Below are 57671 nucleotides of genomic sequence, written 5' to 3' on the forward strand. Positions count from 1 at the left end.
ATGGCCAGAAAATTGATATGGGCTATCAGGAATTTCAGCAAAAATATGGAGTCCCCCTCTCCTTTTCCCTCTTCCAAAACCTGTTATTTGCCAATATCCCCCACGAATTCACCTACAGGGACCGGCTAATTCGGGTGGGAAAAACCTTTGAGCTGAGGCAAGAACGGGAAAACATCCTGTACAAAACACTCGTGGACGCCGGTCATGGAAAAGTAACCCAACTGGAAAGTGAGGCCTCAAAAACTCGATCGGGGAGCCTTTCCGCGTCTTACATGGACTTCCGGGACCTTCAGGGGCAACCGTTTCCCTATCAAGCCATTATTAAAATGGTGCTCAGCTTACCTCAGAAGCCCAAATCGAATTTTTTTGTGAATGCAGAAATGGTAAAAGTAGAACTAACGGATGACCCACTCAGCTTCCCATACAATTTTTAATTTCTTTCCCCGTAGTTTCGTATTTCTACTACTCTGCCTGCTTCTGTGGGTCCTGCCCACACCCAATTCCCAGGCACAGGTCACCGCAAGCAGGGCCGAACTGGAAGAAGAAAAGGCCAGAATCCAAAAAAGGCTGCGGGAATTCGATACGGTCTTGAAACGAACCACGGACGAAAAACGGGTATCCCTGAGCGAACTCCGCGCCGTCAACCAAAAGCTGGAAGCCAGAGAAAGCTACATTGCCACCCTAAACCGGGAGCTGCGCCTGGTAAAAACGGAAATCCGCCAAACCTCCAACCAAATCAATCGGCTCAGCAGCGAGTTGGAAAACCTCAGGGAAGAATATGCGCAAATGATCTACACCTCCTACAAACTAAATCAGGGGGTAAACCTGATTACGTTCATTTTTACATCCGCTACGTTTAAGCAGTTTTACATGCGGTTGAAATACCTGAAACAATACAGCGATGCACGAAAAAAACAGGTGGAACAAATGGAAAAAGTCAGCCGGGAACTGACCGAAAAGCAGGCTCAGCTAGAGAAACAAGAAGCCGGGCAACTGGCCGTGTTGGCCCAGGAAGAAGCCCAACGGAAGGAATTGAGCGCATTGAAACAAGAGCAGCAACAACTGGTCAATTCCCTCAGTCAAAAGGAAGAGGCATTGAAACAAGAAATCGCCGCTACCCGAAAACAGCAAGAAGAACTCAATCGGGTGATCAAGCGGGTAATCGAGGAAGAAATGCGCCTGGCCAAAGCCCGGGAGGAGAAGGAAAGCGGGAAAAGCAGCGAAGCTCCTGCCGCCCGCAACCTTCCGGCCACGCCGAGTACAAGTGCTTCGGCACTTTCCGCTTCCTTTGCCAGCAACCGGGGCAACATACCCTGGCCGGTAGAAACCGGATTTATATCCAAAAAATACGGGACCTTCCCCCACCCCACCCTAAAAGGAATCACCGAGACCAACGATGGCGTGGACATTCAAACAAATAACAATGCACCCGTAAAGGCCGTGTTTGCGGGAATCGTCACAAAAATCACTACGGTACCAGGCATGGGGGGGACCATCATCATCAAACATGGGGAGTTTTATACCATGTATAGCCGCTTAAAGACCATTGCTGTAAAATCAGGCCAGGAAGTGTCGACTTCCACCGTTATTGGCACCGTGTATACCGACAGCGATGGCCTGTCCGAGTTGCATTTTCAAACCTGGAAAGGCCTGCAAGTAATGGACCCAAGTATTTGGCTTTCTAGCAAATAATGCGTAAATTTTACCATAATTAGAAAAAATAATTACAACATGCTTTATTTCCTTTGCGTTAGAAAAGCACAGTGATATATTTGTAACAATTTCATAATTAAAATAAGCGAAACATGAGTACATTGGGTTTTATACAAAATATCGGAGGGGGATCACTGGTGATCATCGTTCTGGTAGTCATTCTTCTTTTTGGTGCAAAAAGAATTCCCGAATTGGCTAGAGGTCTTGGCAGAGGAATACGTGAATTCAAAGATGCCACCAAAGAGATTCAGGATGATTTGGAGGAAGGACTGAAGGATGACAACAAAAAAGCAAAAAAATAACACGTTGGAAAAATTTCTTTCATTCGATGAGATAAAAAAATCGCTGGAAAAAAAGGAAACGGATTGCAAAGCGATTGTAACTTATTACCTAAACAACATTGAGACGAAGGCGCATTTAAACGCCTTCGTTGAAGTTTATGGCTCTTCGGCTTTGGAGCAGGCCGCGGCCATTGATGAAAAAATTGCTGCCGGGAAGGCCGGAAAACTGGCCGGTATGGTGGTGGGAATCAAAGATGTGCTCTGCTATCAGGGACATACTGCCAATGCCTCCAGCAAAATCCTGGAGGGCTTCGAATCCCAATTTACCGCCACCGCCATTCAACGATTGATTGAGCAGGACGCCATCATCATTGGCAGATTGAATTGCGACGAATTCGGAATGGGTTCCTCCAATGAAAATTCCGTGCATGGCCCGGTGAAAAATGCACTGGACGAAAGCCGGGTACCCGGGGGGTCTTCCGGTGGCTCGGCAGTGGCCGTTCAGGCCAATCTGTGTACCGTATCACTCGGAACCGATACCGGAGGCTCGGTACGCCAACCCGCAGCATTCACGGGAGTTATTGGCATCAAGCCCACTTATTCCCGGGTATCCCGCTATGGATTGATTGCCTATGCCTCTTCTTTTGACACCATTGGGGTCTTTTCGAAAAACATAAAAGACAATGCCCTGGTACTGGAAACCATGGCTGGTTCGGACGATTACGACAGTACTTCTTCCAGAAAAGCCGTGCCGGAATACAGCAACCTGCTTCATTTCAACAAGCCCGCAAAAATTGCCTACCTGAAGGAAACGGTCCATTCCGATGCGCTGCAACCGGAAATAAAAGAGCACACCCTGCAAATCCTAAAAAAACTTGCGGAGGAAGGACATCAGGTAGAAGAAGTGGCTTTCCCTTTGCTGGATTATGTGCTACCCACCTATTACATCCTGACCACCGCAGAAGCCAGTTCGAACCTTTCCAGGTTCGACGGTGTTAAATACGGATACCGAACGCCAAATGCCCACAATCTGGAAAGCATGTACAAGCTGACCCGATCCGAAGGTTTTGGCGAAGAAGTGAAACGGAGAATCATGCTGGGGACCTTTGTGCTAAGCGCCAGCTATTACGATGCCTACTTCACCAAGGCACAAAAGGTGAGGCGGTTAATCAAGGAATTTACCGAAGATTTATTGACCAAATTCGATTACATCGTGCTCCCGACTACGCCGAGCACCGCATTTAAGTTTGGGGAACATTCCAACGATCCGGTGGCCATGTACCTGGAAGACCTGTTTACCGTACAGGCCTCCGTATCCGGTGTACCGGCGGTGTCCATTCCCAACGGAACGGACAAGAAGGGATTGCCTATAGGCTTGCAAATCATGGCCAATTCATTTAAGGAGGCGGAATTGTATGCATTCGCCAATTACCTGACGGAAGCGGCACCAAACAATTAACTATACGAAGGATATGAGGGAAGGATTTTTCAAAAACGTGTTGACGAGCTTGCTGGCAGGGAGCCTGTTTTTTCCCGCAGCTATCGCCCAGGATCAAATCAATCAATTGGCTAGCGAAACAAGGATGACAGAAACCGTAGCCCCGTTTTACGACTACGAACACATTCCGGACTTTACCTACGATGAGGTAGAGAAACGCGTGGCGGCCATGGAAACGGACATGCCCTTCGAGTTAAACGAAACGATTTTTGCCTTCATCAACTATTTTACGGTACGAAACAGGGATTATACCCGCATGGTATTGGCCAGACAGGACATGTTTTTTCCGCTTTTTGACGAGGCGTTGGAAAAACACGACATGCCTGCCGACATCAAGTACCTGGCCATCATCGAATCGGGATTGAATCCGAAAGCCAGGTCGCGCGTGGGAGCTATGGGGCTCTGGCAATTCATGCCGGCTACCGGCAAGGAATACCAATTGTATGTCAACAGCCACGTAGATGATCGACTGGACCCCGAAAAATCCACCGATGCAGCACTTCGATACCTCAAGGTCTTGAACCGCAGGTACAACAATTGGGAATTGGCTTTGGCGGCGTACAACTGCGGCCCTGGAAACGTAAACAAGGCCATCCGCAGGTCGGGAGGAAAAAGAACCTTCTGGGGGATCTACCGCTACTTACCCAGAGAGACACGTAGCTACATTCCTCAATTTCAGGCAATCATGTACGTACTTCGGCATGCTGAAGCGCATAACCTGATACTGGAAGAACCTGCCTATGCCATGGACTTTGATAAAGTAAGTCTGGGAGCGGGATTTACGCTGGAAAACCTGGCCAAATTCACGGACCTTTGCCTGGAAGACCTGGAATACCTAAACCCTTCCCTGCTGCGATCCGAAGTACCCGACTTCAACAAAGACCGAACCATCAACGTACCCCTACACAAAGTTGCCTTCATTACCGAAAACCAGCCCTGGTTGGTTGATTCCCTGCAGCTAGAAAAGGAACGGTACCTGGCATCCCTTCCGGAAGAGCCCGAGAAACCGTTGCACAACCTCACCTATCGGGTTCGCAGCGGAGACGTTTTGGGAAAAATAGCGCAACAGTACGGCGTATCCGTGAGTCAATTAAAATCCTGGAACAACCTGTATTCCAATACCATTCGCATCGGTCAGGTACTGCACATCTACCAGGACAACGACTCCTTTGACAAAACCATTGCGTCGTCCCAACAGCCCCCTGCCGTTACGGAAACAAGCGCTGGAAAAATGTACACCGTACAACCCGGCGATTCCTTGTGGCTGATTTCGCGAAAACTCGAGGGGGTGAGCATCGATCAGCTCAAAAAGCTCAATAACCTGAACTCCAATCAAATCAAGCCCGGACAAAAATTAATTATCGGATAGTTTTAAAACTATATTTTTAATTTTATTTTTTCCATTAGGTAAATTTTCCTAATTTAGGCTTAGGTAAAACAACAACCAATGGATAATCGTATCAAAACGCTTGTGATTTTCTTGTTTGCTATCGCTGTCCTTGTCGGATGCGAGAACAACGGGGAAAGTGGCTCTTCCAGCAACAAACCAAAGGCCAGGGGTTCCCTTGGTGAAATTTTATTAGTGATTGATTCAGCAAAGTATGCCGGACCCGTTGGGGAGGAATTGCGGGATATTTTTGAGGCAAACATTCCCGGTATCATCCGCGAGGAATCCCTTTTTTATGTACGTAAAGTAGATCCCCGCAAACTTACGCGCATACTAAAAATGGCGAATAACATGGTATACGTGACGACCTTTGACGATACCAAGCCCGGAAGTCGCACCATAAACAGCCAATTCACCCCCGAATCCAAAGAAATGGCCATGGAGGATCCCTCCCTGTTTATGCTGCGAAACAAGGACGAATTTGCCGTTGGTCAGGAAGTATTGTATCTTTTTGGTGAGAACGAAAAAGAACTGATCCAAAACCTGCGGGCAAATAAATCTCAATTGCAAAACCTGTTTATCGGAAGAGAGCGAGACCGACTGGCGAAAGCCTTATTTAACCGAAAAAACAGCGAAGCCGCCGTCAAATCCGCCGAAAAATTTGGAATGACGCTGAATTTGCCTGCTTCCTACCAGTTTGTTTTGGAAGCGGATGATTTTCTCTGGTACCGACAGCCCACACCTCGAACCGATAAGCCGGACATCAGTTTGTTTTTTTACCAAACAGCCTACACCGACGAGGAGCAGGTTTTTCCGGAAAACATCATCAAACTCAGGGATACGATTGCCAAAGAGCATATTTTCGGCGACCCGAGGAAAAAAGAATCCTTTTTGGTGACGGAACGCCTGGAACCACCGGTGTTTAAAAACGTGCAGATCGACGGAAAATACAGCGTTGAAATGCGCGGGGCCTGGAAAACCAACAATTTGTCAATGGGAGGATCGTTCTTGTCCTACACGGTTGTCGACGAGGTACAGGGTAAAATCTTCTACATGGAGGGTTTTGTGTATTACCCGAACGAAGCGCACCGGGCTTCCCTTCGGGAGATCGAGACCATTTTGAACGCCACGTCGTTTCCAGCCAAAGCAGAAGAAAAGTAAGGACGGACTACATCATTTTTCCCAGCCCACTCATGAAGATCAGAAACGAGGATGCCTTAAATTACCACCAATTCAAGAAACCGGGCAAAATAGAAGTGGTTCCCACCAAACCCCTTTCCAGCCAACTTGATTTGGCACTTGCCTATTCTCCCGGGGTAGCAGAACCCTGCAAAGCCATACAGACGGACCCGGATTCCATCTATAAATACACCGCCAAGGGCAACCTGGTGGCGGTGATATCGAATGGCACTGCCGTACTGGGATTGGGCAACATCGGCCCGGAGGCCTCCAAGCCCGTAATGGAAGGAAAGGGCGTGCTCTTCAAAAAGTTTGCCGGGATCGACGTGTTTGATCTGGAAATCGACGAAACGGATCCCGACCGCCTGATTGGCATCATCCGTTCCCTGGAACCCACTTTTGGAGGCATTAACCTGGAGGACATCAAAGCTCCGGAATGCTTTATTATCGAAAAACGGTTGAAAGAATTGATGAAAATTCCCGTGATGCACGACGATCAGCACGGGACGGCGATTATTTCCGGTGCGGCGCTGCTCAATGCGCTGGAAATGATCGGAAAACGAATCGAGGATATCCGGCTGGTGGTGAGTGGAGCGGGCGCGGCTGCCGTGTCCTGTGCCCGGTTTTACGTGGGTCTGGGTGTGAAGCTCGAAAACCTCGTCATGTGCGATATCGACGGAGTTATCCGAAGGGACCGACCCGGGCTGAATGACATCCACCAAATGTTTGCCACCGATCGGGACCTGTACCACATTACCGAGGCCATGCAGGGAGCAGATGTCTTCCTGGGGTTATCCGCGGGGAATATCATCAGTAAGGAGCAAATTAAGTCCATGGCAGAGAACCCCATTGTCTTTGCATTGGCAAATCCTACCCCTGAAATCAGCTATGAAGACGCCATGGCCGCCCGAAAGGACATCATCATGGCCACTGGCCGGTCCGATTACCCCAATCAGGTCAACAACGTGATTGGCTTCCCCTATATCTTTAGAGGGGCGCTGGATGTGCGGGCCACGGGAATCAACGAAGAAATGAAACTGGCAGCTGCCTATGCCATAGCGAACCTGGCAAAAGAGCCGGTTCCGGATATTGTAAACAAAGCCTATGGGGAAAGCAAGCTGGCTTTTGGTAAAACCTACCTCATTCCCAAACCACTCGACCCCCGACTCATCACCACCATTGCACCTGCGGTAGCGAAGGCGGCCATGGCTTCAGGTGTGGCAAAAACGCACATAGCCGATTGGGAGGCCTATGAATTAGACCTGCAGGAGCGCATAGGCATCGACCAACGTCTGATGTCCCGGGTCATTTCCCGAGCCAAGAAAGACCCAAAACGGGTGGTATTTGCCGAGGCGGACAACCCCAAGATCCTCAAAGCCGCCCAACTCATTCGGGACGAGGGCATCGGAGAGCCCATACTTTTGGGTAACCGGCAAAAAATCAAGAAGCTATTGAAAGCCAACTCGCTGGACCTGGACACGGTACTGGTGATTGACCCAAATGAGGAAAAGGCAAAACTCAAGCATTTTGGCTCCATCCTGTACGACAAGCGAAAACGGAAAGGGCTTACCCTCCACGAATCCACGAAATTCATGAAAGACCGGAATTATTTCGGGGCCATGATGGTGGAAGTAGGCGAAGCGGATGCGCTGATTTCCGGCCTAACCAAAGACTATCCGCGAACCATCTTGCCCTCCCTGCACATCATCGGCGTGAAAAAAGGCGTGGACAAAGTTGCCGGGATGTACATCATCAACTCCGACAAGGGACCGTTTTTCTTTGCCGATACCACGGTCAATGAAAATCCCAGCGCAGAAGAATTGGTAGAAATCATCGGACTGACGGCCAATGGGGTGCGGTTTTTTGATATCGATCCGAAAATCGCCATTCTCTCCTATTCCAATTTTGGATCGGCAAAAGGCAATGTACCTTCCAAAACCGCCCAGGCGACCCAATTGGCAAAAAACCGCTTTCCGGAATTGGTGATCGAAGGTGAAATGCAAGCCAATGTAGCACTCGATGAAAGCATTCAAAAAGAGAATTACCCCTTCAGTGCGTTGATCAACAATAAGGCCAATACGCTAATTTTCCCGGACCTCGCATCTGGAAACATTGCCTACAAACTGGTATCCGAAATAGGAAATGCCGAGGCCATTGGTCCCATTCTGCTTGGGATGAATAAGTCCGTTCACGTACTGCAACTGGGTAGTTCGGTTCGGGAAATTGTTAACATGGTAGCCATTGCCGTAGTGGATGCCCAAAGCATTTCTTCCCCATGATTGCCTACCTGAAAGGAAAACTGGCCCACAAAGATCCAACCTATGTGATCATCGATATTCAAGGCGTTGGCTACGAAGTAAAAATTTCGCTGACGACTTTTGGGAAGGTGAAGGAGGAAGAGCAAATTCTCCTGCACACGTACCAACACATCAAAGAAGACGGCCATACCTTGTACGGCTTTAAGGATCCTGCCGAGAAAAAGGCATTTTTAGAATTAATTTCGATCAATGGAGTCGGACCCAATACCGGCTTAATGATTTTGTCTTCCCTCAGTGTGGAAGAGTTGGAGCAAGCCATTTTGCAAAACGACCACGCCACCATTCAACGGGTGAAGGGGATCGGGGCAAAGACCGCCCAACGAATCGTTTTGGAACTCAAAGACAAAATCAAAAAAGAGGGCATCGCCGCGGGCGACGGGACGTTGCCGGGCTTTATTCAAAACAGCAATAAATTAAAACAGGAAGCGTTACAAGCCTTGATCACTCTTGGATTTACCAAAGCACAGGCAGAGAAAAATATCCTTACCGTTTTGAAAAAAAGTGGTCCCGATGTTTCATTGGAAGCATTAATTAAAGCATCTTTAAAGTCGTCATCATAACCAAGCACCATTGGCCTTTACTTTCTCACATATTTTTTGGAGAAAAAAGTCATTTCATCGGTACAGCATTCTACTTCGCGGAGTGTTTTGTCTGATGTGCTGTATGTACGTATCCAGCGCTCAGGCCTTTCAGGAGCCGGCTCAGGACAGCATCCCGACGAAAATGGACACACTCAATAAGCGAAAGGAATTGCCTTCTTTTCTACTTTGGGACGACCTCAATACCCGGCCGCTGTACCCCTACCAAAATCCTTTTTTGCGAAACAAATCCCCCTTTATTTTCTCTCCCAACCAGGAGCAGCGCATTGAAGTGGAAGTGGATACAGCCGTCAATTACCGCATTTATCAAAACCTGGATTCCGGAGCGCTGGATCCGGGATATTCCCTGGACTTCGAAGACTATTCGCGCATGCAGGAATTGCGCATTCGCCAGGAGTATTGGCGCAACCGCTCCCGTGGGCTGGATGGGGAGAGTGCCGTGGGAGGCCGGGGGCTCATTCCTCCCATCACTATGAGCCCTACCTTCGACCGAATATTTGGGGGAAACGAAATCACCATTGTCCCTACCGGAAACGTAAACCTGGATTTTGGGGGGATTTTCCGACGTATTGACAACCCCTCCATTCCCATCCGCCAGCAACGAAACGGCGGATTCAACTTCAACCAGCAAATCCAGATGAGCGTCAATGGGATGCTGGGGGAAAAAGTGCGCATCGGGGCCAATTTTGACAGCAACAATTCCTTCGATTTTGAAAACCAGCTGAAGGTAGAATACGCCGGCTTTGAAGAGGATATCCTGAAAACCATCGAAATCGGTAACGTCAGCATGCCCGTGCAAAACAGCCTGATCCAAGGAGCACAAAACCTTTTCGGCGTCAAAACCCAAATGCAATTTGGCAAGCTTTTTATGACCACCGTGGCCTCCACCCAGCGGGGCCGACGGGATGAAATCATTATAGAAGGCGGAAATCAGGGCCGACCCTTTGAAATTCGTGCATCGGAATACGACGAAAACCGGCACTTTTTTCTCAGTCACTTTTTCCGAAACAACTACGAAAACTGGCTGCGAGGACTTCCGCAGGTGCTTTCCGGCGTGCAAATCACCCGATTGGAGGTGTATATCATGAACCGGGCAAACAACACCCAAACCCTGCGAAACTTTGCCGCATTCATGGACCTGGGAGAAGGACAGCGCATCTACAACCCGGAAAATCCCGGGATCGGCAGCGGTAACCCCCAATTCCCGGCATCCAACAACGCCAACGAACTCTACAATACCCTGCGTAACAATCCCGCTTACCGGGATTTTGAGACTTCCGCGACGGCCATCAGCTCGGATTTGGGTCTGGAACGAGGCGTGGAATTTGAGCAGATCAACGGGGCCCGAAAACTGGCTGAAAACGAATACACCTTTAACCGGCAGCTGGGGTACTTCAGTTTGTCCCGAAAACTGCAAAACGACGAAGTCATTGCGGTATCCTACGAATACACCTACAACGGGCAAAGTTACAAGGTGGGAGAGCTATCCGAAGATTACCAAAACCGACCGGAAGACAACGTGATCTTTATGAAAATGCTGCGCCCGGCTCGGATCAATACCCGCATCCCGACGTGGGACCTGATGATGAAAAACATCTACAACCTGAACGCCAACCAAATTCAGAAAGAGGGCTTTCAATTGCAGGTAATCTACCGGGACGACCGTACCGGCCTGGACAACCCCAGCTTGCTCGAGGGGCAAAACGTGAAGGATATCCCACTGATACGCCTGCTCAAACTGGATAACCTCAACCCCCAAAACGACCCCCAACCCGATGGCAACTTTGACTTTGTACAGGGGCTGACCATTCGGCCCGAACAGGGCCTGGTCATCTTCCCGGTACTGGAGCCCTTCGGTGAGACCCTGGAAGACTATTTTCTTCCCTCGGAAGTCAACCTGGTGGATAAATTCGTCTACGACACCCTGTACCGAACCACGCTGGCGGATGCCGAACTGGTTACCCGGCTCAACAAGTACTTTCTAAAAGGCAGCTTCACCTCCGGTTCCGCTTCGGAAATCATGCTTCCCGGCCTGAACATCAGCGAAGGGTCTGTTTTGGTGACCGCAGGCAATATCCCCCTGACCGAGGGAGTGGATTATACCGTGGATTACAATATAGGCCGGGTGGTCATCATCAACGAAGGAATTTTACAATCCGGCAAACGCATCAGTGTTAGCTTTGAAAAAGCCGATTTGGTCTCCTTTCAGACCCGGAGCCTACTGGGAACCCGACTGGACTACCTGGTTAACGAAAGTTTCAACATTGGCGGTACCTTTCTCTACCTCAACGAACGGCCAAATATCTCCCGAATTGCCACCGGCAACGAAACCTTGCGGAACTCGCTTTGGGGCCTGGATGTAAATTACGACGAAGAATCCCTGTTCCTGACCAAACTGGCCGATGCCCTGCCCTTTACCGAAACCAAAGAGCCCTCGTTGATTCAGTTCAGTGGCGAATTTGCCCATCTTATCCCAGGCACCTCCAACCAGGTAGACGGAGAGGGCGCCTCCTACATCGATGACTTCGAGACGGCCATCATCCCATTCAACCTGGGATCCTCTCCTCAAAACTGGAAATTGGCCGCCACGCCACTTACCGAGGACAACCAATTTGACGAAACTCCCAGGGCGGAAGATAGGTTGGGAAACGCCTACAAACGAGCCAGGCTGGCCTGGTACTCCATCGACAACGTGTTTTACCGACCGGCCGGAAGGGGCGTGCCGCCAAACATCACCAACGACGACCGAAGAAATCACTACGTAAGAAGGGTGCTGCCTCAGGAGATTTTTCGGGGTCGAAACCGGGACGTGTTGATCACACCGGAACCCTTGTTCGAGATGGCCTACTTTCCGCACGAGCGGGGCATGTATAACTTTAACCCTTCGTTGGACGCTTCGGGCCTCTTACCGAATCCCCGGGAAAACTACGGAGGCGTCACCCGTGCCATTACCTCGGAAGTGGATTTTGACCGGACCAATATCGAATACATTGAATTCTGGCTGATGGACCCTTTCATTGCGGGGCCAAATGGTCGGGTGTTGGACGGCGTTTTTAATGAAAACAACACCACCGGTGGTAAATTGGTCTTTAATCTCGGAGAAATTTCGGAGGACGTCATCGTGGACGGCAGGCATGCCTTCGAAAACGGCCTTCCGGCAGACGGCTCGGAAGCAGGGACCGCCGTCAACGAGTGGGGCCGGGTGACCAACCAACAGTTTCTGACCCCCGCCTTTGATAATTCGCCGGAGGCCCGGGAAAACCAAGACGTGGGGTTAAACGGATTGAGCAGCGAGCAGGAAGTCGAATTTTATCTGGACCGGTTCCTAAACCGGCTAAACGTGACCCCTCAGAGCCTGGAGCAGATTAGCCAGGATCCTGCGGCCGACGATTTTCAGTACTACCTGGATTCCGAATTTGACCAAAACGACGTAAAGATCCTGGAACGGTACAAAAAGTTCAACGGACTGGAAGGGAACACCCCCATTACCGCCAATACCAACCTGCCCTACACCCCCTCCGGTTCCAACGTTCCCGACAACGAAGACCTTAACAACGACAATACCCTAAACGAGGTCGAGAGCTATTACGAATACGAAGTGGACCTGCGCCCCGGCGGATTGGAAGTGGGTGAAAACAACATCGTCGATCAGGTTACCCATATAGAAAATGGGGAAGAGGTGAACTGGTACCTCTTCCGGATCCCGGTGCGGCAACCCGATGCCACGGTGGGAAACATCTCTGGTTTTAAGTCCATCCGCTTCATGCGTACCTACCTGACGGACTTTCAACAACCCGTGGTCATGCGGATGGGGCATTTCCGGCTGGTGGGTAGTCAATGGCGAATATTTCAGGAATCCCTCTTCGAAAAAGGATTTTCGGAAATACCGGAGCCCGACAATTCCAACTTTACGGTGGGTGTGGTAAACATCGAGGAAAACGGACAGGGAGGCGAAAACCAAAGCCCTTATGTATTGCCTCCGGGTATCTTCCGGGACCGGGACAATACCTCGACAATCGAGCGCCAACTCAACGAACAGTCGTTGCGCCTCTGTGTGGAAAACCTTCAGAGCCGGGACTCCCGGGCCGTGTTCAAAAACGTAAGTCAGGACCTGGTTCAATACGGCCGCCTGAAAATGTTTTTGCATGCCGATAGCCAGGATGCTGTCGACGGGGAATTGACTGCCTTCCTGCGCATTGGAACGGACTACACGGACAACTACTACGAAATTGAGGTTCCCTTGCAGATAACGCCACCCGGCACCCGGGATCCCCGGCAAATCTGGCCCCTGGAAAACGAAATCGATGTAGCCATCGACGAAATCGTCGGGGTGAAAGCAGAGCGGGACAACAACCAGCGTCCCCAAAATATCCCCTATTCCGTACAGGTGCGGCAATACCGGGTAACGGTGGTAGGGCGTCCGGAGCTGAATTTTATTCAGGGCATGATGATCGGCATCCGCAACCCGGGCATCACCGGGGGAGCCAGTAAATCGGTATGCATCTGGGCCAACGAATTGCGGGCCACGGACTTCAATAAGTCCTCCGGATGGGCAGCCAACGCCCGACTCAACGCACAGATTGCCGATGTGGCCACCGTTTCCTCCTCCATCCGACACAATACCTTTGGCTTTGGCGGTTTGGAAACCAGGCTTTCCGAAAGGGCCCGGGAATCCACCACCCAATACGATATTTCCGCCAATGTCAACGTGGACAAAATTCTACCCAAAGGACTGGGTGTAAGCATACCGCTGTATGTCAGTGTGGAAAATTCCACCACCAAACCGGAATTTGACCCGCTCAACCCGGATGTGCCTTTCGAGATCGCCCTGCAAAAATTCAGCAGCGATGGCGAGCGGGAAGCCTACCAAAACCTGGTGTTGGACCAATCCAAACGAAACAATTTTAGTCTCAACAATGTCCGCAAAATCCGCAATCCGGAAAAGGAAACCAACCGGCTGTATGACCTGGAAAATTTCTCGTTTTCCTATGCCTACGGCTCGGTCCGCCAAAGCAATATACAGCTGGAAAGCTACAATTTTGAGACCTACCGGGGTAGCATTGCCTACAACTTCCAGCCGGACCCCCTGATCGTCACCCCTTTTCAAAAAATGGGGTTCCTGCAAAGCGACCACTTGCAATTGATCCGGGATTTTAACATCAATTTTGCCCCCAGCCAGGTGTCCGCAAGGCTGGATGTGGACCGGCGGTTTATGCGTACCCAAAACCGAAACGACCAGCTCAGCACCGCTGGTGTGGATCCCCTGTTTCAGAAGAGCTTCTACATCAACCGGTTTTATAGCCTGAATTGGGACCTGACAGAAAGCCTTTCCGTGGACCTAAGTTCCAGCATCAATGCCGTGGTAGACGAGCCGGCGGGAGACCTGGACACGGAAGGAAAACTGGATTCGCTGCGCGCCAATATCCGCAGACTGGGAAGAGTCACCAACCACAGCCAACAGGCGGTGGTCAATTACAGCGTACCGTTAGAAAAATCCCCCATCACCGACTGGATCAGTGCCGATGTACGGTATGAAGCCACCTACAGTTGGCTTACAGGAGCTATCGGCCAGCGAGACAGCCTTGGTAACGTGATCCAAAACTCCCGCGACCGATCGGTATCCGGTAAGCTAGACCTGGTACAACTGTACAACAAAAACAAGCGGCTGAATGCCTTGAATGCGCCCAAGCGGCCCACCATTCCGGGCAGGCCACCCACGCCAGCCGCCGAAGGGGACGAGGAGGAGAAAGACGAACCCTCCACGGAGGGGCTGACAGCCGCGGCGCTGAAATTTCTGATGATGGTAAAAGATATCAACTTCCGCTATCAAATCACGGAAGGCACCTTCCTGCCGGGCTACCTGCCAAATACTGGGCTATTTGGTATGGACCGCAGTTTCATGAACCCCGGGTTGGGCTTCGTTTTGGGTAGCCAAAATAGCGACATTCGCTTTGAACTGGCCAATCGCGGGGTACTGGCTGCTAGCACCGCATTGACACAAGCATTTCGGCAGAACCAGTCCAAAAACCTGCAAGTGAGTTCGCTGATCGAACCCTTAGCCGATTTCCGCATCACCGTAGATTTCCGAAAGCGGGAAAACGGCGACTACAGTGAGATTTTCCGCAGGTCCGGGCCCGGTGCCGAGGACTTTACCTCCATCAACCCCAACCGTCTGGGCTCCTACAGCATCACCTATAACGCGCTCAGAACGCTTTTCCGAAGACAGGACTCCCAAAATGTCTCCCCGCTCTTTACGGACTTTGAAAATTACCGCTCCATTATTCAGTCCAGGCTGGAAACCGAAAACCCCGGCGGTGCGTACAACATAAACGGGCAGAACGTGCTGATACCGGCCTTTCTGGCGGCTTATTCCGGGCAGGAAGCGGGAACGGTCTCGCTAAACCCCTTCCCAAAACTACCCCTGCCCAACTGGCGCGTGGATTACGGGGGGCTGGCACGCTTACCTGCCTTGAGCGAATACTTCTCCTCCATCAACCTAACCCATAATTATGCTTCCCTGTACGAGGTGAGCAATTTTTCCAATGCGCTGATTTATCAGGAAGGTCTGGAACTGTACAACACCCTTCAACAGCTACCCCTACCCAGCATGACCGATGAATTTGGCGCATACATTCCGATCCTGATCCTAAATCAGGTGGTTATTTCCGAACGCTTCGCTCCGCTGATTGGAGTGGACCTGTTGACCAAGGACCGCATGAACATCAGTTTCGAGTACAACACGGAACGAAACATTGGCTTGAATTTTTCGAATGCGCAGGTCACCGAACAAAATAGCCAGGATTTCCGGTTTGACCTGGGCTATACCAAAGCCGGTGTAAAGGTGCCCTTCAAAATTCAGGGAAGGCAAGAAGTGCTCAATAACGACCTAACCATTCGCATCTCCACGCGAATCGTAGACACAAATACCATTCAACGCAAGATCGAAGGGGAAAACACGCTCACGAACGGAAACCTAAATGTTCAATTACGGCCCAGTGTCGGCTACGTAGTCAACCAAAAACTCAACATACAGTTTTATTTTGACCGCACCATCAATGACCCCAAAGTATCCACAGCATTCCGAAGAAGTTCTACTTCTTTCGGAGGACAATTGACATTTAATTTAAGTCAATAATTTTGTCCTGTGAAGAAACATCGTAATTTTGAACTGTTAACGACTAGCCAATGAATTTTCCAAAAGAGTTAAAGTACACCCAGGACCACGAATGGGTAAAAATCGATGGCAACACGGCCACCGTAGGCATCACGGATTTCGCACAAAAGGAACTTGGTGACATCGTTTTTGTCGAGGTGGATGCCGTAGGGGAAAGCCTGGAAGCCGGAGCGATCTTTGGTTCGGTAGAAGCAGTAAAGACCGTTTCTGACCTTTTTATGCCCCTGAGCGGAAAAATTCTCGAATTGAACGAGTCCCTGGAGGAATCGCCGGAATTGGTGAATGACGATCCGTACGGAGCAGGATGGATGATCAAGATCGAAATGGACGGAAAAAGCGATTCCTCGCTCCTGTCACCCGAAGAATACGAAACGTTGATTGGACAACAATAATCGAGAGAACGTTGCGCGCAAACCTGGCACTTGCCATCGGCTGGTCACTGGGCATGGCTTACGCTTTATTTAGCCCCGAAAGCGGTGTCCCGGATTTACCCCGGTTTTTTGGATCGGACAAGGTAATCCATTTTGGCATGTTTTTCGGAATGGCCTTTCTGTGGAGCCGGGTCATTCGCCAAAAGCTAAACGATGCGCAAAAGAAAAATTCAAAAAATTTTACTAATTATTTAGTTTTATGGATTTTTCTTGCTATCTTTACAGAGTACGTACAACAGCTGGTTCCTGGCCGGTCCTTTGATTACCTGGATATTGCGGTGAACATACTGGGCGGAACTATTGGTACAGTTATTTTTGTTTACATGAATAAGCAGGGTAGCATTCTTGTATAAATAAAAATAATTTGTTATGATTGTTACTTGGAATGAAATAAACGAATCAACAAAATAAAAAAAGGAGTTATACCATGGAAGCCAAAAAAACACCAAAAGCTGATCTAAGCAAGAAGACGGGAATGTTCCTGAATCTTGGGCTCATGGTCAGTGTTGGTCTGGTCCTGTTCGCCTTTGAGTACAAGTCTTACGACGATGGCCTGCTCAAGGATTTGGGATCGATCGATGATGACTTTGAGGAATTGTTAGACATTCCCATCACCGAGCAGCCACCACCACCCCCACCACCAATTGAGCAGCCTGAAATCAAGGAAATTCCCGATGAAGTAGAAATCGAGGAGAAAATTGAAGTAAACTTCGACGTAGACGTTCAGGAAGAGACCGTGATCAAAGAAGTGGTAATCGAAGAAGCGCCTGTGGAAGAAAAAGCAGACGAGATCTTTGACGTGGTAGAAAACATGCCCACACCTCCGGGAGGAATGGAAGGTTGGAACAAATACCTGTCCAAAAACCTAAAATATCCCACCCAGGCCCGTAGAATGGGTATCGAGGGAACGGTTTACGTGGTCTTTGTTGTAAATACGGACGGATCGATTCAGGATGTGGACATTCTGAGGGGTATCGGCGGCGGTTGCGACGGAGAGGCCATGCGCGTAGTTAGAAACGCTCCTGCATGGGAACCCGGAAGACAACGAGGTAGACCCGTTCGGGTAAAAATGAGACTTCCAATCCGCTTCAAACTGAGCTAAGCGATACATGTAATTGAACCCCATCGTTAAAAACCATAGGTGTGTACACATCTATGGTTTTTTCATGTAACCCTACCCTCCATGGCAACGAATGTATTTGGACAGCCACTTCTGCCCTGTTGTTTCAATCCCCTAACCGGCTTTTACCGGGACGGATATTGCCGTACAGGAACCGACGACACGGGCACCCACACCGTCTGCGCCATCATGACTGCAGAATTTTTACAGTTTAGCTTATCCGTGGGCAACGATCTGACCACCCCGCGACCGGAGTACGGTTTTCCCGGACTGAAGCCCGGAGACAAATGGTGCCTTTGCCTGACACGTTGGCTTCAAGCCTATCATGCCGACGTGGCACCCAGCGTAATACTCGAGGCCACCCATGAAAAAACCCTGGATTTAATACCGCTCGATGAACTGATCGCCTTTGCCGCGAAATAAAAAGCGAATTCTTTTTCCGGTAGTTGGTAAAAATCACACCTAATGGAGTGGCCATAAGCGCGCAAGTAAACCCGCGGCGATAAACCTGCCCTATTGCCGATACCCAGGCACCCACTCTTTTTCCGGAACCGGTACTGACAGGCTGTAACAAGATTTCCGTTACAAAATATTCAAAGCTTGTTCTTTGATCTTTTCCAACTCGTCCTTCATGTCGATCACCTGGTGCTGAATAGTGGCATCGTTTGCCTTGGACCCGATGGTGTTGATCTCCCTGCCCAGTTCCTGGCTCACAAAGCCCATTTTCTTACCCTCCGATTTGTTGGATCCCAGCACCTCCGCAAACAACTTGAGATGCGCCTCCAAGCGAACGATTTCTTCGGATATGTCCAGCTTTTCGAAATAATAGATCAACTCCTGTTCGAAGCGATTGGCGTCAAAATCCTGTTCTTTTACCCATTCCGAAAAATTGTTTTTAATTTTTTCCTTTAACCGTTCTTTGCGAACAGGAACCAGTTCTTTTATGCGGTCCAGACATTCCCGGATAGTCGTCAGGTTTTCGGTAAACTTTTCCATCAATACCCGTCCCTCACGTATTCTGCTCTGGTCGCAATCTTCCAGTGCCTGTACCAACACCTCCATAACTTTTTCCCAGGCTTCTTTGGTGCCCGATTTTTCCGTATTGGAGAGCACCACATTGGGCGACTGCAGGGCAAGTTTAAATAAATCGGGGGATTGCGTGCCTACTACGGCCGCCATTTCCGAATACTTTTGAAAATAGCGTTCAAAAAGATCCTCCTGAATGACTATCGGTAACTCCTCTTCCTTTTTGGAGACAAATTCAACCGAAATGTTCACCTTTCCCCGTTCCAGCAGGGATGCAACCAAGGTTTTGACCTCCGTTTCTTTGTCTGAAAACTGTTTGGGCGACCGGAAACTAAGGTCAAGGAACTTTGAATTGAGGGTTTTTATCTCGATCTGAATGGAGTAATGCTGGTCTTCAAACGCTGCCAGGCCAAAGCCTGTCATGGACTTTATCATTCGATGGGGGTTTTAATTAAAAATTATAACCCAAAGTTACATAAAACCTGGTTTTCTCTATGGAATAATTTCGAACAGGTCGCGCTGCGTCCAGCTTTACGTAGTAGTTCAACAGCACCGTTCGTATGCCAGCCCCGTAACTTTGCAGCCAGGGGTTGTTGAAATTGTTCAGCGTGATGACAAAGGGAGAGCCCTCCGTATTAATAATCTCCGTATTTTGATCGTTTACGCGCTCCCAGGGAGCAGCATTGGTCCAGGCGGACCCGGCGTCGTAAAACCCTACCAGCTGGAAATTACGAATAAAGTTTGACGTAATGTTTCCGCGGGAAAGGTACGAAAATAAGGGAATCCGCAACTCAGAGGTAAAGGTAATCACGTTGTTGCCGCGGATTTCATCGTAGTCAAAGCCTCTTAGGTCCACAAATTCCGCAAAGAGCAGGTTGGAGTTCTCCACGCCGGCTTCGTTTCGAATGGGAGATACTTCCGGACGATTGGTGGGGGGTTGGTGAAATTGGTTAAACAGCCAGTTATCCATACCTCCCACCAGGTATTTTTGCGGGTTGTTGCCAAAGAAACTCCCCGCGTAAATCCGGGTAGCAAGGGTAATGTTTTTATGGATTTTCTGGTAATTTCTAATATCCAGGAACACGTTGCTAAACGACCGCTGCTCGTTATTAAGTCCCTGGTAGTGTACCATTCCGATCTTCCCTTTCAAGCCCTGCTCCATGTACAGGCCCAACTGCCGGGTTTTATCCACCACCAATTCGGCCCTTCCACCGGCATAATTGACATCCAACCGGTTTTGCGGTCCATCGTTGCCCCTCAATACCGAATCCGGATTCAAATTGAAATACTGGGTTTTGGCCACGAAAGGCGTAATGCTCACCCGTGTGCTGACCGAAAGTGGATAGGATACGCCGATTTCCGATTTGGTGAGTACGTATTTTTGGAAAGTCAGATCGCCTTCGTCCCGGAGGATGGCCCTCCTGTCAAACCTGCCCCGGAAATCCAGTCGGTATTTCAGGTACTCGTACTCAAAGTACACGTCACTCCCGGACCGAAAATCCATGGCGGCCATGATTCCTCCACGAATGGAATGGTTATCGAGTAAATCGGTCATCCTGCCGTTGAGATTGATGCCAAAGCCTCTTAGGGGATCAACCACAAAGGAGGTGTTGAGACTGGTGGTAATGAATTGTGGAATGTAATTTCGCGGTCCCTGCACCCGCTTTACCATGTTTTGCTGCCGGAATGCATCCAAAATATTGCTGCGCCTTTCGGCGGGGCTGGGCTGCGCTTCCAATGCCTGTGCCGATTCCTGTCCGTAGAGATTGGGGATGGTATCAAATACGTAATTGTCCGTATCCAGTCCCCCTTCGCGCTCAAATCGGAGTCGGTCTACGTTGATTGCAGCGGTTTGGGGTTCGGTGACCTGCGGTAGGGTATCGCTGCTGACCGGTTCGCTAGCCTCGGGCGCTGCGGTATTTTCGACCGGCCCGCCTAGCATCAAGGATTCCAGGTCGACACCGACTGCGGTAGAATCCGCCTCTGCCAGTTCCGGCGTGGCAATTTCCGGAGCAAGGGTTTCGTTTTCCGGTAGGGTCTCCTCTACCTCTGTTTCAGCCGGATCCGGCTCGTTTTCCCGTTGGATTCTCCGGTTGGATATCCGTTCGTTCAGCATCTTCGCCTGTTCCAGTTGAATCCGGGGCGTACTGGGGGTGAATTGGTCCATGTTTGGAAAGGTCTCCACCACCAACTTACTTTGGCTTCCATCCCGCACAGCGTAGGCCCACTTGTTGTTTTCTAAGTCGTAATCAAAAGCCTCGAGGCTTTTATTAAACGCGGAAACCTGACTTGAAATCGAATTGCCCAAACCCAGGCGCATCACATTGGTAATACCGCTCTGCTCACTCAGGTGAAGGATAGTCGCGTTATTCAGCTTCTTGGGCAGCAGGTTGATGTGATTCAGGTTGGTGAGACGTTTTTCCGAGATGGTATCTCCCAGATTCAATTGAAACAGGTTGTAATAATCCGGCAAGTTGCGCACATCCATCACGCCGGTCAGTAGGCTATCCGGCAGATCGGTTTTATTGGAGGCATAGATAATGGTTGAATCATTCAGGTAAATCGGCGTCCGGTTGTCAAATACGTCGTTGGTAAGCCTTCTTCCCTGTCCCCGCATATTCAGGGTATAGATATCGGTTTTTCCATTATTGATGGCAGACAAAACCATTGTCCGCCCATCGGGAGAAAAATCCAGGCTAAGAATTTGAGTAATGTTTCTCAAAAAAAGCTTATCCTGATTGCTTCCATCAATGGCCCGCATGCGCAGCGTGGTGACGCCTCGTTTAAAGGTCCCAATTACCAGGTTCAGTGTATCTCTCCAGGCAAGCGCCGGCGTGGTATAATCGGCATCTTGCTGGTAGGAGGCATATCCGCCCCGGAGAATTACCCGTTCCCTCCCGCTGCTTAGTTCCCTGATTTTGACTCTGTACTTCCCTTCCACGTTCTGCACATAAGCCAGGTGTGTTCCATCGGGACTAAAGTTGAGACTGGAAATGGCCCCGTATTTGTTTTTTGGCGTGGATACCAGAACCTTGTCTTCGTCCAAATCTTTAAAGTTCTGGAAAACGTCCTTGTTGATGCCCGTGTAGAAATTGGCCCATTCGGTGGTAAAATCACGAAACCTTCTCCCCAGCGTATTGGCGATGCTGTTCTCCTCGTTTCGGTTGATTCTACTCAGGTTAAGAATGCTGGAAATGTACCGTCTTCCATATTTTTCTACGATATAGTTCCAAATAGACTGTCCGACCAAAGCCGCATCTTCGTTCCGAAGTTTGAAGAGTTTGGGGTTCTCATTTTCCCACAAATAATGCCTGACAAAATCATCCATTTCCCTGCTCCATCCGTGGGCGAGGTACATGGCGGCACCATCGATGAACCAATCCGGAAAATTATTTATCAGGTTTGCCTGGAAAGCATCCGAAATACTGGAGCCGTACAACATCTCTTCAATGATTATTTTGGAGGTCTCGTAAAGTAGCTCCCGCTTGAACGATTCCCAGGACCCGGAATAAGCCACCTCTGCAAGTAACTTGCTAAAAAAGGTCTGTCCGTCTACGGTAAAGGAGTTGTTATTTAGGTTCAGGTTGCTCTCCAGCATCTCCTGATTGGAATTGTAAATAAAAATCTTTGGTTTGGTGTAGGCAACGTAACCGATGGATTGGGTCAACTTATCAAATTCCTCTTCCAGAAAATCGACCGCCATGCGGGCATTGGCCTGTCCCCCATCGTAGTAATATACCTCGAAATTATTGGAAGCGAAAAAATACCAGTCCTTGTCCGTATGTTGTATCCTATTGTTACCGAACCGTTCCTGATCGAATTGTGCCATGAGCAGACCGCTGTTGGCACAAAAAACCAGTACCCAAATAAGTGCTAGATTTTTAAGTCTCATTTACTTGCTTTCCTATTAGTTGCCAATATCTTAAATATACTTAAAAAAACGATTTATGTTCACTTCTTTTTGAGGTTCCTTGCCTGAAATTAAAAAATCACGCATCTGCAGACTGAAAAAAGGCGCCAGCGAAACGCCCTTTGCCCCCAGCCCACCGAACAGGTAAACGTTTTTTTCGGAAGGGTGTTGTCCCAACACAGGCCTTCTGTCCCGAATAGCCGGGCGGATCCCTACCTGATGGTCAGTAATTTCCTGCACCCCTGCCGGTATAAGCTGGCTTAACTTGTCCAGAAGTTCCTTTTTTCCCGCCAGCGAAGGATTCAAATCCAGCTCCCGGTTGTTGTACGTAGAACCCACCTTACCCAGCCCCTCGCCCATATCAATCCGAAAAACACCCCGGTTGATAATCTCCCTGGCACAAAAGTCCTGCCTGACGGTCAGGATTTCCCCCTTAACCGGGGTAAAGGGCACCCAGTCAAAAAAAGGGGAGGTTCCGGCGGCTACGCCATTGCAGAAAACCAGGTTTCGGGCACAGATGTGCGCAAACTTCCAATACCCCCGGTGGTCCCGACTGCGTGTATCTACCGAAAACCGGCGCAGCATCAGGATTTCCCGGTCCAGTGCCCAGGTTTTGAAGGCCTGCAGTAGTGGTTTTATCGCCACGTATCCGGAGGATTTCAGTAACAACCCACCGTAGGAATCGTTGACACCGGGGAATGTGGGGTTGGAAAGTACTTTATCGATGTAGTGGTCGTATTGCGTATCGGCGCTTTTTGCGATCCACTCGTTTTGCTCCTCGTAGGACACAAACGGTCGATAAATCCCCGTGGGGTACAAAAACCGTTGATTCAATGCACGCTCCAATTCTTCGTAAAACGGCTCAATATTGGCAAACAAGGCATCCGCCAACCATGTTTTTACCATTTTTCTACCCGTTATGGGATTGTAGAGTCCGGCAGCAACTTTGCTACTACTGTTGGGGTTGGCGTCGTCCACCAGGTAGACCTTCGCCCCGGCGCAGTGCAGGCGATATGCCAGAATACTGCCCGCCAGTCCCTGGCCGATGAGTAAAAAATCTACATCCATACGCTAAATTAACTCAATCTTTGTTATTTTGAACCTGGAATCCAAATCATTTTGCCATGTTGACAATTAAATCATTTACATTCAATCCGTTCGCTGAAAACACGTACCTTCTCTACGACGAGACGAAAGAGGCCTTGGTGATCGATCCGGGCTGCTACGAAAAACAGGAAAAAGGCGAGCTGCTTGATTTCATTACAAAAAATGATTTGCACCCCGTAAAATTGATCAATACCCACTGCCACATAGACCATGTGCTGGGAAATGCCTTCGTAAAAAGTACCTTCGATATCCCGCTTTGGTACCACGAGGAAGAAGAAGCGGTACTACAGGCCGTTAGCAGCTATTCGGCCAATTACGGATTTGCCCAGTATCAGCCCAGCAAAGCCGACCACTACATTCGCGAAGGGGAATGGATCAAATTTGGCAATACCCAATTGCTTTCCATCTGGGTGCCGGGCCATTCTCCCGGACACCTGGTATTTTACCACGAAGGATCGGCAAGCTGTATCGGCGGCGATGCGCTGTTTCGGGGAAGCATCGGACGCACCGATCTTCCGGGTGGCCACCACGAAACATTGATCCAATCCATCCGCGAAAAACTCTTCGCTCTGCCGGACAACGTGGTGGTCTACCCCGGGCACGGGCCCAGTACCCGCATTGGGGAAGAAAAAGAAACCAATCCATTCGTAGGTAAATCCGCCTTCTCTTGAGTATCCTCCGACACATCCCAAACCTCCTCACCTGTCTGAACCTACTTTCCGGGATGATAGGCATCCACATTGTGATGGAAGAAGGTCCCGTGTTCGGCTACTATTTTATCTTGGCGGCAGCAGTTTTTGATTTTTTTGACGGCTTTGCCGCACGGCTGCTCGGGGTGCAAAGCGATATTGGCCAGCAACTGGACTCCCTGGCAGACCTGGTAACCTTTGGCGTATTGCCCTCTTTTATTGTGTTTTACCTGATTCAGGCATCGGGTGTACCCGCATACCTTCCCTATATCGGCTTTCTCATAGGTATCCAATCTGCCATCCGTCTGGCAAAATTCAATGTAGACGAGCGACAAACGGAGCGTTTTATCGGATTGCCAACTCCTGCAAATGCGCTGTTTTTTTCCACCCTCCCGCTGCTGGGCCAAAAAGTGGCCTTTCTATCGGAAATCTGGAACAATCCCTGGGTTCTTTCGGCCCTGACCTTGATTTTTTCGTACTTATTGACAGCAGAACTACCCTTGCTGGCACTGAAGTTCAAGCATTTTGGGTGGAAACAAAACGAATTCCGGTACCTCATGCTGCTGGTTTCACTGGCCGGAATCGCTATCTGGGGCTGGGCAGGCATTCCCATAGCGGTGATTTCGTACATCTTCCTGTCCATGATCAGCAACCGACTGGAAAAACATGAAGGGAAAACGTAACGTTTCCATATACACGGGTATCTTGCTTGGAGGCTTTCTATGCCTTTTTGCCGGCCCCTTGTTTTCCCAGGATTATTTTGTATTTCCAGTCACCGACGAAGGCGTTTACCGTCTTTCCCAGGAACAAGCTACCGCCTGGGGACTGGGCAGCCTGGAGGAAATTAGCTTTTACGGAGAACCGGGTGCCTTGCCTCAACAGGTAGATAGCAGCCTGTTTCGGTTAAAGGAACTACCCCAAAAACGAATCGACGACCAGCTGTATGTCTTCCTGGGGCAACCCGACCAAATACTGGTGGAAGATGGCAAGGCCCGGCTCGAACCGCATCCCTACACGGATAGCCTGTATTACCTGATCCAAACCGGAACACCCCCAAAAAACCGGGTGCAGGATGCCGAGGAAACTGCCGCCACGCCTACTTCCTCAGCCAATGGACTGCTGTACCGATTTCAGCCCTTCAAAGAAGAAACCTACAACCTGTTGACCTCGGGCCGCTCCTGGTATGGACTCCGGACCTTTGCCAACGGTGGTCAAACCATTGCCTTCCCCTTACCCGATGTGCCTCCCCAAGGCAGGGTATCCGTTCATGCCCGTATGATGGCCCAGTCCTTCGAAGACAGCCGGTTTCAATTTCGTCTCAATGGGGAACCGATCGGCGAACTCCCGATTCCCTCGGTACCCAACAGCCGGTATGCCGTAAAAGGCAGGGAGGCCCGCTTCGATGCCGAGGCGACGCTGCCAGAAGATGCCGAGGGCATTTCGCTGCAGTTCACGTTCACTACCTCCAACCCGAACGGAGCCGGCTATTTGAAGCACCTGCTACTGGGTTTCCCCTATGCGGCGGCAACCATCGGCCCGGGTATCTATTACCGCTTGTCGTCAGCGCCCCTACAGCCGATTAACGGCAACTATCAGCTTTGGAATGTGAGCGATTTTCACCAAATACAATCCGGGCAGGCAGCGGCCATCGATGCGCGGAAACTAGCCGTATTTGATCCGGATGAGGTGCCGGAAATCCCCCGCCCAACAGCCGTAGCCCCACCCGACCAACTCCTTTCCGGGTTTCCGGAACTGATCATCGTGACGGCACCTCCCCTTGCCGCTCAGGCAGAGCGGCTTTCCCGGTTTAAAAACTCCCAGGGAATACCGACCGAGGTGGTACAAACCCAGGCCATCTACGAGGCATTTGGCTACGGAAATCCCGATATCAGCAGTATCCGGAATTTTTTGGCCTACCAGTGGCATGCGGGCAAATCGCTCAAACACGTACTTTTTTTCGGGAAAGGCAGTTTCGACTACAAAAAAAAACTGGGTGGCCGACCCAACTTGGTGCCGACTTACAGTTCTCGGTCCAGCCTTAACCCATTGACCACCTATGGGTCGGACGACTTTTACGGATTTTTAGACATGGGCAAAGGGGAATGGGAGGAATCCGAGAACGGCGATCTGGAACTGGATATCGGTGTGGGGAGAATTCCTGCCATCACTCCGACGGAGGCAGCCGAAGCCGTGGACAAGATCATCCGATACCAGACCGAAAGTACCGGATCGTGGACGAGAAAGCTTCTGTTTATCGCGGACGATGGGGATCAGAACATTCACCTCCGCGATGCGGAACAGCATGCAGCCTTTCTGTACAACCGCTACCCGGAAGTAGACATCCGAAAACTATACCTCGACCAATTCGAGCAGCGTCCTTCCGAACCTACGCTACCCGCGGCGAAACGGGAACTGGCGGAAGAACTGGCGGAGGGGCTTCTTCTGGTAAATTATACGGGGCACGGCAACGAACTGACCTGGGCGGCGGAGGAGCTTTTTACTGTGCCCGACATTGACGACTGGCCGGAAAGCGAAGGTTTCCCCGTATTCGTGACCGCTACTTGTGAGTTCGGAAGGCACGACAGCCCCTTTTTGCGTTCCGGTGCGGAGGAATTGCTTTTTGCGCACAACAAAGGAGCCATTGCCGTGCTGGCAACCGGTAGACCCGTATTCAGCAGCGTTAATTTCCGCTTAAACAAGGCCTTTGTGGCGGCCCTTTTTGAAGCCGGGGGAACCCTGACATTGGGTGAAATTTTCAAACGGACCAAAAACGAAAGCCTGGCTGGCGCCCTGAACCGGAATTTTTCCCTGCTGGGCGACCCTTCGCTTCGGTTGGCCCTGCCCGATTTACGCGCCCATACCCTCTCTCTGGTTAAGAGCCAGACCCGCATTGAAACCGATACCCTCTTTGGCAATCAAAAGCTGATTTACCAGGGGGAAATCCAGGATCCGCTTACAGGCGCTCAAATCAACAATTTTGATGGAACCTACGAGCTTCGCGTAGAAAATGAACCAAAAGCCGTAGAAACCCTGGGTGATGAAAGTCCCCCCACCACCTTTCTCGACTACCAGCAACCCCTGTTTCGGGGACTGGGCCGGGTCGAAAAGGGTCGGTTTGAAGGGGAATTGCTGCTGGGAAATGCCTCGCTGGAGGAAATGGCCATTGGGAAAATCATGCTTTACGCATGGGAAGAAAGCGGCCCCTGGGAAGCCATCGGTGGAGCAACTATCCCTTTGAAAGCAGGTACCGACGAATGGGAAGAAGATACCGCCGGACCGGAAATGGAACTGTTTGTTTTTGACAGCCTGGAAAACCGGGAACGCATTTCCAGTACACAGAGCCCGATTTGGATTTACCTGCGTGACCCTTCCGGAATTCAAACCGGAATCCCGGAGGGAATTACCCTGTCAATCAACGATAACCCGCCTGTTTCGGTAACTGATTTTTACACGGCGACCGACGGAACCTACCAGCAGGGCTACGTGAAATTTCTGCTGGAGGGCCTAAAGGAAGGAGAAAACACGATCCGCGTCAGTAGCAGCGATATCCAGGGAAATGTTTCCACGGGCAGTCGGTCCGTTCGGGTGGAAGGGAGCCGAAAACTTCAGGTGGAAACGGTCCTTGCTTATCCCAATCCCGCATCGGAGCAGGTATCCTTCCTGGTTTCCCACAACCGTCCGGGAGAAAATCTACGTTTAAAGTTGAGCCTACATTCTTCTGCAGGCCATGAAATATTTTCGTTGCAGCGGCGTTTTCCTAAAGCCGAGCGGTTTTTAACAGACATTCAATGGATATTTTTACAAAGCAAAACCAAATATCCGGCAAAAGGAACTTATCTTTACCAAATAGAACTCGTTTCTGAAGGAGACGGCACTTCGGGAAGTACGGGAGGAAAAATTATTATTCGATGAAAGTGAGCAAAAACATTCTTCAAACGTTAACTTTTTTTGGGGCTTTCGCCGCCTTTCACGTGGAAAGTCAGGCACAGATCACGATCCCGCAGCTATCCGGACAGGATGTCGACCGGCGGGTAATTATCACGGCGGTACCTTTTCTCAACTTTGCACCGGACAGCAGGCATTCCGCCATGGGAGATGCCGGTGTGGCTACCAGTCCGGACGCGAATTCGGCCCATTGGAATGCGGGCAAACTCGCATTTATTGAAGACGATATGGGCTTCTCCCTGTCCTACTCCCCCTGGCTGGGACGGTTGGTACCGGATATGTCGCTAAACTACCTGACCGGCTACAAGCGCATCGACGATGTATCGGCTTTTGGGCTGGACCTCCGGTATTTCAACATGGGGGACATTCAGCTGACCGACTCCAGGGGGAATGCCCTGGGAGACTTTAGCCCCCGGGACATTGCCATCGGCGGTACCTATTCCAGAAAGCTTTCCGATAACCTGGCTCTAGGGATCAGTGCCCGCTTTATTCACTCCAATCTTTCCGGAAACCTGAGTTCGGCCGGAGGCAATGAAAGCCGGCCGGGCGTAAGTGTGGGTACGGATGTGGGCCTGTACCATACCTCAGAAATCATCCTTTCGGATAAAGAAGCGAACCTTTCCTGGGGAATCAACCTCTCCAACATCGGGCCAAAGATCACCTACAACAGCGCAGAAGACCTGGACTACCTCCCCACCAATCTCCGCATTGGGTCTGCCTTGCAGATTCCCCTGGACGGGCTAAATAGCATTACCTTCGCATTGGATCTGAACAAAATGCTGGTGCCTACGCCGCCGCTTTACCAGGTGGACGAAAACGGACAATTGGTGCTGGACCCCTCCACCAACCAACCCATTATTGCCGCAGGTAAAGACCCTGCCCGACCCTTGATAAGCGGCATGTTTGGCTCGCCCTTTGATGCGCCGGATGGGTTTCGGGAAGAAATGCAGGAGGTGATGATCTCCTTTGGGACCGAGTATTCCTACGACGATAAATTTGCGGTGCGTGCGGGCTATTTTTACGAAAATCCCAAAAAGGGAGGTCGCCGGTATTTTACCATGGGCGTTGGATTTAAGTTCAACCGACTCGGTTTCGACTTCTCCTACCTGGTCCCTCAGGTTCAGAATCATCCGCTTGCAGAGACCTTGCGGTTTTCGCTGTTATTCAACGTACCCCGATGAGCATAGACCGCAGTCAGGCGCCACCCTTTCTACTACCCGATCAAATTGACTTGAATCCGCCCGCATGCCGCCTATTACCAGGAGGCATGCGGCTGTATTACAACCCCTCGCCCACCATCGCGGCCGTAAAGTTGGAAGTGATCTTTCCGGTTCATTTCCGAACGAATAAAACCTATAACCCCTTGGTTTCCTTCTTTACCCTGCACATGTTGCCGGAGGGAACCCAGACTTTGCCCTCGGAGGAATTGGACGATTTCTTTGATTTTCACGGCTCGGAAGTAGAAATCCTATCGGGATTTGAACGGCATGGGCTGGGCCTGGTAACCACCAAAAAGCACCTAAAAGACGTATTACCAGTATTTCGGTCCTTGTTTACCGATGCCCTATTTCCGGAAAAGCATTTTTTGAAACGAAAATCACAGAAGAAATTAAGCCTTAGCATTCAGCAAGAGCAGACGGCTGCGCGGGCCAATCAGCTCATTCGGGCCGGGCTTTTCGGTAAAGATCATCCCTTTGGACAGTATCCCTCGGAAGCAGACGTGGATGCGGTTTCCCGCGAGGAACTGATCGCGTATTACCGCAACGAGTTTCTTACAGTCCCCCAACTATTTGTCACCGGTGATCTTTCCGAAGCAGAGTTGCTTCTTTTGGAAGAGCAGTTTGCCAACTTGCCCTGCCTAAACGGGACGATTCTGGGCCCACCTGCGTTTGAATCCGATTCCGGCAACCGGCAGAGAGAAGAAAAGCCAAAAGCCGTGCAGTCCAGCATTCGGATGGGCAAGTGGATGATCCCTATGGCACATCCGGACTATCAGGCCCTTTCGTTTTTCAATACCGTCCTGGGTGGCTATTTTGGCAGCCGACTTATCCGAAACATACGAGAGGAAAAGGGCTACACCTATGGAATCAATAGCTTTTTGGGAAATGTAAACGGAGATGGCTACTGGATGGTATCCGCAGACGTGAAGGGAGGATACGGAGACGAGGTGATCCGGGAGGTGTACAAGGAGATCCAACGCCTGATATCCGAACCGATTCCGCCGGAGGAGCTGGAAATCGTAAAAAACTACCTGGCCGGCAGCCTGTTATCTAGCTTTAGCAATCCCTTTGACTTGATGAGCCACTTTCAGCGGGTGCATTTTGAAGGGTTGGATTTTTCGATATTCACCGAACAATTGGCCTTTATCAAGGATTTTGACGGGGCGCGCTTGCAGGAAATCGGGGCCACCTATTTTTCTCCAGAGGCCATGCAGGAAGTCATTGTGGGGCAATTATAAAGTCTTTCGCTTCCTCCACCAGTCGTACAGGCCGGAAAGATCCCATCGGCACGCCAGCCAGGCTCGGTAACTATAATACCGCCAATCCGTAGAACCGCCTTTCGGGTACCGTTCCAAAAACCGGGCGGCAATGGTAAAATTACCCGAGGCCAGGGCGTGTTTGGTCTCGTGCAAAATCCGAAATTTCAAAGCCTGCGCTTCCTCCGCAGTACGAAGCAGCGCGGCAATCTTGTCACAGACCTGGAGGGTGGTGGACAAAAACCGGGCATCGCCCACCCGGTACTGCTGGCTCGAAAAGGAATCCGGGAGGATCCGTTTGGTGACGCCCAACAAGTCTCCGTAAACAAAGGCATGGTCACGAGCCATCCGGATCAACAAATCAAAATCTTCGTAAACCAAGCGCTCGTCATAACCGCCGGCTGCTTTGAGCACCGGTGCGTTTAGCACCAGTGAGGCGGAGCTGATCTGGTATTTTTCTACCACGGCGGCAAACACATCGCCTTCGGGGATAGGGCCGATCGCTTTACCGGCAGCATCTACCGGGTAAAAGGCACGGGTTTGCCCATTCGTATACAAATGGCGCACGTTGGAAAAATACACCGATGCGTTCGTTACACTGAGTCGGTTCACCGCCTCCGCAAGATGCCGGGGATGAAGAAAATCGTCGGCCGCCAGATCCACTACCAGATCGCCCCGAGTTTGAGCCAGGGCGCGGTTGAAGGATTGGCAGTAATTGATGGGACGATCCCGAAAATGACAGCGAATGGGGAGCTTATGGGCGTTTTTCTGTTGCCATGCCAGGATGGCCTTCCGGGAAAAATCGGTACTCCCGTTATCGACGATGTGGAGTTCAATCGCCGGGTACACCTGCTGCAACACGCTGTCCAGCGCTGCCTGCAGGTAGGGCGCCTGATTGTAGCAGGTACAGATCACGGAGACAAGCGGTTCGTTTGGTGTTTTTTGCCGATCCATTTGGGAAAGCAGACTTTATTGGCTCCTTCCGACATTGCTACCCATTCACTGGGCTACTTGCTTCCTGCTCTTTTACACCTGCGAGCAATGACGTGTTTTGCCACTATAGGAAAGACTGCTTTTGAATGTCGGACGAACGATTCGTAATATTTGGCTAAATTAGCGATTCTAAACCAACCGGCAGCATTCGTATCCATGGAAGACAGCTACCTAACCCTAAAAGCCACGTCAACGGGCAGTTATAAAGAAAAAGGAAGTAAATTTCTATCCTTTGCCTACCCGGTAACCGACGAATCGGAGGTGCAACAAATCCTGGACCAGCTTCGGAAATCCTACCACGATGCCCGGCATCATTGCTATGCGTATATTCTGGGAAAAGACCGGGACATATACCGGGCCAATGACGACGGAGAGCCGCATCACAGCGCGGGAGACCCCCTATTGGGACAACTTCGCTCCCGGGAACTGACCGACGCGCTGGTGGTTGTGGTGCGGTACTTTGGCGGGGTAAAACTAGGGGTAGGCGGACTGGTAAAAGCCTACAAAACGGCCGCCGCATCCGCGCTTGACGCGGGTGAGGTGATCGAACAAACCTTACACACCCGCATCGACATTCACTTTGCGTACCCATCCATGGATGAGGTCATGCACCTTATCCAGCGTCACAACCTGAAAATCGCCGAGCAGCATTTTGACACGGACTGTCGACTATCACTCGAATGCCGGGAGTCAAAATCCGCCGAAGTCAGGGAACTAATGCAATCGATTTCTTCCCTGACTATTCTTACATAGAAAAGATGTCGTCCAGGTAGCCCTGTTTGTACAATTTGAGGAATATTTCCAGACAAGCCCAGGCATCCGTAGCTGCATACAGCAGTTGCTTTTCGGTTAGTGCAGGTGCTTCCCAGTTGGACACCTGCTCGGACTTGGAGATGCGGATTCCAAGCACCATGGCACTCAGATTGCGCACCCCTACGTTAAGAAAGCCCACGCGGCGCAATTCTTCGTTGAGATCAAAGAAAGCATCCGGATTAAAGCCGGGAGACAGTTTTTTGAGTGCTTTGATATCGTCCCTAACCGCCGCTCCTACCTTGACCGTATGAGGGTCTTCCAGCACGGATTTGGCCTGAATGGGGAAGCCCAGCTCGTTTAGCCGAATCAGGTAGGCCGTATCCCGGGTAGACAACTGCAGCAGCGACACGTCGTAGGAAACGCCTCGCCGAAAAGCCGGTCTGGTTTCGGTATCGAAACCAATGAACTGCTGGCTGGACAAATCCCGCTCCATTCGGCGCAGATCGGCCTGGTCCCGCACCAGCAATATCTCGCCAGGAAAAGCCCCAATATCCAATCCATTCACTTCCTCTTTGGTGATCTTTAAGGGTATCATGCCAGCACCTCCTCTTCCTTGATCTGTTTCATTTCTTCCTTCGAGTAATAATAGATGCCCCAGTTAAAATACCCAAACAAAATCGTCATAAAAGGGCTGATGATATTAAAGAAACAATAAGGGGCATAGGTCAGCGTTGCCACGCCCAATACCGAGGCCTGCGTGGCCCCACAGGTGTTCCAGGGAATCAACACGGAAGTCACGGTGGCACTGTCTTCCAGCGTACGGCTCAGGTTTTCCCCCTTCAGCCCTTTTTTTCGGTAAATATCGGCATACATTCTTCCAGGAACAAGGATGGCCAAGTACTGGTCGGAGGTCGTGATGTTGAAAAAGAAACCGGTGCCAGCGGTGGCAGCAATGAGCGAGCCTACCGAATTCACTTTTCCGATTACCGCCTCCGCAATGACTTTGAGCATGCCACTTACCTCCATGATACCGCCAAAAACCATGGCACAAAGAATCAGCCAAACTGTGTACAACATGCCTGCCATGCCGCCGGTGACCAGCAAGTCGTTTACAACGGCATTGGAGGTCACGATCGCCGTATCACCAAATAGTGCCTGCATGACCACCCGGAAGGAACGCAGGAGGGCACCTCCTTCCATTTCGGTGGAAAGGCTTCGAATCACTTCTCCCTGAAAAATTACCGCAAATATCCCCCCCAAAAGCGCGCCTGCCAGCAAGGTGGGAATGGCCGGTACTTTTTTAATGATGAGAACCAAAACCAAAACGGGCACGATAAACAACCAGCCGTTGACCACGAAGGTGTCCGAAATCACGGAGGAAATGGCCTTTACCTGCCCCACGGTTCCTTCCGGCTGCCCCCACACACCGATAATCCCAAAAATCAACAGGGTGATGGAAATCGAGGGCACGGTGGTCTTCACCATGTGCCGAATATGGGTAAACAAGTCCGTACCGGCCATGGCTGGAGCCAGGTTGGTGGTATCTGACAGGGGGGACATTTTGTCGCCAAAATAGGCACCCGAAATAATGGCTCCGCCGATAATCCCTTCGCCAAATCCAAGGGCTTTGCCGATTCCTAAGAGGGCAACCCCTACCGTTGCCACTGTGGTCCAACTACTTCCCGTGGCAATCGACACCACGCCGCATACCACACAGGCCGCCAGCAAAAAGATGGTCGGATTCAAAACCTGAAGGCCGTAATAAATCATGGCAGGGACAATCCCACTCAGCATCCAGGTACCAGCGAGCGAACCGATCAGCAGCAAAATCAAAATGGAAGACATGGCGGAGGAAATACTCTTGATCATGCCGTCCTGTATCGTGCCCCAGTTGATGCCCAGCCGGAAGACCGCCACCAGTCCCGCAACTCCGGAAGAAATGACCAATACCAACTGATTGGAGCCCAGCAGTCCGTCCGTGCCAAAAACACTGATGTTGATCACCAAAAGGACAATTAGAAAAAATAGTGGAAACAATGCTTCCCAAATAGTCGGACGTTTTGCTAGTGTACCCATTGCGATCGGTGGATGAAAAGATAAACCTTAAAGTTAAAAAAAAATATGAATTTCCAGCCGGTACCACCGAAACTCTTTGTTATTTTAATCTATAGACGCAAATTCAATATAAAATTCTGATTTTACCCCCTCCTCCATGTATTTCAAATATTTTTCTTAACTTACTATGAGTTAATTTGGCGCTAACTTCCGGACTCATGAGAAAGATAGACGGCCTGCTTCAGGAATACGACATCAGCCACCGGCATCCTACCAACAAAACCATCCATTGGCTTTGCGTGCCTGCGATTTTTTTTAGCGCGGTAGGCTTGTTGTATAGCATACCCCCGGGACCCATGCAGGAAATGGAATACCTACTCAGCCATTTTGCCAATTGGGCCACTCCGGTATTGTTGCTGGTGCTGGTGTATTACCTGATGCTTTCGCCTCCGCTGGCACTGGGAATGCTGCTGTTTGTTGCCCTTTGCCTGGCAATGGCCAGTCTGCTATCCCTGCTCCTCCCCTTCCCTTTTTGGATCTTTTGCGTTGTCTTGTTTCTGCTTGCCTGGCTGGTACAGTTTTATGGGCATAAAATCGAAGGGAAAAAACCCTCTTTCTTTAAGGACCTTCAATTTCTCCTCATTGGTCCCGCCTGGTTGATGCACTTCATTTACAAGCGTTTAGGCTTCGCTTATTAATCTTGACTGGCCCCAAATCTCCCTTTCGGCGACTTGTTTAGGAATATTCCGGTTAGATATCGGCCAGATTTTCACTATATTCTGGTAAATTTGACTAATGGCTCTTTTTTAACCGAACTACCAATGCTATCCTTTATACTTGCAGCAACCGAAATCCCCCTTCTTTCAGACATTGTCGTCATATTTGGACTTGCGACACTGGTGATCCTGCTTTTCATGCGGCTCAAACTACCCACCATCATAGGGTACTTGCTGACCGGGGCCATTGCCGGACCCTACGGTCTTTCCCTGGTGGACGCCTCCACCGCAGTGGACGTGTTGTCCGAAATCGGAGTAATCTTGTTGCTGTTTGTCATCGGAATGGAATTTTCCCTAAAAAGCCTGATGGCCATCAAAAAGGCTGTTTTTATCGGAGGCAGCCTGCAAGTAATCCTTACCATTGCTGTTACCAGTCTGATCACCTATGCTTTCGGCTATGAATGGAACAAAGCGGTATTTTTCGGGTTCCTATTTGCCCTGAGTAGTACGGCCATTGTCTTGAAACTACTCCAGGAAACCGGACAGATCAATAGCCTGTCGGGCCGAACCACGCTGGCCATCTTAATCTTTCAGGACATCATCATTGTGCCGCTGGTGCTGTTTACACCCATGCTTGCCGGGGAGTCGGACAATATCCTGCTTTCCCTCACCTTCATGGCACTTAAAGCAGGGCTGGTCATTGTTTTGACCATCCTCAGCGCCAAATACCTGATTCCAGAGTTGCTTTATCGGGTGGCCAAGTCGAAAAACGAGGAACTGTTTCTTTTAAGCATCATCGTTATTTGTTTTGCCGTAGCCTATGTGACTTCCCTGCTCGGCCTTTCTCTGGGCTTGGGAGCCTTTTTGGCCGGGCTGATTATCAGCGAATCGGAATACAGCCACCATGCCACCGGCAAAATTTTACCTTTCCGGGAGATCTTCCTCAGTTTCTTTTTTGTGTCGGTAGGCATGCTTTTCGATCTCAGTTTTCTGATCGACCACCTCCTGGTAATTTTGTTTCTGGTGGTCCTTACCGTGGTGATCAAGTTTTTGGTCGCTGCCATTGCCGTCAAATCCATCGGCAGTAACTTCAAGGATGCCTTTGTCGTCGGATTCTCCATTTTCCAGGTGGGTGAATTTTCCTTGTTGCTGGCGAAGGAAGGGCTTGAATACGAGCTATTGGACCCCATCACCTATCAGTATTTCCTGGCGATTTCGATTTTCACCATGATTATCACGCCCTTTGTGCTGAAGCAGAAAGAAAACCTCGCATGCAGGGTCTTAAACATTCCCGTACCCAAGAAAATAAGGGCCCGTTTTGGCGAGAAAATTAATGTGCCAACCGGTCAAATCGAAACCGATCGCCTGAGCGACCACCTGGTCATCATCGGCTTTGGGCTAAATGGCAGAAACCTGGCAAGAGCCGCAAAACGGGCTGAAATACCCTACGCCATCATCGAAATGAACCCCGAGACCGTGCGGGTAGAGGCAGCAAAAGGAGAGCCGATCATGTACGGCGATGCCGCAAATCAGGTTGTGCTGGAACACGTGAATATCCACAAAGCCCGGGTGGCGGTCATTGCAATATCCAACCACGAATCGACCCGGAGCATCATCACCAACATCCGTACCGACAGTCAGAACGTGTTTATTATCGTGCGAACAAGGTATGTGAACGAAATCGAGGCCATGCTAAAACTCGGTGCAGATGAGGTGATACCGGAGGAATTTGAAACTTCCATCGAAATCTTTACCCGGGTATTGAACAAATACCTGGTGCCGAAAGGCGAAATCGACGATTTCACCCACGATGTGCGCTTCCACAATTACGAAGTGTTTCGCTCCCTGCAAGGTGACAGCGGCTCCACCATTGCCCTGGATATCCCCGAAATCAATTTTGCCGGCATCAAAATTGAAAAAGATCACGGCGCCTTTATCGGCAAATCCATCAAGGACATCAACTTACGGGAAAAGGCAGGCATCAATCTGGTTGCGATCAAAAGGGATGGTAAAACCAATACCGATATTCACGGGGATACCAAAATCAAATTGGGAGACATTGTCTACGTGGTAGCCCGTCCGGAGGCGCTGGAAAAATTCGAGGACGATGTCAGCATTTCCTGAGTCGCTGCCGCCTCCCGCTGAGGAGAAATTTAGCGGAATAGTTCACCTACTACCAGGCTGGGATGCTTTCTGATGAAAAAACCCTGTTCGGACAGGCCGAACAGGGTTTTTTGTTACTTCCAGGCCGCACCTGATTAGAGAATCAACATGGCATCGCCATAGCTGAAAAATTTGTAGTTTTCTTTGATGCCTTCCTGATAGGCTTTCATGATCAAATCGTATCCACCAAAGGCAGATGCCGTCATCAACAGCGTCGATTCGGGCAGGTGGAAGTTGGTGATCAGCGCATTGGCGATTTTAAATTCGTAGGGGGGAATGATAAATTTATCCGTCCATCCGCTGCTGGACTTAAGCCGGCCATTGGCCGTCACCGAGGATTCAATGGTTTTAAGAGAGGTGGTGCCCACGGCTACTACCCGCTTTTTGGCATCCAGGGCTTTGTTGACAAGATTGACGGTTTCCTGCGGAATATCGTAGTTTTCCGAATCCATTTTATGCTTGGTCAGATCCTCTACGTCTACCTGCCGAAAGGTTCCCAATCCGATGTGTAGGGTGATCGGGCTGACTTCCACGCCCTTGATCTCCAATCGTTTTAGCAGGTGCGGGGTAAAGTGCAAACCGGCAGTGGGTGCAGCCACTGCCCCAACGTGTTTGGCAAAGATGGTCTGATACCGCTCCCGGTCCGAGTCCACCACATCCCGCTCAATAAATTCTTTCAAAATAGGCGTCTCCCCAAGGGTATCGATGGTCTTGTAAAATTCCTCATCGGTACCGTCAAACAAAAACCGGATGGTTCTCCCCCGGGAAGTAGTATTGTCAATTACCTCAGCTACCAGGTCGCTGTCACCAAAATACAACTTGTTTCCAACCCGTATCTTCCGCGCCGGATCTACCAACACGTCCCACAGGCGAAGTTCCTGATTGAGTTCCCGCAGCAGGAACACTTCAATTTTTGCTCCCGTTTTTTCCTTGTTCCCATAGAGTCTGGCAGGAAATACTTTCGTATTGTTGGTGACGAATACATCGCCCTCACCAAAATACTCAATGATATCCTTAAACACCCGATGCTCTATTTTTCCAGTATCCCGGTGGATCACCATCAACCGGGACTCGTCCCGGTTTTCCGGTGGATACAAGGAAATAAGCTTTTTAGGAATTTCAAATTTGAAATCAGATAACTTCATGTGTATTTATTTTGGAAATAACGAGTGAACGTAATTATCGTAAAAAATGCAAAGATAGTAAGAATTTAGCCTTATTCTACTTATCTTGTCAAATTGTTTTAAATATTCGAGACATTGAACATTCTTCGCCTTATCTGGGAAAGTTTTCGCTTTGCGATGCAAGCCTTAAAATCGAACCTAACCCGGACCATTCTTTCCTTGCTCGGGGTGACCGTAGGTATTTTTGCCATCATCGCGGTGTTTACATTAGTGGATTCACTGGAACGCAACATTAAGGACAGCCTCACCTTTTTGGGTAGCAATGTGATTCGGGTAGATCGGTTCCCCTTTTCCTCGGGCCCATCCCAATACCCCTGGTGGCGCTATTTTCGGCGACCGCCGGCAAATTATTCCGAATATGTCTTTTTGAACGAACGCCTGAAAAGTGCTTCCTCGGTGACCGTATTTGCCTCCACCCGCACCACGGTAAAAGCCGGTAGCAATGCCTACGAACAGGCGAATCTGGACGGAGTGGTACAAAACCACAAGGAAGTATACGATGTTCCCATTCAGGAAGGACGCTTTTTTACCCAAATGGAAATCAATGCCTCCCGAAACGTTTCCATCATCGGCGTAAAGATCGCCAACGCCTTGTTTCCCAACCAAAATCCCCTGGGAAAGGAATTTAAGATTAAAGGGTTGAAATTCATCGTCATCGGGATCTTGCAAGAGGAAGGAGAGGGATTGTTTGACACTCCGTCAAAAGACGAAGCGCTCCTGGTGCCCTATGGAGCCTTTAACAAACTGTTCTACGTCGGGAAAAACGGCATTGAACCTACCATTGCGGTCAAAGGTCGGGACGACGATCCGGGCTTGATCGCTTTGGAGAATGAAATGGCCGGTCTCTTGCGCGCGAAACGCGGGCTGCGACCTACGGAAGAAAACAACTTTGCGCTAAACAAATCGGAGTTTATTCAAGATGCAATCGGGTCCATTTTTGCGGTCATCTCCATTGCCGGCTGGGTGATCGGAGGATTTTCGATTTTGATCGGAGGATTCGGCATTGCAAATATTATGTTTGTTTCGGTTAAGGAACGAACCGGCATCATTGGCATACAAAAATCGCTGGGTGCCAAAAACTATTTTATCCTGCTGCAATTTCTCTTTGAGGCCACCTTTCTGAGTTTGATTGGAGGGATGGCCGGGCTGTTGATTGTATTTGGAACTACCTTTGTCTCACTGGGTAATCTGGAGATCATCCTCAGCTTTAAAAACATCCTGTTGGGAGTGGGCTTGTCTTCGGCGATTGGCATTGCCTCCGGCATCATTCCTGCTTCCCTGGCGGCTAAAATGGATCCGGTAGATGCCATCCGCATGGCCTAGCAGCTACCGGATTCCTTGCCTTCTGTTAATCTTCTTTTTTGGATTCTTCTTTCTTGGATTTGCCGTTTGATTTCGCTTTTTCCTTATTGTCTTTAAGGATACCGGCCTTTTCCTTGATTTTCAGCTCCAGTTCTTCCATGAGTTCCGGATTGTCCAGCAGGAGTGTCTTCACCGCATCTCTGCCCTGCCCCAGTTTGTTTCCCTCGTAGGAAAACCAGGAACCTGCTTTCTTGACGATGTCAAATTCCACACCCAGATCGATGATTTCACCTACCTTCGAAATGCCTTCTCCGTACATGATGTCGAATTCCACGACCTTGAACGGCGGCGACACCTTGTTTTTCACCACCTTTACCTTGGTTCGGTTACCCAGGATGTTATCCGGCCCTTCTTTGATCTGCCCGATTCTGCGGATGTCCAGCCTGACCGAGGCATAGAATTTCAGCGCGTTACCACCGGTGGTCGTTTCGGGATTGCCAAACATCACGCCAATCTTTTCCCGAAGCTGATTGATAAAGATACAGGCACAGCCCGTTTTATTGATGGCTCCGGTCAACTTCCGTAGGGCCTGGGACATCAGCCTGGCCTGGAGGCCCATCTTGGACTCTCCCATCTCGCCCTCGAGTTCTCCTTTGGGCACGAGTGCTGCCACCGAATCGATCACAATGATATCGATGGCTCCCGAGCGGATGAGGTGTTCGGCGATTTCCAGGGCCTGCTCTCCATTGTCCGGCTGGGAGATCAGCAAATTTTCGATGTCAATACCGAGCTTTTCTGCATAGGATTTGTCAAAGGCGTGCTCTGCATCGATAAACGCCGCCAGACCTCCCGCCTTCTGCGCCTCCGCAATGCAGTGCATGGAAAGGGTGGTCTTACCGGAGGATTCCGGTCCGTAAATTTCAATAACCCGGCCTCGGGGCACGCCGCCGATCCCCAGCGCCATGTCCAAACCCAGGGAACCGGTAGAGATGGCGGGTACGTCCAGAACCACGTTATCGCTTAGTTTCATTACCGTACCTTTGCCGTAGGCTTTTTCCAGCTTGTCCAGGGTCAGCTGCAGGGCTTTTAATTTTTCCGCGTTCGCACTCATACGATGTATCTTCAGATGTTTAACTCGATCAATTGATACTGTGAAAGTAACCATTCGTGGGATCATTCACAACTCCGGATAACCATTGTTTTTCGATTTCGTTAGTATAAATTTAATGAACCCGACCCCGTCCATTGACTGTCAAAATGGTACGGACTTTGAAGATACCTTTAAAAAAACACATGGTCTTACAGCTGCAAACCATCTTCTTGATGCTTTTTTTCCTGGGAAATGCCCAGGCACCCGAACCGGAACCCGTCCGGAAAAACCAGGCTTTTGGCAAAGGAGAAACCCTGACCTTCAATGTCAGCTATTTTTTCATCAATGCGGCGGAAGCCAAAATGGTCATATCGGATGAAATCCACCAGGTAGACGACCGGCCGGCATACAAAATTGATGTATACGGAAGAACGCTAAGCATATTCAAACTCTTTTACGTGAAGGACAACTGGGGTACCTACATTGATACAGCCCGTATCGTCCCCTACCGGGCTTACCGGCACATCGAAGAAGGAAATTACCGAAAGCACGAAGTCATCGATTTTGACCAGCAGAATCAATCGGCGACCGTAAAACTATACGATCGGGAAAACAAGGAATTGGTAAAAACCGAGTCGTTTGATGTTCCCTATCAGGTGCAGGATATCGTGAGCGGGTATTACCTGCTGCGCACCATGGATTTCAAGGGCTTAAAAAAAGGCGATGAAATCGGGATCAAGGGGTTTTTTGACATGAAAAATTATAACCTAAAATTAATATACGAGGGTAAGGACCGGGTGTCTACCTCTATTGGCGACTTTGATACCCATGTGTTCAGTCCGGTGATGCCCAGCAACAAACTATTCCGGGGCAAAAAACCCATCAAAATGTGGATTACCGCCGATGACAACCGCATTCCTGTAAAAATAAAAGCCAGCATGGTGGTGGGCTCCATCAACATGGACATTGTATCTGCAGAAGGATTGCGTAACAATTGAGCAACAAATCGATAATAATTCGCTAACCCATGGAAGAATCCAGATAAATAAATCCCCGTACCGCCATCAAACCTTGTCTGAGAGCAACCTGTTTTTTATATTTTACCTACCTTTGTACGGTGATTTTAATTTACTGTTGTTTTTAATCCATGAGTGACAAACCAAAGTTAAAGGTCCTGGTGGTGGACGACGAAGAAGATATCATCGAAATCGTCACCTATAATCTGGAAAAAGAAGGCTACGAAGTAAGCGCCGCCACGGATGGCATGCAGGCCGTAAAAAAGGCCCGAACCTTCCAGCCCGACCTCATCCTGCTGGACATAATGATGCCGAATCAGGATGGCGTGGAAACCTGCCGGCAAATCCGGGATATCCCCGAGCTGAAAAATACGTTCATCGTCTTTCTGACGGCGCGGTCTGAGGAATATTCCGAGGTAGCCGCTTTTGACGTGGGCGCCGACGATTACATTCACAAGCCCATCAAACCCCGCGCATTGGTAAGCCGTATCGGCGCCCTGTTTCGTCGTGACAATAAAAAAGAGCCGGATAGCACCAAAATTGAAATCCGGGATCTGGTGATCGACCGGAACAGTTACACCATTTCCAAGGCAGGCAAGACCATTATCCTTCCGAAAAAGGAATTTGAGCTGCTTTACTTCCTGGCCAAAAACCCCAACATGGTGTTTAGCCGTGACGAATTGCTCAAGAATATCTGGGGAGCAGACGTCTTTGTCCTGGCACGTACGGTGGACGTACACATCCGAAAGGTTCGGGAAAAAATTGGCGACGACTACATTTTCACCGTAAAAGGCGTCGGCTACAAATTCAACCTAATTTAAGAACGGATATGTTCAGTACTTCCAGGGGAATTGCTTTTGTACTGGCCGTATCCATCGCCTTGCTTTTGGTGGCTTTTTTGTCCCTGATTGATGAAGTGGGGTCCATGGTCCTGCTAGCCACTGCCGCCCTTTCCTTCTCCATTTCCTACCTGCTCATCCACCTAAGCCTGGAGTTTCTGGTATTTAAGGAAATCAGCAATATTTACAACGTACTGGAAAAAATCCAGCGTAAGGATGTATCCTTCAAAGGTGTAAAAAAAATCAAAGCCTCCCTGCCCCCCTTAAAGAGTATCCAAACCAATATCAACGAATATGCAGCGGCGAAAAACCGGGAAATCGAAACCCTGCAAAAAAACGAAACCTTTCGGAAAGAATTCATTGCCGACATTTCCCATGAACTAAAGACACCAATTTTTGCCGCACAGGGCTACATCCATACCCTGCTGGACGGGGCGGTGGAAGACCACAGCGTGCGGGATAAATTTTTGAAGCGGGCCGCCAAAAGCCTGAACAACCTGGATAATCTGGTACAGGACCTGATCACCATCAACCAGATCGAAAGTGGCTTTATCCGCTTTCTTCCAGTACATTTTGACCTACGAGAAACGATACTGGAAGTCATCGAACAGCTGGAGGGCAAGGCCCACAAGCGGGGGATACGGATTCATTTTCAGCATGCCCCTGAAGAAAGGTATTACACGTATGCAGACCGGGAAAAAATATTCCGGGTGCTCCAAAACCTGGTCTCCAATGCGATCAAATACAACAAAGACGAGGGAGAGGTGTCGATCCAGTTAAAAAGCCACAAAAACCACCTGTCGGTCAAAATCAAAGATCAGGGGATGGGCATTCATCCCGAAGACCTGAAGCGGATTTTCGAACGCTTTTATCGGGTAGAAAAGAGCCGTTCCCGGGAGAAAGGCGGAACAGGCCTGGGGCTGGCCATCGTCAAGCACATTCTGGAAGGGCACAAAAGTACCATTTCGGTAAGCTCCATTCTGGGCAAGGGTTCGATTTTTAGCTTTGACCTTCCGGTAGGAAACAGCCCGGCAACCTTGGAAAAAAAGGGTTGAAGCAGTAGGGACAGCTCCTGATGGCCAACTTCCAGGGAATTCAACTAGCCAACGTATATCTCGGAGGCCCGGTTAGTTTAGCTGGTTTACGACTTTTCATAAACCGCCTTCCCTACCCGTCCGATAGGTTCCTGAAGCGCCTTTTTTTCGATTGCATGTCGAATGGACAGGTCCGTTTGATAGGGCAGCAACAGGTCATCAATTTCTGTGTCCATTCTATGGAGCAGGGTAAGCGTAAGCAAGTTACCTTCCAGTGTCAAATCTATATCAGAACCTCTACCCTAAGTGCCTTTAGCCCGTGAACCGTAACGTATGGCTTTATCAATCTCTGGATACCGAGCAAAAACAGCGCATATGGCTTTAATGGTTTTTGCTGGTAAGCCCGTGTCGGTACGTGTCTGGATAATCATGACAAATCCGCCTCTACTTGTTCCATTTTTATCTTAAACGCAAAAAATGCTTCGAAGTACTGTGTAATGATTTTCTGGGCGATTTCAGCAGCAATTGCTTCGTTATAGGTATGGCTGCTGCTATTACGGCTTTTTATCATATCCATCCATTTTTTCAACATCATACCTTTCCAGAAACCTGTTTCCTTTGGTTTTAACAGCTAAACGCATGCAGTCGAAAATTAATTTTCTATTGGATACTACTGTCTATTGGTAACCAATGACCTACCGATGACGTAATTTTACCACCCTCTGTCTCTTGTGTTTTTTGCGTGTACGATGCACAATGAATCAAGCCGCCGCATGCGTAGCGAACCCGTTGCGGCCGCTGCGAAAAATACGAGGCGACAGGTGATACCCTGCCCCTTTCTTTTCTTTTGGTTTTTTTATACCGGCTAATTTCGGAACTTTGGGCCGAAATAGGGAGGCATGAAAAAAATAGACTTTACATCACTGATACTGCTGGAAACGGAGGATTACATCATCGTCAACAAACCTCCCTACTTCGCTACGCTGGAAGACCGGCATGAAGCGCAAAACATGCTTGCCATCGGGAAGGAGTATTGGGAAGACTTGCAGGTCTGTCACCGGCTGGATAAGGAAACCTCCGGCTGCCTGGTCTTTGCCAAAAACCCCGAAGCCTACCGGCACATCGCCCTGCAATTCGAAAACCGTACCGTTGAAAAAGTATACCATGCCGTAGCCGAGGGCATCCACGATTTAGACGGAGTTTTGGTAGATCGCAACCTGACGGCCAGCAACAAGGGGATCGCCCGCATTGCAGCACAGGGAAAACCAGCGCAAACCCTTTTCAAAACCCAGAAAACCTATTTTTCCCACAGCCTGATCGCCTGCAAGCCGATCACCGGCCGGCTGCATCAGATCAGGGTACACCTGGCCTATCTGGGTGCCCCCATTTGCGGGGATACGCTGTATGGCGGCAAGCCCCTCTACCTGTCCCAGCTTAAGCGAAAGTTTAACCTAAAAAAAGACACCGAGGAACGGCCGATCATGCAGCGGGTGTCCTTACATGCCCGTTCCATTAGTTTTCAAAACCTGGCCGATGAGCCCATTACCGCAGAAGCCCCTTATCCCAAGGATTTCGCGGTATTGATCAAGCAATTGGAGAAGACGAGTTAGCAGCAGCGGGATTAACGGAAGAGCGGGGTCCAGGATACCGCTGGAAAGCCAATTCCAGGAACACCCGGTTACAAATACTCCGGGCTGCCCCTCCTGCTTAGCCATGGCTACGGTATTGCACCGATAAAGGGAGCGAATTCAGTCTCCAAAAAACCGGATTTTCTATTCCGCAGCTTGCAATTGGGCTCGCAGATTCAGGTGTGTCAAAAGCTATCCACCCCGGGCTGTGCCCCGAAAGAAAGACTTGCACAGAGTAGAGCTATCCCATTCATTTCTCCAAATCAAATTGCACCACCATGTACCTTAAATGATCTTCATCATATTCAGGACTGTTTTCATTGTTAAGGGAGAGGTATAAACCTTCTTCTCCTACAAATACATTAGAAGAAGCATGCACTTGAAATCTATCAAAAACATGCTCTCCTATTACATTCAAACCCTTGTCCAAGACCATCACCCCAGTGAAAGGCCTGGAACGGTTAAAATTTGAAAGCTTTTCAATTGAAAGGTCTTCATCATCGGTATAACCCGGATAAAAAAAACGGTAAAAACAATCCCTGTACTTATCGTAAAGAATTATTCCGTATAGGTCATGACTTAACCTATTAATCAGTGACTCCTCCCTGGATCCAGGAATTTTATCCACGTATGAAAAGTCACTGATATAATCTGATTTGGCCGCAACCCGATTATCCAACTGCTCTTTTTGCATGTCAAAAACCTGAATCACATGATCATACCAAGGCGCTATATAGAGCTTATTTTCTCTTCTTGCCCATGAAAACTCAGATGGTTTTTTTCCATCATCCCAATAGTCCTCAGCATAATAAACATCGTACCACTTGGTCTGATCTGTGCCCATATTATAACTATAGATCAGGGAATGTTTTTGGATACTAGCTTTTTCCATAAAATGATGGTTCATAAAAAGCGGCTGCATACCAAAAACTTTATCATTATACTTATGCAATTCCTTGTGAAAATCAGAACCAACATACGTAATATCAACTTCTCCCGGAGTTATGTTTTTTTTAAAATGGATTTCGCCTTCAAAGTTGAGGTAACCGACGGAATGTGGGGAAAAGGTAGCCCAGATTTTATCATTTTCTAATCCAGCAATACCGGTACAATTACTCATACTATTTGGGCCATCATATTGCAATTCAATCTCTCTGACCAGTTTGCCACTCTTGAGGCTGATAAATTGTAAATTCTTAGAAATATGATTTAACAAAAATAGAAATTGACCGGAGTCTGATTCAACCAAACGAACATAAGCTATGTTGGGTGCCATAAAAACTTCCGGCTTTATTTTAAACTCTTTAACTACCTTCATATCCATGAATTTACTTTCCTGCTTTTTCTGGCAAGACCACAACAGAAAGCAAATAAATATTGTTTTCAAATTCATAAATAAATCATGTTAAGAGTAAATTAAAAGGCCATTAGCTATTTAAATCAGCGAATGACCTTTTAATTCAAAAGATTTATAAAAAAAATTGAAACTCTTAATTGTATAATTTTTTTTAATGGACTTAACACTGATCTTCGCACATGCATGGTTCCCATAACATCGGTTCTTTACAGCCATCCCAAGGATATCCAGGAATTGAATCAATCCAATCGCACCACTTTATATCAGATTGAGCTTTTGCATCTTTATTTCTGACATCTGTAAAACTTAATCCCACAACAGATATTAGTGTCCCAACTAATAACAACGGTTTTTTTAATAAATTTTTCATAAATAAATAACTTAAAATGAACAAACTATTTTATTAAAAGTAAAAAATAAAAACATAAAAACAAAATTAACCATCAAATTTATTAATATATTTAAATATTCAATTGGTTTAAATAAAAGGTTTGTATGGTATGTAGCCCGTCATATTGCAATTCAATCTCTCTCAGCTGGTAATTATTTCCCAGGTTAAGAAATTGCAAATTTTGGAAATATGATTTAAAAAAAATTGAATAGGACTCAACTAAATGAGTATTTGAATTAGGCCCATATTCAATAATGCAATTAACCTTCTAATGGTGTCAATATAAACTTATAATATTCAGAAAGTTCCTCCACCAATTTTCGGTTGTCAAACCTTTCCAAAACCAAATCCCTACCTTTTTTACCCATTTCTGTTCTCAATTGTTCATTTGCTAAAAGAGTACCAATTTTCTCGGACAAGGCATCAATATCTCTTTCAGGAACTAGAAAACCTGTCTCATCTTCAACTACACCTTCAGGTATTCCATTATGGAAAGTGGATACTATAGGAAGTTCCATAAGCTGAGCCTCCTGAAGTACCAGTCCTTGTCCTTCTGTATTTCCATCAGATGCTGTTATACTTGGCAATACAAATACATCAGCATCCCTATAAAATTGAAATATCTCTTCTTTATTTTTTGCTCCATGGAGAAAAACGCATTCTCCTAAACCCAATTCTTCAATAAGTTCTTTAAGTCTATCGGACAAAAGGCCATCTCCTACAATGTGGTATTCCAACTCCTTGTTTTTATTTTTGAGTTGTGAGAACGCCATGATTCCATAATAGACACCCTTTTTCTCGACAAGCCTGGCAACGGTCAATAACTTGTGCCCAGTCTTTTTGTTTTTCACTTTTAAAATATTGTAATCACTAACATCTACACCCAAGGGAATAGTCTTAATTCTTTCTTCAGGAAAGCCCAGCTTTATAATTTTTCCTTTCAAATAATTGGAAATCACAATAAATGCGTCAAATTGTTGGACGATGCCTGCATAGTACCTTACATCAAGATTATATCTGGTGGCATCATATCCATAAAAGCTTAAAACCATTTTCCCACTGAGAATCCCCAGTGATCTTGCTTGCACTGCTACGTTACCTAATGGCCCGAAGTGGCAATGAATAATATCAAACTTTTCTTTTCCTATTAAAGGCAGTATCCTGAAAAACAAACTGATTTTAGAATCAATTGGATAAGGCAATGATAATATCCGATTGATTATTTCAATATTTGAAAAATTCTTCACGACCAGCCAGGCACATTTCAATTTTTGCAATATCGGTAAATCCGGTACAATCGGCGGGTAAAAGGTCTTTTTCAAAAGACCATATTTGCCTACTTTTGGATGTGTTTTAACTTCATCGATATTCCTTGATGGAAATATTTCGACATCATGACCAAGATTAAGCAATGCGGTCACCTGATTCAAAATGAATGTCTCTGAAAGTTTCGGAAAAGCTTCGACGATAAAGGCAATCCTCATTTAATCAATTTTTAGAAATTAAAAATTCTGTGTAATCCTCTTTAAACAAGTTATGTCCGAAACCGTTAATTGATGTTTTTCACGATGCAGGCAGAGACAATCATTTTTAAAACGAATAATTTCGTACACCCCTGATAGGTGTTTTAAAGCGTATTGGTATTCATCAATTTTTAAATGCTTGTGCTCATACAGAATTACTATTGGCTGGTACCTATCCAAGTCCAGCTGCGAAAGAATTAGCCAGTCATATCCTTCGGTATCCAGATGAAACAGATCAATCCGATCTATGTTGAAATTACCTATCAACTCGGAAAGTGTAGTGCCCTTTATCATCATCGTTTGGATGAAGGGCTCAAACTTGCCTTCCATGTGCCTTAGGATATGGTTTTTGTTAAAAGATCCTATCTGATCATACCATTCTGGCAGATTTGGAATAACGTATTTAGCATGTTTATCCACATAGTAAAAGTCTTCTTCTAATCCATGGTTGACAGCCTGATTGGAAAACTGAAACCTTTGCGGATCTGCAAGCTTTAGGTAATTTTCTTTCAAACGCCCGAATAAATAGGGAACCGGTTCTACAAAAAAGCCTTTCCATTGTCTTTTGTCTTTCATAATCCTAAATATGGGATCTCTGGTTTTCCCATCATTTGAGCCTATTTGAAGCACATTTGCTTGTTCTTTGTTGATGGCTTTCGTAATCCACCCGTTAGGGATTTTTAATAAAGGTTCTATTTTTCTATTACCAAATGACAATATTCTGTCTAATAACTTAAGCTTTCTCATTGATACTTGCATGACATTGCATATAGGACTCAATAAATTCCATACCCTTTTCAAAATCCCCCGAAATGAGCATTTGCCGTTTCAGGTGTTTTATATTGTCAACAAAAGAATCCTTTTTATCAAAAAGCATATCAATTTTTTCTTCAATGACCTTTGGCTTGTCTCTTTTAAGATTTCCACTCAGACCGATTTTATGATAGACGACCCGAGCCGCATTCCCAGGCTGATCCAGCTTCTTATTAAGGGGGAATACCAACATAGGGGTTTCCAGTAGAATACATTCCGTAACCGTCTGCATGCCCCCATGACAGATAACCAAATCTGCCTGCTTGATCACATGTAATTGGGGTACAGTCTGAAAAAGAAATACATTATCTGGCACAGAAGTAAATCCCGATGGATGTAAATTTTTTCCTAAGGAAAGCACCAGTCGCCAGGATTTATGCAGTAGAAAAATATTGATTAATTTTACAAAGAATTTTGCCCGATCTAGCCGATGTCGGATATCATACGACCCCATCGCACAATAAACCGTTTTATCAGTATCGGACAAGATTTTACCTATTTGGGCTATTTCATTTGGGTCTTCTTTTCTGTATACATCCACAATCGGCCCCATATACATTTGGTTTTTAGGAATTGGTCGGGGAAAATCAAAATGCCTTGGTGAAAGAATAAGCTCTGGGATGTCTTTTAATCCAAAATGACTGCTTCTCTTCACATTTATCTTTATATCAATTTTGGGGTCTGTTTGCCTCAAATACCTCTTTACCAAATAAAACCAGCTTATTTGTACAGGACTGGAATTGTCCCTATAATTTCTCCATTGTTTTCTCAACAAATGAATGGCCCAGATGCACTCTACTTTCAACCATGTTAGTAAATTCCGTTTAAGGGGAACATAGCCGGACTGGAAGGGTGGTATAAATTCAGTTTTGTCCTGACACACCTTGGTCGATACGGTGATAATTGGGATATTGCGATGTAGCAAATGAAGGGTATAATAAATCAAAGAAGTATCCAAAAGCACCAATCCAGGATTAATCAGGGATATGGCTTCATCAAAAAGATTCATTTTAAGAAAATTATCTTCCATCCTTCCTATTACCTGTTCCGTATATTTCACCTTTCTTAACAATACCTCTTGCTGGAATTCCTCGGGACGAGCCTGAAAATCAAAGCCCTGTACCCTGATCATTTTTTCACTTGAAGGTTTGGCTAAATATGTAATCTGATGCCCCCGCGATTGGAGGGCATGCGCTATTTTAAAAGAAGCATTCAAGTGGCTGGCCGTATCCAATATGGCAAAGAGAACTGTACCCATTAATTTTCACCTTCTATTTGGGTTGATTCCAGGGCTCCGATCAGTGCCTCGTATTCCAGAAATGTAAAAGTCTTCACTTTTCCGTTTTCCCATAGTGCCAATTCAGTATTTTTGTCCGTGATTCCCATTTCAAAGGAGATATCAAGCGAATCGATAAATACAAATTTTTTGCTAAACAGTCCTTGATAATTTACAAGTGTAGCCGCATCAGGTTCGCGCTTAAAAATCAAAGCACATTTTTCAGGGTATGCTTCAAGCACATATTTATAAAATTGGTCTTTACAATTGTGGCAACCATAGTCCAGAGCAATCACGAAGGAGGTGAATTTTTTACCTTCCATTCCCATTCGCTCCATATACGCCCCACCGCGATCGTCCTCGCAGCTCGATAAAAAAGCCATTATAATCACGGAAATGAATATAAAATAAAATTTACCTTTTATCATTTCTCCAAATCAAATTGTACGACCTTATACCTCAATTGACTTTCATCAAAATCCGAATGAAATTCATTGTTAATCGAGACATACAATCCTTCCTTTCCTACAAAATGATTGGCATGTCCATATACCTCATAAGAATCAAAAAGGTGATGCCCAAGGACATTCAGTTCATTATCAATTACCGTGATCCCCGTATAGGGTCTGGACCAGTTAAGGTTGCTGATGTCCTCAGCGGATAAATCCTCTCCCGGCTCGAATCCAGGAAAGAAAAAGCGGTAAAAAACATCCCTGTAGGGATCGTAAAGCAAGGTACCGTAGCGATCGTGAATTAACCGGGCCATATCCGCTTCTGCAGCACTGGAAGGAAGGGAATTAATAACCTGAAAGCTACTGATTCCCGGAGAGGGGACCGGTTTCCGCATGACTATTTCTCCTGAATGCATATCAAAAACCTGAATTTCATCGTGGTAAATAGGTGCCAGATATAGTTTATCCTTTCGCTTCCCCCATGAAAAGTCCGCCTTTCTTTTCCCGCTTTGCCAATAATCAGGAGGATAATAAACCTCGTACCAGCGAAAGGAATCGGCATCCATATCATAGCTGTAAATAAGGGGGTGGTCAAAAATAGCTTCAGCATTCATTTTGTGGTGATCCGTAAAATGGGGCTGAGCACCAAAAATCGAGTTCTGATGCTGAAAAAGAGGTCTTTTTTGATTCGCTTCCAGCAGAGGAATACTCAGTCGTTCGTCCTTAATTTCCTTTTTGAACAAAAGTTTACCATCGAAATTCATCAGGCCTATTGCCGGAGGAGAAAAGGTAAAGAAGATGGAATCTTTGGCAAGAAGCGTCCCACCCGTGGAGCCGCGCAGATTATCGGGCCCTTCCAGAGGTACAGGGATTTCATGGAGCAGCTTACCATCCGGAAATTCAAGAAATTGCAGGCTCTTTTTGATGCCATTAAATAAGAATAATACCTTCCCTGAATCTGTTTCTACTAGCTGAACCTTTCCAGGATTAGTGAAAATAGAATCAGATATTTCAATCGATATTTTTTCGACAGATCTAAGCTCAATGGATTCATTCTGGCTTGAAGATTTACAACCAAAAGAGGTTATGATAAAAAACACCCAAAATATATTTTTTTTTGAAAAACCAAAATTTATTTTTCTATCCATTTATTAAATCAACTTAAAGGTTTTTTAAAAAATAAGAGCAGAAATAGTATCTGCCCTTATGTCATTTTAACAACTTTCACAACCACAAGGTCTTGCAATTACCTGGATTACACATCCATCATACCATTCATCGGGTTCGTCGACCCATTCACATAGGGCAGCACTATTACTTTCATTTGCTTGTGAATCCTGACTGGATACAAAGCCTAAACCAATCAAGGCTCCTAACGCACCTAATAAAAGAACCGGTTTTTTAAGTAAATTTTTCATCGTGTAAAGATTTAAGTTAGAAAACTAATTTCTTAAACATAAAAAAAAACAATGAAAAATCAAAATTAAATTCAATATTTAACAAATTATTTTAGTTTTTCATTTAAAAAACTAAAATTAAAAACAAAATAATCTACTTTAATTCTTATTTAACTGTATTGATTACTTAGTTGTGAATAATTGAAAAGCATTAAAGAAAAATAATATTTTGATTTATACTTAATAGTTAAATTTTTGTTACCATTTAAAATTTTTTGTGATTATTTTAATTCGGTACATTAAATTTCGGTTTATTTTAGTTTAATATGATCGTTCCATAAGCTGGATAAAAAAGCCATTCACATCAAGGAAATGAATGGCAAATACCTGTTACCCATTTTCATTTTTCCAGATCAAATTGAACAACTTTATACCTCAATTGACTTTCATCAAAATCCGGATGATATTCGTTGTTTATCGAGACATACAACCCATCCTTTCCTACAAAATGATTGAGACCTGGCAGGTTTTGCACTGGCGTAACCGGGATTCTAGCTTCCCTAACGAGTAAGTGATTTCCTAATATTAAAGCGGATATCATCCGAGCTGCCTAAAATATGCGGCTGGGATCAATCGTGAAAGGTTAGTCATTTCAGCCCGGTCCCTTTTACCTCCACTTCATAACTTTGATGAAAAACAAATTCCATTACCCCCATTTTATTTGTAAATTGAACCATGGAAGAAAATCGCTCCAACAGCGTAAATGAACCCGCAGCGGAATACGGGCCCTATTCCTATGCCGACTACCTACGTTGGGACCTGGAAGAGATGGTGGAAATCATCAAAGGGCGGTATTTTAAAATGAATGCCGCTCCCAAAAGGCTGCACCAAAAAATATCCCTGCACATAGCCACCGAATTGTACCAATTCTTAAAAGGTAAGCCCTGTGAAGTCTATGAAGCTCCCTTTGATGTGCGCTTACCGGTAAAATCATTGAAGAACGAAGAAATTTTCACCGTGGTGCAGCCGGATATTTGTGTGATTTGCGATCCAAAAAAACTGGATGAGGCCGGTTGCCTGGGAGCGCCGGAACTAATCATCGAAATTCTTTCCCCGGGGAATAACAAAAAGGAACTCCAATATAAATACGAAGTCTACGAAGAAAGTGGGGTGAAGGAATACTGGATCATTCATCCGAATGAGCAGACCATGCTGGTGTATACACTCAAAGCGGACAAGTATGTACCCTCCCGGTTATTTACCAGTGGAGATAGCGTCAAATCAGCATGCATCGAAGGATTTGTGCTGGATTTGGAATCACTTTTTATGGAGATGGAATAGCGAGCGAGTAGACCTGTCAGGTTTTGGAAACCTGACAGGTCTGGAAACGGACAAGCCTTTTCCGGGAAGCGTATTCTTGTGAAAATAAGGCAGTAAACTTTAGATTCCTTTGCAATTGACGGAATTAACTTCTATCTTTGTGTCCCTTTTTGAGGGTGAAATGTATTTAACAAGCTAATTATTAAACGTTTACACAGTGAATACTTTAAGCTATAAGACCATATCAGCGAACGATGCCACGGTGGATAAAAATTGGGTGGTAGTGGATGCCCAATCCCAAATCCTGGGCCGGTTTGCGAGTGAAGTGGCGAAAATGTTGAGAGGGAAGCACAAGCCAAACTTTACCCCTCATGTGGACTGTGGTGACAACGTGATTGTCATCAACGCCGAGAAAATCAGGCTTACAGGCAAGAAATGGAACGAAAAGGTGTACGTTCGTCATACAGGATACCCGGGAGGACAGCGCATAGCGACCCCCAAAATCCTGATGGAGAAGGCTCCCCGGACCCTGGTAGAAAAAGCCGTTAAAGGCATGCTGCCAAAAAACCGACTGGGCAGAAAAATGTACACCAACCTGTACGTATACGCCGGTTCGGAACATCCCCACAGCGCACAGCAACCAAAAGAAGTAAAACTTTAATGCCAGCCATCCATGGAAGTAATTAACAAAATCGGAAGAAGAAAAGAATCGGTAGCCAGAATCTACATGAAGGCCGGAAACGGTGCCATTACGGTTAACAAGCGGGCGCTGGACAAGTATTTCCCCTTTGAGTTGCACCAAATTGTGGTGAAGCAACCCTTGGTATTGGTCAACGAAGACGGAGCCTTCGACATCGCTATCAACGTAGACGGAGGAGGAATCAGTGGACAGGCCGAAGCCATCCGCATGGCGATTTCCCGTGCGCTTTGCGAAATCAACGAAGAGCACCGCGGACCGTTGAAAAAAGAAGGATTCCTGACCCGGGATTCCCGAATGGTGGAACGTAAAAAAGCAGGACGAAGAAAAGCACGAAGAAGATTCCAGTTCTCCAAACGATAATTTGGATCATTCTTTCCACAAACTAGAAAACAACAATTTTATTAAATGGCCAATATAGAATATAAAGACTTACTGGATGCTGGTGTTCATTTCGGACACTTAACAAGAAAGTGGGACCCTAGAATGGCACCCTATATCTTCATGGAGAAGAATGGGATCCATATCATCGACCTAAACAAAACGCTCGTTTGCCTTGAAGAAGCATCCAACGCAATCAAGCAGATCGTTCGCTCAGGCAAAAAAGTCATGTTTGTAGCGACGAAGAAACAAGCCAAGGATCTGGTAGCCGAGGAAGCCAGAAGGCTCAAAATGCCCTTTGTCACAGAAAGGTGGCTAGGCGGCATGATGACCAACTTTGCGACCATCCGAAAATCCCTGAAGAAAATGTCCTCCATCGACAAAATGTCCAAGGACGAAACCTTCAACAACCTGGCTAAAAAAGAGCGGTTGATGATCAGCCGCCAACGGGACAAACTGGAAAACGTACTGGGTGGCATCGCTGACCTTACCCGTCTTCCCGCAGCCCTATTTATCGTAGACATCAAACGGGAGCACATTGCGCTCTCCGAGGCCAAAAAGCTTGGCATACCTGTATTCGCATTGGTGGATACCAACTCCAACCCCAACGAGGTGGACTTTCCGATTCCTGCCAATGACGATGCGTTTAAATCCATTTCACTCCTGGTGAAAGCGTTCGGTGCAGCCATTGAAGAGGGTTTGTCTGAACGTAAAAAAGACAAAGACGAAGCCAAACTCTCCGAAGAGGAGGAAGCAAAAAAAGCGGCCGACGCTGAAACCAACGAATAATCCACTTTGACATTGTCGTAATGAAAATTGGACACGGGCAAGGGCCTCGTGTTCAATTTTTGTTTTACTGTCACCACCTAATTTTCAATCAACAAAAAATACATAGACCAATGGCTATTACTGCACAAGAGGTAAACAAATTGAGACAAAAGACCGGCGCCGGGATGATGGACTGTAAAAAAGCCCTAACCGAAGCAGAAGGGGATTTTGAAAAAGCTATTGACATCCTGAGAAAAAAAGGACAGAAAGTGTCCGCTTCCCGGGCAGACAGGGAAACCAAAGAAGGCGTGGTCGCCACGCATGTCAGTGCGGATGGCAAAACCGGCACGCTGATCTCCCTCACCTGTGAGACCGACTTTGTCGCCAAAAACGAGGAATTTGGAAGCTTTGCCAATGCCATTTTGGAGGCCGCCGTTAGCGCCAATGCCGACTCCATTGATGCGGTAATGGCCCTGCCCTTTGAAGGAATTACCATCGGTGAGAAAATCACCGAAATGACCGGCAAGATCGGCGAAAAAATTGAAGTTTCGCACCTGGAAATAGTTAGCGGAGAGGCCGTAGAACCCTACATACATTCCAATGGAAAATTGGGTGTATTGGTAGCCCTTAACCAGTCCGGAGAAGCCGTTTCCGATGCCGGAAAGGACGTGGCCATGCAAATTGCGGCCATGAATCCCGTCGCGATAGACAAAGACGGCGTGGATGCTTCGCTCGTAGAACGAGAAATTGAGGTAGGCAAAGAGCAGGCAAGGCAGGAAGGCAAACCCGAAGCCATGCTGGAGAAAATCGCCCTGGGAAAACTAAACAAATTTTACAAGGAAAACACCCTGCTTAGCCAGACCTTTGTAAAGGATCCCGGAAAGACCATCGCCCAATACCTGGAAAGTGTCAATAAAGGCCTGACGGTAGTGGATTTCAAGCGTATTTCCATTGGCTAATTGCCTTTAACAAACCATTATAAAATCAAAACCTGGCCCTTTGTGGTCAGGTTTTTTTCGTTTTGGGCAAAATCCCAATCGCGTTCTTCCGCTGCACCGGGATTTCATCCTTTCTGAATGCATTCCTGCTTTGGCGTTTGCTCAGTCGGATGAATCTAAACCAAATCCGCCGAAAATCTCAATTTCAGCCATTCCCCCTTTCAAAGGAGACTGGGGGATTTATCGACGAAAATAGTGACTCGTCCTGAAATAGGTTTACGCAAAAAATGCGGTAAATGGAAAAAAAGAGTAAACCTAATTTAGGATAATGGTGCGTGACCCGGCCTGAAACTGGTCAAAATACAAAAAATCCCCCTTGCCCCCTTGATAAGGGGGAATTATAGTCGTTTGGCTCTACGGAATCCAAAAGCCTGACGTCTATCAACCCGATTACATTTTTTAATTTTCGCAAAAAATCACATTTTCAGCAATTCTCCCTATACCAAAGGGGGCTAGGGGATTTAAAGACGAAAATAGCCCCGACCTGAAAAAAGTTTACAGATTATGGTTTTCAATCAACCCCGCCTGCTGAAGCATTTTTTGGTGGTCAAAGGCAAGTTCGGGAAGATCGCTGAGCGAAAACCAGGCCACCTCGCTACTATCCGAGCCCGCACGAGCTGTGGCCGGCTGCGTAAGGGTAAATAAAAAAGCAACGCTTACCATCCAGCCTCT

At 47.7% G+C, this 57671-nt stretch carries 50 protein-coding genes (2 of these 50 running past the window's edge); 31 read left to right on the forward strand and 19 right to left on the reverse strand.

Going from position 1 to position 57671, the window contains the following annotated elements; all coding sequences use genetic code 11:
* From BMW71_RS16970 to BMW71_RS17030, 13 genes are all read left to right on the forward strand, one after another.
* On the forward strand, window positions 1–434 hold the 3' portion of the coding sequence (locus BMW71_RS16970) for a lipoprotein insertase outer membrane protein LolB1 (RefSeq protein ID WP_092176684.1). The gene continues 310 nt to the left of window position 1, outside the view; only the last 434 of its 744 coding nucleotides appear in the window; its start codon lies off the left edge, out of view; the stop codon is at window positions 432–434.
* Window positions 403–1692 carry a murein hydrolase activator EnvC family protein gene (locus BMW71_RS16975; RefSeq protein ID WP_092176687.1) on the forward strand — a complete coding sequence of 430 codons (1290 nt, stop codon included), beginning with the start codon at window positions 403–405 and terminating at the stop codon, window positions 1690–1692. The genes BMW71_RS16970 and BMW71_RS16975 overlap by 32 nt, the downstream gene beginning before the upstream one ends.
* A gap of 113 nt (window positions 1693–1805) precedes the next feature.
* On the forward strand, window positions 1806–2015 hold the full coding sequence (locus tag BMW71_RS16980; RefSeq protein ID WP_092176689.1) for a Sec-independent protein translocase subunit TatA/TatB: 210 nt from the start codon (window positions 1806–1808) through the stop codon (window positions 2013–2015).
* Between the two features lie 4 nt (window positions 2016–2019).
* The gene (gene gatA, locus BMW71_RS16985; RefSeq protein WP_092176878.1) at window positions 2020–3453 is read left to right on the forward strand and encodes an Asp-tRNA(Asn)/Glu-tRNA(Gln) amidotransferase subunit GatA; all 1434 of its coding nucleotides are present in this window, start codon (window positions 2020–2022) and stop codon (window positions 3451–3453) included.
* Window positions 3454–3466: 13 nt separating this feature from the next.
* Complete coding sequence (locus BMW71_RS16990) at window positions 3467–4861, forward strand: lytic transglycosylase domain-containing protein (RefSeq protein WP_092176692.1); 1395 nt, start codon at window positions 3467–3469, stop codon at window positions 4859–4861.
* Window positions 4862–4939: 78 nt separating this feature from the next.
* Complete coding sequence (locus BMW71_RS16995; RefSeq protein ID WP_092176694.1) at window positions 4940–6040, forward strand: DUF4837 family protein; 1101 nt, start codon at window positions 4940–4942, stop codon at window positions 6038–6040.
* Window positions 6041–6072: 32 nt separating this feature from the next.
* On the forward strand, window positions 6073–8337 hold the full coding sequence (locus tag BMW71_RS17000) for an NADP-dependent malic enzyme (protein ID WP_092176697.1): 2265 nt from the start codon (window positions 6073–6075) through the stop codon (window positions 8335–8337).
* Window positions 8334–8936, forward strand: a complete 603-nt coding sequence (ruvA, locus tag BMW71_RS17005; RefSeq protein ID WP_092176700.1) for a Holliday junction branch migration protein RuvA — start codon at window positions 8334–8336, stop codon at window positions 8934–8936. Before BMW71_RS17000 ends, ruvA begins: the two co-directional genes overlap by 4 nt.
* Before the next feature lie 103 nt (window positions 8937–9039).
* Complete coding sequence (sov, locus tag BMW71_RS17010) at window positions 9040–16110, forward strand: T9SS outer membrane translocon Sov/SprA (protein WP_244891207.1); 7071 nt, start codon at window positions 9040–9042, stop codon at window positions 16108–16110.
* 50 nt (window positions 16111–16160) lie between these two features.
* The gene (gene gcvH, locus BMW71_RS17015) at window positions 16161–16541 is read left to right on the forward strand and encodes a glycine cleavage system protein GcvH (protein WP_092176705.1); all 381 of its coding nucleotides are present in this window, start codon (window positions 16161–16163) and stop codon (window positions 16539–16541) included.
* A gap of 11 nt (window positions 16542–16552) precedes the next feature.
* Window positions 16553–16933 carry a VanZ family protein gene (locus BMW71_RS17020; RefSeq protein ID WP_244891208.1) on the forward strand — a complete coding sequence of 127 codons (381 nt, stop codon included), beginning with the start codon at window positions 16553–16555 and terminating at the stop codon, window positions 16931–16933.
* Between the two features lie 74 nt (window positions 16934–17007).
* On the forward strand, window positions 17008–17682 hold the full coding sequence (locus BMW71_RS17025) for an energy transducer TonB (RefSeq protein WP_092176707.1): 675 nt from the start codon (window positions 17008–17010) through the stop codon (window positions 17680–17682).
* An 81-nt stretch (window positions 17683–17763) separates the two neighbouring features.
* A complete protein-coding gene (locus BMW71_RS17030; protein ID WP_092176710.1) occupies window positions 17764–18123 on the forward strand; it encodes a DUF2237 family protein in 360 nt (119 codons plus the stop codon).
* 159 nt (window positions 18124–18282) lie between these two features.
* Here the strand turns inward: BMW71_RS17030 and BMW71_RS17035 are convergent, their stop codons facing one another.
* Genes BMW71_RS17035 through BMW71_RS17045 form a run of 3 tightly spaced genes read right to left on the reverse strand, consistent with a single transcriptional unit; the run spans window position 18283 to window position 23704 of the window.
* Window positions 18283–19161 carry a YicC/YloC family endoribonuclease gene (locus BMW71_RS17035; RefSeq protein ID WP_177179687.1) on the reverse strand — a complete coding sequence of 293 codons (879 nt, stop codon included), beginning with the start codon at window positions 19159–19161 and terminating at the stop codon, window positions 18283–18285.
* Between the two features lie 16 nt (window positions 19162–19177).
* On the reverse strand, window positions 19178–22618 hold the full coding sequence (locus tag BMW71_RS17040) for a biopolymer transporter Tol (RefSeq protein ID WP_092176715.1): 3441 nt from the start codon (window positions 22616–22618) through the stop codon (window positions 19178–19180).
* 30 nt (window positions 22619–22648) lie between these two features.
* A complete protein-coding gene (locus tag BMW71_RS17045) occupies window positions 22649–23704 on the reverse strand; it encodes an NAD(P)/FAD-dependent oxidoreductase (protein WP_092176718.1) in 1056 nt (351 codons plus the stop codon).
* A gap of 56 nt (window positions 23705–23760) precedes the next feature.
* On the opposite strand from BMW71_RS17045, the gene BMW71_RS17050 reads away from it, so the two are divergent.
* The 5 genes from BMW71_RS17050 to BMW71_RS17070 are packed head-to-tail and all read left to right on the forward strand — an operon-like array spanning window position 23761 to window position 30835.
* A complete protein-coding gene (locus tag BMW71_RS17050) occupies window positions 23761–24414 on the forward strand; it encodes an MBL fold metallo-hydrolase (protein ID WP_092176720.1) in 654 nt (217 codons plus the stop codon).
* Window positions 24411–25115: a CDP-diacylglycerol--serine O-phosphatidyltransferase gene (gene pssA / locus BMW71_RS17055; protein ID WP_092176723.1), complete on the forward strand. Its 705-nt coding sequence runs from the start codon at window positions 24411–24413 to the stop codon at window positions 25113–25115. The genes BMW71_RS17050 and pssA overlap by 4 nt, the downstream gene beginning before the upstream one ends.
* Window positions 25099–28344: a type IX secretion system sortase PorU gene (gene porU, locus BMW71_RS17060; protein WP_092176725.1), complete on the forward strand. Its 3246-nt coding sequence runs from the start codon at window positions 25099–25101 to the stop codon at window positions 28342–28344. Before pssA ends, porU begins: the two co-directional genes overlap by 17 nt.
* Entirely contained in the window at window positions 28341–29558 is a 1218-nt protein-coding gene (gene porV, locus BMW71_RS17065; protein WP_092176728.1) for a type IX secretion system outer membrane channel protein PorV, read from the forward strand. Before porU ends, porV begins: the two co-directional genes overlap by 4 nt.
* Entirely contained in the window at window positions 29555–30835 is a 1281-nt protein-coding gene (locus BMW71_RS17070) for a M16 family metallopeptidase (RefSeq protein WP_092176731.1), read from the forward strand. Before porV ends, BMW71_RS17070 begins: the two co-directional genes overlap by 4 nt.
* On the opposite strand, the gene BMW71_RS17075 is transcribed toward BMW71_RS17070, so the two are convergent.
* Window positions 30830–31807, reverse strand: a complete 978-nt coding sequence (locus BMW71_RS17075; RefSeq protein WP_092176733.1) for a glycosyltransferase family 2 protein — start codon at window positions 31805–31807, stop codon at window positions 30830–30832. The genes BMW71_RS17070 and BMW71_RS17075 overlap by 6 nt on opposite strands.
* 150 nt (window positions 31808–31957) lie before the next feature.
* On the opposite strand from BMW71_RS17075, the gene BMW71_RS17080 reads away from it, so the two are divergent.
* A complete protein-coding gene (locus tag BMW71_RS17080; protein ID WP_317041160.1) occupies window positions 31958–32599 on the forward strand; it encodes an IMPACT family protein in 642 nt (213 codons plus the stop codon).
* On the opposite strand, the gene BMW71_RS17085 is transcribed toward BMW71_RS17080, so the two are convergent.
* Window positions 32592–33194, reverse strand: coding sequence for a 3'-5' exonuclease (locus tag BMW71_RS17085; RefSeq protein WP_092176736.1), 603 nt, complete (start codon window positions 33192–33194; stop codon window positions 32592–32594). The genes BMW71_RS17080 and BMW71_RS17085 overlap by 8 nt on opposite strands.
* Complete coding sequence (gene nhaC, locus BMW71_RS17090) at window positions 33191–34675, reverse strand: Na+/H+ antiporter NhaC (protein WP_092176738.1); 1485 nt, start codon at window positions 34673–34675, stop codon at window positions 33191–33193. The genes BMW71_RS17085 and nhaC overlap by 4 nt, the downstream gene beginning before the upstream one ends.
* Window positions 34676–34872: 197 nt before the next feature.
* On the opposite strand from nhaC, the gene BMW71_RS17095 reads away from it, so the two are divergent.
* Window positions 34873–35352 (forward strand): Mpo1 family 2-hydroxy fatty acid dioxygenase, encoded by a 480-nt coding sequence (locus tag BMW71_RS17095; RefSeq protein ID WP_092176741.1) that lies wholly within the window; start codon window positions 34873–34875, stop codon window positions 35350–35352.
* A gap of 123 nt (window positions 35353–35475) precedes the next feature.
* The gene (locus BMW71_RS17100; RefSeq protein WP_092176743.1) at window positions 35476–37494 is read left to right on the forward strand and encodes a cation:proton antiporter; all 2019 of its coding nucleotides are present in this window, start codon (window positions 35476–35478) and stop codon (window positions 37492–37494) included.
* 134 nt (window positions 37495–37628) lie between these two features.
* On the opposite strand, the gene queA is transcribed toward BMW71_RS17100, so the two are convergent.
* Window positions 37629–38678 (reverse strand): tRNA preQ1(34) S-adenosylmethionine ribosyltransferase-isomerase QueA, encoded by a 1050-nt coding sequence (gene queA / locus BMW71_RS17105; protein ID WP_092176746.1) that lies wholly within the window; start codon window positions 38676–38678, stop codon window positions 37629–37631.
* A 114-nt stretch (window positions 38679–38792) separates the two neighbouring features.
* Between queA and BMW71_RS17110 the strand changes: the two genes are divergently transcribed.
* Window positions 38793–40040 carry an ABC transporter permease gene (locus BMW71_RS17110; RefSeq protein ID WP_092176749.1) on the forward strand — a complete coding sequence of 416 codons (1248 nt, stop codon included), beginning with the start codon at window positions 38793–38795 and terminating at the stop codon, window positions 40038–40040.
* A 25-nt stretch (window positions 40041–40065) separates the two neighbouring features.
* Here the strand turns inward: BMW71_RS17110 and recA are convergent, their stop codons facing one another.
* The gene (gene recA, locus BMW71_RS17115) at window positions 40066–41130 is read right to left on the reverse strand and encodes a recombinase RecA (RefSeq protein ID WP_092176751.1); all 1065 of its coding nucleotides are present in this window, start codon (window positions 41128–41130) and stop codon (window positions 40066–40068) included.
* 182 nt (window positions 41131–41312) lie between these two features.
* On the opposite strand from recA, the gene BMW71_RS17120 reads away from it, so the two are divergent.
* The 3 genes from BMW71_RS17120 to BMW71_RS17130 all read left to right on the forward strand — a co-directional run bounded on the left by BMW71_RS17120 (window position 41313) and on the right by BMW71_RS17130 (window position 44019).
* Entirely contained in the window at window positions 41313–42107 is a 795-nt protein-coding gene (locus BMW71_RS17120; protein ID WP_092176887.1) for a DUF3108 domain-containing protein, read from the forward strand.
* 149 nt (window positions 42108–42256) lie between these two features.
* Window positions 42257–42946: a response regulator transcription factor gene (locus BMW71_RS17125; RefSeq protein WP_092176754.1), complete on the forward strand. Its 690-nt coding sequence runs from the start codon at window positions 42257–42259 to the stop codon at window positions 42944–42946.
* Window positions 42947–42954: 8 nt separating this feature from the next.
* On the forward strand, window positions 42955–44019 hold the full coding sequence (locus tag BMW71_RS17130; RefSeq protein WP_092176756.1) for a sensor histidine kinase: 1065 nt from the start codon (window positions 42955–42957) through the stop codon (window positions 44017–44019).
* 86 nt (window positions 44020–44105) lie between these two features.
* Here the strand turns inward: BMW71_RS17130 and BMW71_RS24015 are convergent, their stop codons facing one another.
* Together BMW71_RS24015 and BMW71_RS17140 are read right to left on the reverse strand one after the other, a co-directional pair.
* Window positions 44106–44234, reverse strand: a complete 129-nt coding sequence (locus BMW71_RS24015) for a hypothetical protein (protein ID WP_262485674.1) — start codon at window positions 44232–44234, stop codon at window positions 44106–44108.
* Between the two features lie 191 nt (window positions 44235–44425).
* Window positions 44426–44593: a nucleotidyltransferase substrate binding protein gene (locus BMW71_RS17140; protein WP_092176759.1), complete on the reverse strand. Its 168-nt coding sequence runs from the start codon at window positions 44591–44593 to the stop codon at window positions 44426–44428.
* A 304-nt stretch (window positions 44594–44897) separates the two neighbouring features.
* On the opposite strand from BMW71_RS17140, the gene BMW71_RS17145 reads away from it, so the two are divergent.
* Window positions 44898–45608 (forward strand): RluA family pseudouridine synthase, encoded by a 711-nt coding sequence (locus tag BMW71_RS17145; protein WP_092176761.1) that lies wholly within the window; start codon window positions 44898–44900, stop codon window positions 45606–45608.
* 268 nt (window positions 45609–45876) lie between these two features.
* On the opposite strand, the gene BMW71_RS17150 is transcribed toward BMW71_RS17145, so the two are convergent.
* The 8 genes from BMW71_RS17150 to BMW71_RS23570 all read right to left on the reverse strand — a co-directional run bounded on the left by BMW71_RS17150 (window position 45877) and on the right by BMW71_RS23570 (window position 52856).
* Window positions 45877–47019, reverse strand: coding sequence for a DUF4221 family protein (locus BMW71_RS17150; RefSeq protein WP_092176764.1), 1143 nt, complete (start codon window positions 47017–47019; stop codon window positions 45877–45879).
* 124 nt (window positions 47020–47143) lie between these two features.
* Complete coding sequence (locus BMW71_RS23565; RefSeq protein ID WP_143057664.1) at window positions 47144–47353, reverse strand: hypothetical protein; 210 nt, start codon at window positions 47351–47353, stop codon at window positions 47144–47146.
* Between the two features lie 281 nt (window positions 47354–47634).
* Entirely contained in the window at window positions 47635–48858 is a 1224-nt protein-coding gene (locus tag BMW71_RS17155) for a glycosyltransferase (RefSeq protein WP_092176767.1), read from the reverse strand.
* 18 nt (window positions 48859–48876) lie between these two features.
* Window positions 48877–49644, reverse strand: a complete 768-nt coding sequence (locus BMW71_RS17160; protein WP_177179689.1) for an FkbM family methyltransferase — start codon at window positions 49642–49644, stop codon at window positions 48877–48879.
* On the reverse strand, window positions 49631–50968 hold the full coding sequence (locus BMW71_RS17165; RefSeq protein WP_092176772.1) for a glycosyltransferase: 1338 nt from the start codon (window positions 50966–50968) through the stop codon (window positions 49631–49633). Before BMW71_RS17165 ends, BMW71_RS17160 begins: the two co-directional genes overlap by 14 nt.
* Window positions 50968–51414: a hypothetical protein gene (locus tag BMW71_RS17170; RefSeq protein WP_092176775.1), complete on the reverse strand. Its 447-nt coding sequence runs from the start codon at window positions 51412–51414 to the stop codon at window positions 50968–50970. Before BMW71_RS17170 ends, BMW71_RS17165 begins: the two co-directional genes overlap by 1 nt.
* A complete protein-coding gene (locus BMW71_RS17175) occupies window positions 51411–52586 on the reverse strand; it encodes a DUF4221 family protein (protein ID WP_092176777.1) in 1176 nt (391 codons plus the stop codon). Before BMW71_RS17175 ends, BMW71_RS17170 begins: the two co-directional genes overlap by 4 nt.
* A gap of 66 nt (window positions 52587–52652) precedes the next feature.
* On the reverse strand, window positions 52653–52856 hold the full coding sequence (locus BMW71_RS23570) for a hypothetical protein (RefSeq protein ID WP_143057665.1): 204 nt from the start codon (window positions 52854–52856) through the stop codon (window positions 52653–52655).
* Window positions 52857–53570: 714 nt separating this feature from the next.
* Between BMW71_RS23570 and BMW71_RS17185 the strand changes: the two genes are divergently transcribed.
* The 5 genes from BMW71_RS17185 (at window position 53571) to tsf (ending at window position 56960) form a co-directional block, all read left to right on the forward strand.
* A complete protein-coding gene (locus BMW71_RS17185; RefSeq protein ID WP_092176783.1) occupies window positions 53571–54176 on the forward strand; it encodes a Uma2 family endonuclease in 606 nt (201 codons plus the stop codon).
* A gap of 196 nt (window positions 54177–54372) precedes the next feature.
* Window positions 54373–54816, forward strand: a complete 444-nt coding sequence (gene rplM / locus BMW71_RS17190; protein WP_092176786.1) for a 50S ribosomal protein L13 — start codon at window positions 54373–54375, stop codon at window positions 54814–54816.
* Between the two features lie 12 nt (window positions 54817–54828).
* The gene (rpsI, locus tag BMW71_RS17195; protein ID WP_092176789.1) at window positions 54829–55215 is read left to right on the forward strand and encodes a 30S ribosomal protein S9; all 387 of its coding nucleotides are present in this window, start codon (window positions 54829–54831) and stop codon (window positions 55213–55215) included.
* A gap of 45 nt (window positions 55216–55260) precedes the next feature.
* Window positions 55261–56022: a 30S ribosomal protein S2 gene (rpsB, locus tag BMW71_RS17200; protein WP_092176791.1), complete on the forward strand. Its 762-nt coding sequence runs from the start codon at window positions 55261–55263 to the stop codon at window positions 56020–56022.
* A gap of 110 nt (window positions 56023–56132) precedes the next feature.
* Window positions 56133–56960, forward strand: coding sequence for a translation elongation factor Ts (gene tsf / locus BMW71_RS17205; protein ID WP_092176794.1), 828 nt, complete (start codon window positions 56133–56135; stop codon window positions 56958–56960).
* Between the two features lie 534 nt (window positions 56961–57494).
* Here tsf and BMW71_RS17210 read toward each other — a convergent pair.
* Window positions 57495–57671: the 3' portion of an NUDIX domain-containing protein gene (locus tag BMW71_RS17210; RefSeq protein WP_092176796.1), read on the reverse strand. It continues 252 nt past the right edge of the window; the window shows 177 of its 429 coding nt (coding positions 253–429); its start codon lies beyond the right edge, outside the window; its stop codon occupies window positions 57495–57497.

Origin of the sequence: Cyclobacterium xiamenense, assembly GCF_900109255.1 — a bacterium.
Lineage (GTDB): Bacteria > Bacteroidota > Bacteroidia > Cytophagales > Cyclobacteriaceae > Cyclobacterium > Cyclobacterium xiamenense.

Coding starts and splice junctions, on each gene's coding strand:
- BMW71_RS16980 (WP_092176689.1), top strand. CDS start 1,806: ATGAGTACATTGGGTTTTATACAAAATATCGGAGGGGGATCACTGGTG.
- BMW71_RS24015 (WP_262485674.1), bottom strand. CDS start 44,234: ATGGACACAGAAATTGATGACCTGTTGCTGCCCTATCAAACGGACCTG.
- BMW71_RS17070 (WP_092176731.1), top strand. CDS start 29,555: ATGAGCATAGACCGCAGTCAGGCGCCACCCTTTCTACTACCCGATCAA.
- BMW71_RS23565 (WP_143057664.1), bottom strand. CDS start 47,353: ATGAAAAATTTATTAAAAAAACCGTTGTTATTAGTTGGGACACTAATA.
- BMW71_RS17095 (WP_092176741.1), top strand. CDS start 34,873: ATGAGAAAGATAGACGGCCTGCTTCAGGAATACGACATCAGCCACCGG.
- BMW71_RS17035 (WP_177179687.1), bottom strand. CDS start 19,161: ATGATAAAGTCCATGACAGGCTTTGGCCTGGCAGCGTTTGAAGACCAG.
- recA (WP_092176751.1), bottom strand. CDS start 41,130: ATGAGTGCGAACGCGGAAAAATTAAAAGCCCTGCAGCTGACCCTGGAC.
- BMW71_RS17050 (WP_092176720.1), top strand. CDS start 23,761: ATGTTGACAATTAAATCATTTACATTCAATCCGTTCGCTGAAAACACG.
- rpsB (WP_092176791.1), top strand. CDS start 55,261: ATGGCCAATATAGAATATAAAGACTTACTGGATGCTGGTGTTCATTTC.
- queA (WP_092176746.1), bottom strand. CDS start 38,678: ATGAAGTTATCTGATTTCAAATTTGAAATTCCTAAAAAGCTTATTTCC.
- BMW71_RS17170 (WP_092176775.1), bottom strand. CDS start 51,414: ATGATAAAAGGTAAATTTTATTTTATATTCATTTCCGTGATTATAATG.
- rpsI (WP_092176789.1), top strand. CDS start 54,829: ATGGAAGTAATTAACAAAATCGGAAGAAGAAAAGAATCGGTAGCCAGA.
- porU (WP_092176725.1), top strand. CDS start 25,099: ATGAAGGGAAAACGTAACGTTTCCATATACACGGGTATCTTGCTTGGA.
- BMW71_RS17125 (WP_092176754.1), top strand. CDS start 42,257: ATGAGTGACAAACCAAAGTTAAAGGTCCTGGTGGTGGACGACGAAGAA.
- nhaC (WP_092176738.1), bottom strand. CDS start 34,675: ATGGGTACACTAGCAAAACGTCCGACTATTTGGGAAGCATTGTTTCCA.
- sov (WP_244891207.1), top strand. CDS start 9,040: ATGTACGTATCCAGCGCTCAGGCCTTTCAGGAGCCGGCTCAGGACAGC.
- ruvA (WP_092176700.1), top strand. CDS start 8,334: ATGATTGCCTACCTGAAAGGAAAACTGGCCCACAAAGATCCAACCTAT.
- BMW71_RS17030 (WP_092176710.1), top strand. CDS start 17,764: ATGGCAACGAATGTATTTGGACAGCCACTTCTGCCCTGTTGTTTCAAT.
- BMW71_RS17140 (WP_092176759.1), bottom strand. CDS start 44,593: ATGATGTTGAAAAAATGGATGGATATGATAAAAAGCCGTAATAGCAGC.
- BMW71_RS17145 (WP_092176761.1), top strand. CDS start 44,898: ATGAAAAAAATAGACTTTACATCACTGATACTGCTGGAAACGGAGGAT.
- BMW71_RS16995 (WP_092176694.1), top strand. CDS start 4,940: ATGGATAATCGTATCAAAACGCTTGTGATTTTCTTGTTTGCTATCGCT.
- BMW71_RS16975 (WP_092176687.1), top strand. CDS start 403: ATGACCCACTCAGCTTCCCATACAATTTTTAATTTCTTTCCCCGTAGT.
- BMW71_RS17045 (WP_092176718.1), bottom strand. CDS start 23,704: ATGGATGTAGATTTTTTACTCATCGGCCAGGGACTGGCGGGCAGTATT.
- BMW71_RS17025 (WP_092176707.1), top strand. CDS start 17,008: ATGGAAGCCAAAAAAACACCAAAAGCTGATCTAAGCAAGAAGACGGGA.
- BMW71_RS17150 (WP_092176764.1), bottom strand. CDS start 47,019: ATGAATTTGAAAACAATATTTATTTGCTTTCTGTTGTGGTCTTGCCAG.
- BMW71_RS17165 (WP_092176772.1), bottom strand. CDS start 50,968: ATGGGTACAGTTCTCTTTGCCATATTGGATACGGCCAGCCACTTGAAT.
- BMW71_RS17130 (WP_092176756.1), top strand. CDS start 42,955: ATGTTCAGTACTTCCAGGGGAATTGCTTTTGTACTGGCCGTATCCATC.
- BMW71_RS17175 (WP_092176777.1), bottom strand. CDS start 52,586: ATGGATAGAAAAATAAATTTTGGTTTTTCAAAAAAAAATATATTTTGG.
- gcvH (WP_092176705.1), top strand. CDS start 16,161: ATGAATTTTCCAAAAGAGTTAAAGTACACCCAGGACCACGAATGGGTA.
- BMW71_RS17075 (WP_092176733.1), bottom strand. CDS start 31,807: ATGGATCGGCAAAAAACACCAAACGAACCGCTTGTCTCCGTGATCTGT.
- BMW71_RS16990 (WP_092176692.1), top strand. CDS start 3,467: ATGAGGGAAGGATTTTTCAAAAACGTGTTGACGAGCTTGCTGGCAGGG.
- BMW71_RS17085 (WP_092176736.1), bottom strand. CDS start 33,194: ATGATACCCTTAAAGATCACCAAAGAGGAAGTGAATGGATTGGATATT.
- porV (WP_092176728.1), top strand. CDS start 28,341: ATGAAAGTGAGCAAAAACATTCTTCAAACGTTAACTTTTTTTGGGGCT.
- BMW71_RS23570 (WP_143057665.1), bottom strand. CDS start 52,856: ATGAAAAATTTACTTAAAAAACCGGTTCTTTTATTAGGTGCGTTAGGA.
- BMW71_RS17185 (WP_092176783.1), top strand. CDS start 53,571: ATGGAAGAAAATCGCTCCAACAGCGTAAATGAACCCGCAGCGGAATAC.
- BMW71_RS17040 (WP_092176715.1), bottom strand. CDS start 22,618: ATGAGACTTAAAAATCTAGCACTTATTTGGGTACTGGTTTTTTGTGCC.
- BMW71_RS17000 (WP_092176697.1), top strand. CDS start 6,073: ATGAAGATCAGAAACGAGGATGCCTTAAATTACCACCAATTCAAGAAA.
- tsf (WP_092176794.1), top strand. CDS start 56,133: ATGGCTATTACTGCACAAGAGGTAAACAAATTGAGACAAAAGACCGGC.
- BMW71_RS17155 (WP_092176767.1), bottom strand. CDS start 48,858: ATGAGGATTGCCTTTATCGTCGAAGCTTTTCCGAAACTTTCAGAGACA.
- BMW71_RS17100 (WP_092176743.1), top strand. CDS start 35,476: ATGCTATCCTTTATACTTGCAGCAACCGAAATCCCCCTTCTTTCAGAC.
- BMW71_RS17120 (WP_092176887.1), top strand. CDS start 41,313: ATGGTCTTACAGCTGCAAACCATCTTCTTGATGCTTTTTTTCCTGGGA.
- BMW71_RS17160 (WP_177179689.1), bottom strand. CDS start 49,644: ATGAGAAAGCTTAAGTTATTAGACAGAATATTGTCATTTGGTAATAGA.